At 27.1% G+C, this 57,671-nt stretch carries 71 protein-coding genes, 11 tRNA genes, 4 pseudogenes and 1 riboswitch (2 of these 87 running past the window's edge); of the genes and pseudogenes, 27 read left to right on the forward strand and 59 right to left on the reverse strand.

Annotation, left to right across the window (positions count from 1 at the left end):
• From nagA to SDAV_RS08835, 14 genes are all read right to left on the reverse strand, one after another.
• On the reverse strand, positions 1-692 hold the 5' portion of the coding sequence (gene nagA, locus SDAV_RS08770; RefSeq protein WP_245938358.1) for an N-acetylglucosamine-6-phosphate deacetylase. The gene continues 154 nt to the left of window position 1, outside the view; the window shows 692 of its 846 coding nt (coding positions 1-692); its start codon is at positions 690-692; the stop codon falls past the left edge of the window.
• Between the two features lie 23 nt (positions 693-715).
• Positions 716-1,396, reverse strand: a complete 681-nt coding sequence (locus tag SDAV_RS08775) for a hypothetical protein (RefSeq protein ID WP_245938359.1) — start codon at positions 1,394-1,396, stop codon at positions 716-718.
• Between the two features lie 108 nt (positions 1,397-1,504).
• A tRNA-Phe gene (locus tag SDAV_RS08780) sits at positions 1,505-1,580 on the reverse strand.
• 5 nt (positions 1,581-1,585) lie between these two features.
• A tRNA-Asp gene (locus SDAV_RS08785) sits at positions 1,586-1,661 on the reverse strand.
• Between the two features lie 2 nt (positions 1,662-1,663).
• Positions 1,664-1,738 (reverse strand) — tRNA-Met (locus SDAV_RS08790).
• A gap of 50 nt (positions 1,739-1,788) precedes the next feature.
• Positions 1,789-1,881 (reverse strand) — tRNA-Ser (locus tag SDAV_RS08795).
• A gap of 32 nt (positions 1,882-1,913) precedes the next feature.
• Positions 1,914-1,990 (reverse strand) — tRNA-Ile (locus tag SDAV_RS08800).
• Between the two features lies 1 nt (position 1,991).
• Positions 1,992-2,068, reverse strand: a tRNA-Met gene (locus SDAV_RS08805).
• A gap of 31 nt (positions 2,069-2,099) precedes the next feature.
• Positions 2,100-2,175, reverse strand: a tRNA-Ala gene (locus SDAV_RS08810).
• A gap of 16 nt (positions 2,176-2,191) precedes the next feature.
• A tRNA-Pro gene (locus SDAV_RS08815) sits at positions 2,192-2,268 on the reverse strand.
• 23 nt (positions 2,269-2,291) lie between these two features.
• Positions 2,292-2,368: transfer RNA gene (locus SDAV_RS08820), tRNA-Arg, on the reverse strand.
• Positions 2,369-2,409: 41 nt separating this feature from the next.
• A tRNA-Cys gene (locus tag SDAV_RS08825) sits at positions 2,410-2,485 on the reverse strand.
• A 90-nt stretch (positions 2,486-2,575) separates the two neighbouring features.
• Positions 2,576-4,195: a DAK2 domain-containing protein gene (locus SDAV_RS08830; RefSeq protein ID WP_114565599.1), complete on the reverse strand. Its 1,620-nt coding sequence runs from the start codon at positions 4,193-4,195 to the stop codon at positions 2,576-2,578.
• Between the two features lie 111 nt (positions 4,196-4,306).
• The gene (locus tag SDAV_RS08835) at positions 4,307-4,645 is read right to left on the reverse strand and encodes an Asp23/Gls24 family envelope stress response protein (protein WP_114565311.1); all 339 of its coding nucleotides are present in this window, start codon (positions 4,643-4,645) and stop codon (positions 4,307-4,309) included.
• A 484-nt stretch (positions 4,646-5,129) separates the two neighbouring features.
• Between SDAV_RS08835 and rpmB the strand changes: the two genes are divergently transcribed.
• Together rpmB and SDAV_RS08850 are read left to right on the forward strand one after the other, a co-directional pair.
• The gene (gene rpmB, locus SDAV_RS08845) at positions 5,130-5,327 is read left to right on the forward strand and encodes a 50S ribosomal protein L28 (RefSeq protein ID WP_114565312.1); all 198 of its coding nucleotides are present in this window, start codon (positions 5,130-5,132) and stop codon (positions 5,325-5,327) included.
• 107 nt (positions 5,328-5,434) lie between these two features.
• A tRNA-Leu gene (locus tag SDAV_RS08850) sits at positions 5,435-5,519 on the forward strand.
• Positions 5,520-5,573: 54 nt separating this feature from the next.
• Here SDAV_RS08850 and SDAV_RS08855 read toward each other — a convergent pair.
• The 8 genes from SDAV_RS08855 to SDAV_RS08890 form a co-directional block, all read right to left on the reverse strand.
• The gene (locus SDAV_RS08855) at positions 5,574-6,182 is read right to left on the reverse strand and encodes a thiamine diphosphokinase (RefSeq protein WP_114565313.1); all 609 of its coding nucleotides are present in this window, start codon (positions 6,180-6,182) and stop codon (positions 5,574-5,576) included.
• On the reverse strand, positions 6,169-6,849 hold the full coding sequence (gene rpe, locus SDAV_RS08860; protein ID WP_114565314.1) for a ribulose-phosphate 3-epimerase: 681 nt from the start codon (positions 6,847-6,849) through the stop codon (positions 6,169-6,171). The genes SDAV_RS08855 and rpe overlap by 14 nt, the downstream gene beginning before the upstream one ends.
• Before the next feature lie 12 nt (positions 6,850-6,861).
• Positions 6,862-7,731: a ribosome small subunit-dependent GTPase A gene (gene rsgA, locus SDAV_RS08865; RefSeq protein ID WP_114565315.1), complete on the reverse strand. Its 870-nt coding sequence runs from the start codon at positions 7,729-7,731 to the stop codon at positions 6,862-6,864.
• A gap of 6 nt (positions 7,732-7,737) precedes the next feature.
• A complete protein-coding gene (locus SDAV_RS08870; RefSeq protein ID WP_114565316.1) occupies positions 7,738-8,751 on the reverse strand; it encodes a protein kinase domain-containing protein in 1,014 nt (337 codons plus the stop codon).
• Between the two features lie 93 nt (positions 8,752-8,844).
• Positions 8,845-9,606, reverse strand: a complete 762-nt coding sequence (locus tag SDAV_RS08875; protein WP_114565317.1) for a PP2C family protein-serine/threonine phosphatase — start codon at positions 9,604-9,606, stop codon at positions 8,845-8,847.
• A 2-nt stretch (positions 9,607-9,608) separates the two neighbouring features.
• Positions 9,609-10,646: a 23S rRNA (adenine(2503)-C(2))-methyltransferase RlmN gene (rlmN, locus tag SDAV_RS08880; RefSeq protein ID WP_114565318.1), complete on the reverse strand. Its 1,038-nt coding sequence runs from the start codon at positions 10,644-10,646 to the stop codon at positions 9,609-9,611.
• 112 nt (positions 10,647-10,758) lie between these two features.
• Complete coding sequence (locus SDAV_RS08885) at positions 10,759-12,840, reverse strand: PTS transporter subunit EIIC (protein ID WP_114565319.1); 2,082 nt, start codon at positions 12,838-12,840, stop codon at positions 10,759-10,761.
• A 134-nt stretch (positions 12,841-12,974) separates the two neighbouring features.
• On the reverse strand, positions 12,975-13,223 hold the full coding sequence (locus SDAV_RS08890) for a hypothetical protein (RefSeq protein WP_114565320.1): 249 nt from the start codon (positions 13,221-13,223) through the stop codon (positions 12,975-12,977).
• A 237-nt stretch (positions 13,224-13,460) separates the two neighbouring features.
• Here SDAV_RS08890 and SDAV_RS08895 point away from each other — a divergent pair, with 237 nt between their 5' ends.
• Entirely contained in the window at positions 13,461-14,312 is an 852-nt protein-coding gene (locus SDAV_RS08895) for a MurR/RpiR family transcriptional regulator (protein ID WP_114565321.1), read from the forward strand.
• Here the strand turns inward: SDAV_RS08895 and SDAV_RS13510 are convergent.
• The 12 genes from SDAV_RS13510 to SDAV_RS13530 form a co-directional block, all read right to left on the reverse strand.
• A complete protein-coding gene (locus tag SDAV_RS13510; protein ID WP_245938361.1) occupies positions 14,309-14,614 on the reverse strand; it encodes an ATP-binding cassette domain-containing protein in 306 nt (101 codons plus the stop codon). The two genes, SDAV_RS08895 and SDAV_RS13510, sit on opposite strands and share 4 nt — an antisense overlap.
• A gap of 8 nt (positions 14,615-14,622) precedes the next feature.
• Positions 14,623-15,018, reverse strand: a complete 396-nt coding sequence (locus SDAV_RS13515; RefSeq protein WP_245938362.1) for an ATP-binding cassette domain-containing protein — start codon at positions 15,016-15,018, stop codon at positions 14,623-14,625.
• A 317-nt stretch (positions 15,019-15,335) separates the two neighbouring features.
• Positions 15,336-16,268 carry a 1-phosphofructokinase gene (gene pfkB, locus SDAV_RS08905; protein ID WP_114565322.1) on the reverse strand — a complete coding sequence of 311 codons (933 nt, stop codon included), beginning with the start codon at positions 16,266-16,268 and terminating at the stop codon, positions 15,336-15,338.
• Between the two features lie 70 nt (positions 16,269-16,338).
• Positions 16,339-18,393 (reverse strand): fructose-specific PTS transporter subunit EIIC, encoded by a 2,055-nt coding sequence (locus tag SDAV_RS08910; RefSeq protein WP_114565323.1) that lies wholly within the window; start codon positions 18,391-18,393, stop codon positions 16,339-16,341.
• 129 nt (positions 18,394-18,522) lie between these two features.
• The gene (locus tag SDAV_RS13520; protein WP_281268870.1) at positions 18,523-18,891 is read right to left on the reverse strand and encodes a sugar phosphate isomerase family; all 369 of its coding nucleotides are present in this window, start codon (positions 18,889-18,891) and stop codon (positions 18,523-18,525) included.
• A 3-nt stretch (positions 18,892-18,894) separates the two neighbouring features.
• Positions 18,895-19,026 (reverse strand): DeoR family transcriptional regulator, encoded by a 132-nt coding sequence (locus SDAV_RS13525; protein ID WP_245938364.1) that lies wholly within the window; start codon positions 19,024-19,026, stop codon positions 18,895-18,897.
• Between the two features lie 162 nt (positions 19,027-19,188).
• Positions 19,189-21,042: a translation initiation factor IF-2 gene (gene infB, locus SDAV_RS08920; protein WP_114565324.1), complete on the reverse strand. Its 1,854-nt coding sequence runs from the start codon at positions 21,040-21,042 to the stop codon at positions 19,189-19,191.
• Between the two features lie 23 nt (positions 21,043-21,065).
• Positions 21,066-21,371 carry a L7Ae/L30e/S12e/Gadd45 family ribosomal protein gene (locus tag SDAV_RS08925; RefSeq protein WP_114565325.1) on the reverse strand — a complete coding sequence of 102 codons (306 nt, stop codon included), beginning with the start codon at positions 21,369-21,371 and terminating at the stop codon, positions 21,066-21,068.
• A gap of 2 nt (positions 21,372-21,373) precedes the next feature.
• Complete coding sequence (gene rnpM / locus SDAV_RS08930; protein WP_114565326.1) at positions 21,374-21,649, reverse strand: RNase P modulator RnpM; 276 nt, start codon at positions 21,647-21,649, stop codon at positions 21,374-21,376.
• 19 nt (positions 21,650-21,668) lie between these two features.
• The gene (gene nusA, locus SDAV_RS08935; RefSeq protein WP_114565327.1) at positions 21,669-23,084 is read right to left on the reverse strand and encodes a transcription termination factor NusA; all 1,416 of its coding nucleotides are present in this window, start codon (positions 23,082-23,084) and stop codon (positions 21,669-21,671) included.
• Between the two features lie 19 nt (positions 23,085-23,103).
• Positions 23,104-23,586 (reverse strand): LSm family protein, encoded by a 483-nt coding sequence (locus SDAV_RS08940; RefSeq protein ID WP_114565328.1) that lies wholly within the window; start codon positions 23,584-23,586, stop codon positions 23,104-23,106.
• Between the two features lie 229 nt (positions 23,587-23,815).
• Positions 23,816-24,124: a phosphoheptose isomerase family protein gene (locus SDAV_RS13530; protein ID WP_245938365.1), complete on the reverse strand. Its 309-nt coding sequence runs from the start codon at positions 24,122-24,124 to the stop codon at positions 23,816-23,818.
• A 983-nt stretch (positions 24,125-25,107) separates the two neighbouring features.
• On the opposite strand from SDAV_RS13530, the gene SDAV_RS08950 reads away from it, so the two are divergent.
• Positions 25,108-25,440, forward strand: coding sequence for a hypothetical protein (locus SDAV_RS08950; RefSeq protein ID WP_151202527.1), 333 nt, complete (start codon positions 25,108-25,110; stop codon positions 25,438-25,440).
• Positions 25,441-25,661: 221 nt separating this feature from the next.
• On the opposite strand, the gene SDAV_RS13535 is transcribed toward SDAV_RS08950, so the two are convergent.
• From SDAV_RS13535 to SDAV_RS13545, 3 genes are all read right to left on the reverse strand, one after another.
• Entirely contained in the window at positions 25,662-26,012 is a 351-nt protein-coding gene (locus tag SDAV_RS13535; protein WP_245938366.1) for an SIS domain-containing protein, read from the reverse strand.
• Positions 26,013-26,162: 150 nt separating this feature from the next.
• The gene (locus tag SDAV_RS13540; protein WP_245938367.1) at positions 26,163-26,306 is read right to left on the reverse strand and encodes a hypothetical protein; all 144 of its coding nucleotides are present in this window, start codon (positions 26,304-26,306) and stop codon (positions 26,163-26,165) included.
• A gap of 26 nt (positions 26,307-26,332) precedes the next feature.
• On the reverse strand, positions 26,333-26,500 hold the full coding sequence (locus SDAV_RS13545) for a hypothetical protein (RefSeq protein WP_245938368.1): 168 nt from the start codon (positions 26,498-26,500) through the stop codon (positions 26,333-26,335).
• 254 nt (positions 26,501-26,754) lie between these two features.
• Here SDAV_RS13545 and SDAV_RS13550 point away from each other — a divergent pair, with 254 nt between their 5' ends.
• Complete coding sequence (locus tag SDAV_RS13550) at positions 26,755-26,982, forward strand: PTS sugar transporter subunit IIA (protein WP_245938369.1); 228 nt, start codon at positions 26,755-26,757, stop codon at positions 26,980-26,982.
• Positions 26,983-27,105: 123 nt separating this feature from the next.
• On the opposite strand, the gene SDAV_RS08965 is transcribed toward SDAV_RS13550, so the two are convergent.
• From SDAV_RS08965 to leuS, 9 genes are all read right to left on the reverse strand, one after another.
• Complete coding sequence (locus tag SDAV_RS08965) at positions 27,106-27,300, reverse strand: hypothetical protein (protein ID WP_114565330.1); 195 nt, start codon at positions 27,298-27,300, stop codon at positions 27,106-27,108.
• Positions 27,294-28,841, reverse strand: coding sequence for an SLC5/6 family protein (locus SDAV_RS08970; protein ID WP_114565600.1), 1,548 nt, complete (start codon positions 28,839-28,841; stop codon positions 27,294-27,296). Before SDAV_RS08970 ends, SDAV_RS08965 begins: the two co-directional genes overlap by 7 nt.
• A gap of 56 nt (positions 28,842-28,897) precedes the next feature.
• The gene (locus tag SDAV_RS08975; protein WP_114565331.1) at positions 28,898-30,553 is read right to left on the reverse strand and encodes a hypothetical protein; all 1,656 of its coding nucleotides are present in this window, start codon (positions 30,551-30,553) and stop codon (positions 28,898-28,900) included.
• Positions 30,554-30,677: 124 nt separating this feature from the next.
• Entirely contained in the window at positions 30,678-31,199 is a 522-nt protein-coding gene (locus SDAV_RS08980) for a methylated-DNA--[protein]-cysteine S-methyltransferase (RefSeq protein ID WP_114565332.1), read from the reverse strand.
• 227 nt (positions 31,200-31,426) lie between these two features.
• The gene (locus tag SDAV_RS08985) at positions 31,427-31,810 is read right to left on the reverse strand and encodes an ADP-ribosyltransferase (protein WP_245938370.1); all 384 of its coding nucleotides are present in this window, start codon (positions 31,808-31,810) and stop codon (positions 31,427-31,429) included.
• 120 nt (positions 31,811-31,930) lie between these two features.
• The gene (locus SDAV_RS08990) at positions 31,931-32,296 is read right to left on the reverse strand and encodes a PTS transporter subunit EIIB (RefSeq protein WP_114565333.1); all 366 of its coding nucleotides are present in this window, start codon (positions 32,294-32,296) and stop codon (positions 31,931-31,933) included.
• A 2-nt stretch (positions 32,297-32,298) separates the two neighbouring features.
• On the reverse strand, positions 32,299-33,105 hold the full coding sequence (locus SDAV_RS08995) for an NAD(+)/NADH kinase (RefSeq protein WP_114565334.1): 807 nt from the start codon (positions 33,103-33,105) through the stop codon (positions 32,299-32,301).
• Positions 33,106-33,192: 87 nt separating this feature from the next.
• Positions 33,193-34,272, reverse strand: a complete 1,080-nt coding sequence (locus tag SDAV_RS12705; RefSeq protein WP_222611546.1) for a TMEM164 family acyltransferase — start codon at positions 34,270-34,272, stop codon at positions 33,193-33,195.
• A gap of 40 nt (positions 34,273-34,312) precedes the next feature.
• Positions 34,313-36,730 (reverse strand): leucine--tRNA ligase, encoded by a 2,418-nt coding sequence (leuS, locus tag SDAV_RS09010; RefSeq protein WP_114565335.1) that lies wholly within the window; start codon positions 36,728-36,730, stop codon positions 34,313-34,315.
• 137 nt (positions 36,731-36,867) lie between these two features.
• Between leuS and SDAV_RS09015 the strand changes: the two genes are divergently transcribed.
• Both SDAV_RS09015 and SDAV_RS09020 read left to right on the forward strand, forming a co-directional pair.
• On the forward strand, positions 36,868-37,506 hold the full coding sequence (locus SDAV_RS09015) for a nitroreductase family protein (RefSeq protein ID WP_114565336.1): 639 nt from the start codon (positions 36,868-36,870) through the stop codon (positions 37,504-37,506).
• A gap of 40 nt (positions 37,507-37,546) precedes the next feature.
• Positions 37,547-37,963: a hypothetical protein gene (locus tag SDAV_RS09020; RefSeq protein ID WP_114565337.1), complete on the forward strand. Its 417-nt coding sequence runs from the start codon at positions 37,547-37,549 to the stop codon at positions 37,961-37,963.
• 368 nt (positions 37,964-38,331) lie between these two features.
• Here the strand turns inward: SDAV_RS09020 and trxA are convergent, their stop codons facing one another.
• Positions 38,332-38,643 (reverse strand): thioredoxin, encoded by a 312-nt coding sequence (trxA, locus tag SDAV_RS09025; RefSeq protein ID WP_114565338.1) that lies wholly within the window; start codon positions 38,641-38,643, stop codon positions 38,332-38,334.
• Positions 38,644-38,697: 54 nt separating this feature from the next.
• Entirely contained in the window at positions 38,698-39,507 is an 810-nt protein-coding gene (locus tag SDAV_RS09030) for a Cof-type HAD-IIB family hydrolase (protein WP_114565339.1), read from the reverse strand.
• A 147-nt stretch (positions 39,508-39,654) separates the two neighbouring features.
• Between SDAV_RS09030 and SDAV_RS12220 the strand changes: the two genes are divergently transcribed.
• From SDAV_RS12220 to SDAV_RS09040, 3 genes are all read left to right on the forward strand, one after another.
• Entirely contained in the window at positions 39,655-39,804 is a 150-nt protein-coding gene (locus tag SDAV_RS12220) for a hypothetical protein (RefSeq protein ID WP_157092878.1), read from the forward strand.
• A gap of 103 nt (positions 39,805-39,907) precedes the next feature.
• Positions 39,908-40,057 carry a hypothetical protein gene (locus tag SDAV_RS09035; protein ID WP_083436084.1) on the forward strand — a complete coding sequence of 50 codons (150 nt, stop codon included), beginning with the start codon at positions 39,908-39,910 and terminating at the stop codon, positions 40,055-40,057.
• Positions 40,057-40,308 carry a hypothetical protein gene (locus SDAV_RS09040; protein ID WP_114565340.1) on the forward strand — a complete coding sequence of 84 codons (252 nt, stop codon included), beginning with the start codon at positions 40,057-40,059 and terminating at the stop codon, positions 40,306-40,308. Before SDAV_RS09035 ends, SDAV_RS09040 begins: the two co-directional genes overlap by 1 nt.
• Positions 40,309-40,834: 526 nt before the next feature.
• Here the strand turns inward: SDAV_RS09040 and SDAV_RS09045 are convergent.
• The 6 genes and pseudogenes from SDAV_RS09045 to SDAV_RS09070 form a co-directional block, all read right to left on the reverse strand.
• A pseudogene (locus tag SDAV_RS09045) lies at positions 40,835-41,238 on the reverse strand (spiroplasma phage ORF1-like family protein); the annotation flags it as partial.
• Positions 41,239-41,249: 11 nt separating this feature from the next.
• Positions 41,250-41,486 (reverse strand): hypothetical protein, encoded by a 237-nt coding sequence (locus SDAV_RS09050; protein WP_114565341.1) that lies wholly within the window; start codon positions 41,484-41,486, stop codon positions 41,250-41,252.
• Positions 41,486-41,891 (reverse strand): annotated as a pseudogene (locus SDAV_RS09055) (hypothetical protein). The gene SDAV_RS09050 and the pseudogene SDAV_RS09055 overlap by 1 nt, the downstream one beginning before the upstream one ends.
• Positions 41,884-42,904 (reverse strand): annotated as a pseudogene (locus SDAV_RS09060) (hypothetical protein). The pseudogenes SDAV_RS09055 and SDAV_RS09060 overlap by 8 nt, the downstream one beginning before the upstream one ends.
• A complete protein-coding gene (locus tag SDAV_RS09065; RefSeq protein ID WP_114565342.1) occupies positions 42,879-43,106 on the reverse strand; it encodes a DUF2649 family protein in 228 nt (75 codons plus the stop codon). The pseudogene SDAV_RS09060 and the gene SDAV_RS09065 overlap by 26 nt, the downstream one beginning before the upstream one ends.
• 152 nt (positions 43,107-43,258) lie before the next feature.
• Positions 43,259-43,711 carry a DUF3627 domain-containing protein gene (locus SDAV_RS09070; protein ID WP_114565343.1) on the reverse strand — a complete coding sequence of 151 codons (453 nt, stop codon included), beginning with the start codon at positions 43,709-43,711 and terminating at the stop codon, positions 43,259-43,261.
• Positions 43,712-44,185: 474 nt separating this feature from the next.
• On the opposite strand from SDAV_RS09070, the gene SDAV_RS09075 reads away from it, so the two are divergent.
• From SDAV_RS09075 to SDAV_RS09130, 13 genes and pseudogenes are all read left to right on the forward strand, one after another.
• On the forward strand, positions 44,186-44,578 hold the full coding sequence (locus tag SDAV_RS09075; RefSeq protein ID WP_114565344.1) for a RidA family protein: 393 nt from the start codon (positions 44,186-44,188) through the stop codon (positions 44,576-44,578).
• Positions 44,579-45,099: 521 nt separating this feature from the next.
• Positions 45,100-45,402 (forward strand): hypothetical protein, encoded by a 303-nt coding sequence (locus SDAV_RS09080; RefSeq protein ID WP_114565112.1) that lies wholly within the window; start codon positions 45,100-45,102, stop codon positions 45,400-45,402.
• Between the two features lie 14 nt (positions 45,403-45,416).
• Positions 45,417-45,569, forward strand: coding sequence for a hypothetical protein (locus SDAV_RS12225; RefSeq protein WP_158500808.1), 153 nt, complete (start codon positions 45,417-45,419; stop codon positions 45,567-45,569).
• A 308-nt stretch (positions 45,570-45,877) separates the two neighbouring features.
• The gene (locus SDAV_RS09085) at positions 45,878-46,090 is read left to right on the forward strand and encodes a hypothetical protein (protein ID WP_114565345.1); all 213 of its coding nucleotides are present in this window, start codon (positions 45,878-45,880) and stop codon (positions 46,088-46,090) included.
• The gene (locus SDAV_RS09090; RefSeq protein WP_114565346.1) at positions 46,068-46,283 is read left to right on the forward strand and encodes a hypothetical protein; all 216 of its coding nucleotides are present in this window, start codon (positions 46,068-46,070) and stop codon (positions 46,281-46,283) included. The genes SDAV_RS09085 and SDAV_RS09090 overlap by 23 nt, the downstream gene beginning before the upstream one ends.
• Positions 46,284-46,362: 79 nt before the next feature.
• Positions 46,363-46,701, forward strand: coding sequence for a hypothetical protein (locus SDAV_RS09095; RefSeq protein ID WP_114565347.1), 339 nt, complete (start codon positions 46,363-46,365; stop codon positions 46,699-46,701).
• 106 nt (positions 46,702-46,807) lie between these two features.
• The gene (locus SDAV_RS09100; protein WP_114565348.1) at positions 46,808-47,278 is read left to right on the forward strand and encodes a hypothetical protein; all 471 of its coding nucleotides are present in this window, start codon (positions 46,808-46,810) and stop codon (positions 47,276-47,278) included.
• Positions 47,262-47,795 (forward strand): hypothetical protein, encoded by a 534-nt coding sequence (locus SDAV_RS09105; protein WP_114565349.1) that lies wholly within the window; start codon positions 47,262-47,264, stop codon positions 47,793-47,795. Before SDAV_RS09100 ends, SDAV_RS09105 begins: the two co-directional genes overlap by 17 nt.
• Before the next feature lie 155 nt (positions 47,796-47,950).
• Positions 47,951-48,100: a hypothetical protein gene (locus SDAV_RS12230; RefSeq protein ID WP_186823358.1), complete on the forward strand. Its 150-nt coding sequence runs from the start codon at positions 47,951-47,953 to the stop codon at positions 48,098-48,100.
• Positions 48,093-49,349, forward strand: a pseudogene (locus SDAV_RS13560) (DNA cytosine methyltransferase). Before SDAV_RS12230 ends, SDAV_RS13560 begins: the two are co-directional and overlap by 8 nt.
• A gap of 324 nt (positions 49,350-49,673) precedes the next feature.
• On the forward strand, positions 49,674-49,964 hold the full coding sequence (locus SDAV_RS09120; protein ID WP_114565352.1) for an Mbov_0395 family pilin-like conjugal transfer protein: 291 nt from the start codon (positions 49,674-49,676) through the stop codon (positions 49,962-49,964).
• Positions 49,965-49,994: 30 nt separating this feature from the next.
• Positions 49,995-51,605: an Mbov_0396 family ICE element transmembrane protein gene (locus SDAV_RS09125; RefSeq protein WP_114565353.1), complete on the forward strand. Its 1,611-nt coding sequence runs from the start codon at positions 49,995-49,997 to the stop codon at positions 51,603-51,605.
• Positions 51,606-51,708: 103 nt separating this feature from the next.
• Positions 51,709-51,978, forward strand: coding sequence for a hypothetical protein (locus SDAV_RS09130; RefSeq protein WP_114565354.1), 270 nt, complete (start codon positions 51,709-51,711; stop codon positions 51,976-51,978).
• A 93-nt stretch (positions 51,979-52,071) separates the two neighbouring features.
• Here SDAV_RS09130 and SDAV_RS09135 read toward each other — a convergent pair whose 3' ends face one another.
• Positions 52,072-53,142: an integrase core domain-containing protein gene (locus tag SDAV_RS09135; RefSeq protein WP_114565355.1), complete on the reverse strand. Its 1,071-nt coding sequence runs from the start codon at positions 53,140-53,142 to the stop codon at positions 52,072-52,074.
• A 435-nt stretch (positions 53,143-53,577) separates the two neighbouring features.
• Here SDAV_RS09135 and SDAV_RS13565 point away from each other — a divergent pair, with 435 nt between their 5' ends.
• The 4 genes from SDAV_RS13565 (at position 53,578) to SDAV_RS09150 (ending at position 55,411) form a co-directional block, all read left to right on the forward strand.
• The gene (locus tag SDAV_RS13565) at positions 53,578-53,715 is read left to right on the forward strand and encodes a hypothetical protein (RefSeq protein WP_245938373.1); all 138 of its coding nucleotides are present in this window, start codon (positions 53,578-53,580) and stop codon (positions 53,713-53,715) included.
• A 45-nt stretch (positions 53,716-53,760) separates the two neighbouring features.
• On the forward strand, positions 53,761-53,973 hold the full coding sequence (locus SDAV_RS13570; protein ID WP_245938374.1) for a hypothetical protein: 213 nt from the start codon (positions 53,761-53,763) through the stop codon (positions 53,971-53,973).
• 108 nt (positions 53,974-54,081) lie between these two features.
• The gene (locus tag SDAV_RS09145) at positions 54,082-54,762 is read left to right on the forward strand and encodes a hypothetical protein (protein WP_114565356.1); all 681 of its coding nucleotides are present in this window, start codon (positions 54,082-54,084) and stop codon (positions 54,760-54,762) included.
• Between the two features lie 40 nt (positions 54,763-54,802).
• Positions 54,803-54,903: riboswitch (purine riboswitch) on the forward strand.
• A gap of 58 nt (positions 54,904-54,961) precedes the next feature.
• On the forward strand, positions 54,962-55,411 hold the full coding sequence (locus SDAV_RS09150) for a solute carrier family 23 protein (RefSeq protein WP_245938375.1): 450 nt from the start codon (positions 54,962-54,964) through the stop codon (positions 55,409-55,411).
• A 219-nt stretch (positions 55,412-55,630) separates the two neighbouring features.
• On the opposite strand, the gene SDAV_RS09155 is transcribed toward SDAV_RS09150, so the two are convergent.
• From SDAV_RS09155 to SDAV_RS09170, 4 genes are all read right to left on the reverse strand, one after another.
• Positions 55,631-56,395 carry a hypothetical protein gene (locus SDAV_RS09155; RefSeq protein ID WP_151202528.1) on the reverse strand — a complete coding sequence of 255 codons (765 nt, stop codon included), beginning with the start codon at positions 56,393-56,395 and terminating at the stop codon, positions 55,631-55,633.
• A gap of 43 nt (positions 56,396-56,438) precedes the next feature.
• Positions 56,439-56,939 (reverse strand): UPF0236 family transposase-like protein, encoded by a 501-nt coding sequence (locus tag SDAV_RS09160; RefSeq protein ID WP_114565358.1) that lies wholly within the window; start codon positions 56,937-56,939, stop codon positions 56,439-56,441.
• A gap of 182 nt (positions 56,940-57,121) precedes the next feature.
• Positions 57,122-57,565 (reverse strand): hypothetical protein, encoded by a 444-nt coding sequence (locus SDAV_RS09165; protein WP_114565359.1) that lies wholly within the window; start codon positions 57,563-57,565, stop codon positions 57,122-57,124.
• 48 nt (positions 57,566-57,613) lie between these two features.
• Positions 57,614-57,671: the end of a hypothetical protein gene (locus tag SDAV_RS09170; protein ID WP_114565360.1), read on the reverse strand. The gene runs 386 nt beyond the window's last position; the window shows 58 of its 444 coding nt (coding positions 387-444); its start codon lies beyond the right edge, outside the window; its stop codon occupies positions 57,614-57,616.

The raw sequence follows: 57,671 nt of genomic DNA on the forward strand, positions 1-57,671 counted from the left end.
GCAAGAACAACACCAGGCTGACGATGATCATATTTGCTCATAGCATTATATAAGTGTGTTACATGGTGGACTCCCATTGCTACTCGTTTTGCGACTAAATCATATGTTGAATTTGAATGTCCAATTGATGGTAAAATTTGATGTTCTAATAAAAACTTTGTAAAAGTACCATTTTCTTCTTCAAGCGCATATGTGACAATCCGAATGTTATTAATTGAAGCTTCTATTCATTTTTCTAACAGGTGAATGTTTGGTTCTTGTAATAATGTTTCATCATGTGCACCTTTAAAATTATGGGAAATAAAAGGTCCTTCTAAATGGGCACCAATTTGTCGTGCTTGCGGGCCCTTATTATAATTTTTCATATAATCTTGATATACCGTTAAAATTTTTGTTAAAGTATCATCACTGCCATTAATAATTGCTTGGCAATATTTGGTAATTCCTTCTTGTGGTAATGCTTGAGCAAATTTTTGAAAACTAGCAATTGTGCCTTTTTCAGTATCTTCACCATATCCACCATGCACATGACAGTCAATAAAACCAGGCATAATAATTGCTTGTTGTAAATCATAACCTCTTTGGTCAGTATGACCTGCTGTAATTTTAACAATTTTATTATCTTTAATTTCAATTCATCCATTTGAAATTACTTCTTCTTCACAAATTATTTTCGCATTTTTTAAAATCATTTTGTCTTTTTCATCTTTCTATCTTAAAATTTAAAATTTAGTGGTAGTTTTTTAAGATCAAAGGTAACTTTCTTATGCCCCAAGCAACGATAAAACAATGCTAAAATTAACATATGATTATTTTCCCGAATCAAATAAGTTTGCTTTCCAACCGTAATTTTAACACCAATATCAATAAATTCAACATTTGAAATATCTGTTAAATTAAACTGAACTACTTTCTTATTATTATTCTTATATAAACCATCAATAATAAAGCGCTTATTAGTAATTAATAAAACACCCTTACAAAAAAACTTAATATCTTTATGGGTTGTAAAAAGATGAATATTAACATCATTATTTTTAAAATGGCACTTTTCCTTTGGTTGTAAATCAAATGCCACTGGTAAAACTTTTAAGGGACGTCATAATGTAAAATTAACTTCTTCAACATTATAAATAAACTCTTGTTCACGACCAGTTAGCACTAAATCTAATTTCCGTTGATATTTATAAAACCGATGAATAAAATCTTGGGTATAAGCAAAATTTTTTAAAATTCAACGTTTAAAAATTCAATATTTAAAATTACGGAAATTCTCAGTTCCCATCTTTTTCTGATAACGGTCTAAGACAAAGCGTGGTTTATATTTAAAATTTTCTTCATTTAACGCAAACTTTCACTCTTCACGTTTTAAATAAAAAATTATATCTTTTGTCAATCTTGAAAACATTCCCATCACCTTTATTAATTATATAACAAAAATAAAAAAACTCTAAACTAATCTACGATTAATTTAGAGTCTAGGGTTATTTTTAACTAAATTCAATGGTGGTTCAGGACAGAATTGAACTGCCGACACTTTGAGCTTCAATCAAATGCTCTACCAACTGAGCTACTGAACCACGATTGGCGGTCTTGACGGGACTTGAACCCGCGATCTCCTCTGTGACAGAGAGGCATGATAACCACTTCACTACAAGACCATTGGTTGCGGGGGCAGGACTTGAACCTGCGACCTTTGGGTTATGAGCCCAACGAGCTACCACTGCTCCACCCCACAATTTTAATACTATCATAACTTAACTTTTAATTGCAAGTTTTTTTAAAAAATGGCGGAAGATGAGGGATTCGAACCCCCGCACGGCTTTCACCGCCTGTCGGTTTTCAAGACCGATCCCTTCAACCAGACTTGGGTAATCTTCCAAAAAATGGTCGGAAAGCAACTAAATAATAAATGGTGGACCCTACTGGACTTGAACCAGTGACCATCCGGTTATGAGCCGGATGCTCTAACCAACTGAGCTAAGGGTCCATGGTAGCGAGAAAGAGACTTGAACTCTTGACCTCCCGGGTATGAGCCGAGCGCTCTAACCAGCTGAGCTATCCCGCCATATCAAGTTTAATTGCTTTACTAAAGTTAATGGTGGACCCGAACGGGATCGAACCGTCGACCCCCTGCGTGCAAGGCAGGTGCTCTCCCAGCTGAGCTACGGGCCCAAAATAGTATAAAAAATGGTCGGAAAGACAGGATTCGAACCTGCGACCCCTCGGTCCCAAACCGAGTGCTCTACCAAGCTAAGCTACTTTCCGAAAAAAAATAACATTTAAATAAATGGCGCGCCCAGAAGGATTCGAACCCTCAACCTTTTGATCCGTAGTCAAACGATCTATCCAATTGATCTATGGGCGCATAAGAAATAAAGCAGTATTTAAATGTTGATCAGATTTAAATGGAGGCACTAGTCGGATTCGAACCGACGATCGGGGAGTTGCAGTCCCATGCCTTAGCCACCTTGGCTATAGTGCCATAAAATCTAAACCCCTAATATATTATCATATTCATAATTCATTTCAAGATAAATAAATAAAAAACTTAAATTCATTCTATTATTTTTATTTATTCTACAGCAATTAAAAACGGGTATAATGTTTGATCACCATCAATAAATTCATATTCAACATCAAAATTTTCATCTAAATATTTTCGAATTGCATTAATATCACGTGTTTCTGCTTCTTCACCAGCAAAAATTGTAACAATTTCTGTTGATTTTGTAATTGCTCGGTCAAACAAGCATTTCATTGTTCGTGATAAGGTTGGAAATGAACAAATAATTTTTTTATTCATAATTCCCATATATTCTCCTTTGTTAATTTTAACACCATCAATTGAAGTTGTTTTTGCTGAAACAGTAATTGACAAGCTTGTCACATTTTTAAGACTTGCTTTTAATGTTGAATAAATCTTTTTCGGTGTCTCTCCCGGTTCAAATGATAAAGCTGCTACCATTCCTTCTTGAATTGATGTTGTTGGCACAACATAGACATTGGACTTACTTTCAACTTTTGCTGCTTGTTGCGCTGCTAAAATTGCGTTACTATTGTTTGGTAAAATAAAGACATCAACCGCATCAACTGCTTCAATTGCACTTAAATAATCATCCGTTGATGGATTCATTGATGCTCCACCATTAACTGTAAATTGAATATTTAAATCAGTTTTGAAAAAATTAGCAATGCCATTTGATGGTGTGACAGCAATAATAGCGGCCAGATTTTTCAATTGCCGATCAATTTTAATTGTTTTAACATGTTTGGCTGCTTGTAAATTCATATTTTCAATTTTAATATTCTTAAACTCACCATGTTGTTGTAAAAAAGTTAAAATATAACCAGGAAGTAAAGTATGAACATGAACTTTTAAAATATCATTATCAACAACTGCAACAATTGATTTTCCACCTTGATCTTCTAATGTTTGGCGAATTTGCATTACATTAATTTTATTAATATGCTTATGATCTAACATTACAATTGCTTCAGTACAATAACCAAATTCTTCATTTTGTAAATCCATAACAACATTTTCACCAGTATTTTCAACCTGTTTTTTTCGTTGTGGCACAATTTTTCCTGTTTTTCAATATTCTGTAATGCCTTCAAATATTTTTACTAAACCAAAACCACCTGAATCAACAACACCAACTTCTTTTAAAACTGGCAGTAACTCCGGAGTATGATTCAATGACTCAGTTGCAAAATCAACAATTTTTTGGAATAACTCTGGAACAGAAATTTCTTTTTCTAATGTTGAAACATGTTCAGCGGTTTCACGAATTACAGTTAAAATTGTTCCTTCAACCGGTTTCATTACCGCTTTATAAGCAACCTCATTTGCTTGTGAAATCCCTGCTTTAACTGAATCAAAATTTAATTCATCAAATTCTTTTAAACCATTGGCAAAACCACGAAAGATCTGTGACAAAATAACACCTGAATTACCACGAGCTCCCATAATTAAGCCGCGTGCAAAAACATCAGCAACCTTACTAATTGACTCCGAATTGAGTTCATTAATTTCCTTAACAGCATTAGTCATCGTTAAATTCATATTTGTTCCCGTATCGCCATCAGGAACTGGAAAAACATTTAATTTATCAATTTCTGGATAAAAATTATATAAATTATTATAACCGCTGATCAGTGAATCTTTAAAAGATTTTGCATTAAATTCCATTTCTATCACCTTTAAATTTTTCATCAATTAATTTCCCTTTTTTAGTTCTCCTAAGTGATATAACTGTAAATCTTGCATCATTCAAATATCTCATTTTAATAAATTTACTACCTAAATTAATAAGTCTTGAATATTTACATTCACATAAATCATAATATCGTTTGAATAAATATCCAGTTTTTCTAATTCATATTTAATCCTAATTTGTATTTCTCGGGCAATATCTTTAATATTTACTCCTTCTAGCAAAATAATAAAGATATCTATATAAAAATTACGACCATCTTGTCTCAATTTAATTGACTGTGAGTAATCTTTAAGTAGCATTATCACATTATCTTCATTATTTTCAGTATCATCAACCTTTGCGAATCCAGCGACCCCAGGAACTGTAATTACTGCTGCATGAACTAAATCTGCAATTTTAGCTACATTAATTTTTTCAATCATAAAAATCACCACTAAACTAAATTAACATTACTAATTATAACTAGAAAATATAATAAAGCAATAAATTTATTATATTTTATTAATTAAATTGTTAACTTTTCGTTGTATTTCCCATTTAAAATTATTTAAAAAAATCATCAATATTTGTTAACATATGACTAGGACTAACAAGTTTTTCTAATGTCTTCTCTTCCGCTAATATTAATTCTTGATATTTTAAAACAAAGTCTTTTGTATTAATTTCTTTTTTTCTGAAACATTTTTAATTTTAATACATTCATTAATATCCTCTCAAGAAAATCCATGTTGTACTCTTAAAGAAGCTATTGATAAAGATGGATGACACTCTTAACAATAGTTTTATCCATTTTTTAATTTAAATTTAGCAAAAACTAAAGGTTTTCATAAAAATTATATTTATACTTGCTTTTAATTTAAAAATTAGTTATCATTTTATAGTATGTAGATATAAAGGAGTGAAATTATGGCAAGAAAATGTGAAATTACTGGTAAAAGCGCTTTATCAGGAAACAAACGTTCACACGCGTTAAATGCAACTCGTCGTAAATGAAATGTTAATTTACAAAAAGTAAGCATTGTTGTTGATGGTGAAGTTAAAACATTACGTGTTGCAACAAGAACTTTAAAAACATTAAAGCGTAAAGGTCAAATTGCGCAATAAATAAAGTTCAAGGACACATTCACAAAATAATAAAAAAAGGAAGCATAAATTTTAAAATTTATGCTTCCTTTTTCTCTAAAATACGATAAAATTAAAAAGGTTCAAATGCCCATGTGGCGGAATTGGCAGACGCAGTAGACTCAAAATCTACCGAAGAAATTCGTATCGGTTCGAGCCCGATCATGGGTACCAAATTTTAAAGCAAAAAATAATCGGTTTTAAAAACCGATTATTTTTTACTATAATTTATTTACTATAAATTGCAACAACTTGTCCTGTTAAAACATCAATATTCCCGACTGACGTAACAAATTCATTACTAACTGCATTAGGCGATAATTCTGATAATTTTAATTGGTTAGCATTATATTTTAAATTACTAATTGTCACAGTTGCTGTTTGCAAACTAAATAATGAAAAATAACGATAACCTGCTTTTTGATAAACTTCATTCATTCCTGGTTTTAATAAATAAGCATAAGTATTATCATTCATAAAAATAATATTATAGCGATAAATAAAGTTAAAACAACTCAACTTCATATCAAAGCGATTACCTTGCGCAATAAAAATAATTTCTTGTGGTTTTAATTTTAAAGCTTCTTGTAAGGCTAATTCACCATCAATATAATCTTTAATTTGGGAAACTATTAATAACTCTTTTGCTTTACTAGTAATTAGTTTTGCTTCTGTTGTTGTTAAACTATCCTGGTCACAACAAAAAAGATCAAAAGTATCAAAAGTTTTAATTAAATCTAAGGCACCTCGTTCCACACCAATTTTATAATAATCTTGATACTGCTGTAAATCTAAATTTGTTTCTGAACAAACAATTAAAACTTTATTTGCTTTCATCTGCTAATAATCCTTTCAACCTTGCTGCTAAATCAACGTGGCCAAATAAATAACTACCCGCCACTAACACATCAACCCCATATTGTTTACAAAGGGTTGCAGTTTCAGCATTAATTCCCCCATCAACTTCAATTAGTGTTTTGCCATTATTTTGTTCAAGATAATGTCGTAAAATTTTAATCTTTGCTGCTGCTGGTGGAATAAAAGCTTGACCACCAAAACCAGGTTCTACTGTCATTACTAAGACTAAGTCAAGACGATTTAAATACGGGTAAATAATTTCAACTGGAGTTGATGGTTTAATTGCTAACCCAATTTTTATGTTTAATTTTGTTCGTAAACTTAAAAATTCAGTTAATTGTGGTTCAGTTAATGCTTCATAATGCAAAGTAATTCCTGATGCACCTGCTTTAATAAAGGGCAGCAAGTAATTTTCAACACTACTATTTTTAATTTTAACCATTAAGTGACAATCAAGATATAAATCGCTATAACTAGTAATATTAGCTAAAATCTTTGGACCAAAAGTTAAATTTGGTACAAAATCACCATCCATTACATCAAAATGAATTCATTGAGCACCTGCTTTCTTAATTGCTGCTAACTCTTCTTGTAGGATTAAATAATTTGCACTTAAAACACTTGGTGCAACAAAATATTTTTTCATCATTACCTCTTTCTATTGTTCTTGCATAATGCGAACATAATCATTATAAAAAAATTGTGGAATAACATCTACTTGAACTAATGCTTTTATTTTGCAATGTGGCTCATGTAAATGCAAGCAAGTTCGAAACTTACACTCATTAGCATATTGATTAAATAAATGATAAGAGCGGGCTAATCCTCCTTTTTCATAATCTTTTAAATCAAATGTTGAAAAACCTGGTGTATCAGCAATCATTCCATCTAATAACTCATATAATGCACTAGCTGTCGTTGTATGTTTTCCGCGGCCTAATGCTTTAGAAATTTCTTGCGTTTTAATTATCTCTTCTTGTAATAGAGTATTTAGAGTTGATGATTTCCCACTACCAGTTTGCCCAGTTAACACTGTGATTTTATTCTGAAAAAGTTGTTCAAATTGTTGTCATACTTTTTTATCATCTTTTTTATTACTAATAAAATAAACTTCATAACCTAACTTTGGATATCAGTTAAAATATTTTTGATAAAGTTCATCTGTTTTCACTAAATCTTTTTTAGTAAAAACAATAACTGGTTTTAAACTTTTGTATTCAATAAATGCTAAATATTTATTTAATAAATATGAATTAAAAGCCGGTTCTGCTATTGCTGTAATAATAATAACTTGATCAACATTAGCAATTCGTGGCCGGTATAATTCATTTTTACGCTGTTCAATTTGATAAATAATTCCTTGCTTGTCATTTTGAATTTCAAATTGAACATAATCACCAACAACTGGTTTAATTTCTTGATGACGAAATAATCCTTTTGCTTTGCAAGCATAAATTTGATGGTCAATATCATTTTTAACATAACAAAACTCGCTAACAATGCGAATAATCATTCCTGTTTGGTGCATATTATTCTACCCTGGTAAAAACAAGCAAAGACAAACTAAGGCAATAATGAAACAAACTAGTAAGAAACTAAATCATCAAGCAACCTTAATTCTTAAAAATCATGGATAAGAATAATACCGATCATAAAGCTTACACTGCTTACCTTTTACTTCAAACATATTTGATAACTTTAAAGGTTTTTCAGGGCGATGTTCTGATGTTTCAATTGCTTGTAAACTAGTATTAAAATCTACTACTGTCTGAAACCGCTCACTAGGATCTTTCGCAATTGCTTTTAAAATAACATTTTCTAAACTTTGTGGGATTAAGGGATTTACTAACCGTGGTCGTAGTGGCAATTCTTTAACATGTTTAACTGCAACAAAAGTTGGATTTTTTCCAACAAAAGGAGCCATCCCAACCGCTAACTCATATAACATAATGCCTAAAGCATAAATATCACTGCGTTTTGTTGCTGGTTTTGATTGAATAATTTCTGGTGCCATATATTTTGATGTTCCAATGATTTTGCCACATTCTAAATCTTCACTATTTTCTAAAATTGCAACCCCAAAATCAGCAACCTTGATTTTACCATCATATGAAATCAAAATATTTTCTGGTTTAATATCACGATGAATAATATCATTATGATGAGCTTCCGTAATAGCTAAATTAATTTCATCAAAAAAATATAATAATTCTTTAACAGTGCAAGGACCTAATGTTAGTAAACGATCTTTCAAAGTATAACCTTTAACTAATTCCAAAACTAAACAATGACGATCATACGCCTGAAATGAACCATAAACTTTAACCACATTATTATGGGAAAACTGCGCAATTGAATTATATTCTTTATTAAAACGTTCTACTGCTTCTTTATTTTTTGATAATGTTAATGTCATAATTTTAATTGCAACATACCGCTTTAATAACATATCATATCCTTCAAAAACTTCAGCCATACCACCATCTGCAATTTTAGCTAAAACCTGATAACGATTGTGTAACACTGTTCCAATTGTGATTTGTTCCATTTTCTGCATCCTTTTACCTTATTATTTTAACTTGTAAACATCATAACACAAAAAACTAAGAAGAAAAAAACAACAAATAAAAATAACAGTGATTTAATCTGTTATTTCAAAAACAATTCCGGTTAAATTATCAGTTGATAGATTTTCTAATGCCCGATCAATTAAAATTTTAACCTTATCGTTTAATTTATTTGCTGATTTTAATGTTTCAATTAAATCAATTTCATCAACATAATCATGAATTCCATCGGTGGTTAATAAATACTGTCCTTTAATATCTTCAATAACATAAGTATCAATTTTTAAATTCTTTGTTGGTCCTAAAGCACTTGTTAATACTTTTCAAAAAGTATGCATATTATATTGTTTTTTATATTGACCTTGAAATTCTAATTCTTGTTTTTCTCGATATTCTGTTGAATTTTCCATATTTTGGTCAGTAGTAATTTGATAAATTTTATCATGATGTAATTTATATAACCGTGAATCACCAATATTAATAACATATACTTTTCCATTAGCAATTAAGGCAGCAACAACTGTTGTTCCCATATCACTTGTATCGGGATAAATTTGAGCATAAGTAACCATTTCCTGTTGAATTGCTAAAATTGTTTGACGAAACCATTTATTAATTTCTTCATCGGACAAATGATTAAAATTTGTCCGTTTAAAATGTTCCACCAAACTATCAGCAGCCATTTTACTGGCAACTTCGCCATGTTGATGACCACCCATCCCATCACAAACAATGGCAATATAATTGTTAAAACTATTATTGGCAAAATCAAAGTAATCTTGATTACTACTACGATAAGCACCAATATCAGTTTTGTATCCAAACCGTATTTGCATAATTATTTTCTAATAATCCCTTCATTTTTAGCTCGTAATTGACCACAAGCAGCATCAATATCGTGTCCAAATTCACGACGAACAATACAATTAATTTTTTGCTGTTGTAAAGTTTCAAAAAATTGATTAATTTTTGTACTGCGTTGATAACCATTTTCTGCAACTGTATTATAAGGAATTAAATTAACATAAGCATTTAATCCTCGAATTAACTTTGCTAATTCTAATGCTGTTTCACGACTATCATTAACATTCTCAATTAAAATATACTCAAAAGTAACACGCCGATTAGTTAACTCAATATAATAACGAACTGCATCCATTAATTTTTCTACTGGATAAGCTTTATTAATTGGCATTAATTGATTACGAATCGTATTATTTGGAGCATGTAATGAAATTGCTAAATTAACTTGGGTCTTTAATTCTGCAAATTGTTTAATTTTTGGAACTAAACCACAAGTAGAAATTGTAATATGGCGCGCACCAATTTGATAACCTTTTAAGTCATTAATAATGTTGACAAACCTAAGCGTATTATCAAAATTATCAAATGGTTCGCCAATTCCCATTACAACAACATGGCTTACACGTTCATTTGTTGTTGCTAAATAACGATTAACCATCATAACTTGTTGAACAATTTCGGCAGTTGATAAATTCCGGTTTTTTTTTAATAGTCCTGAGGCACAAAAAGTGCACGCCATATTACAACCAACTTGTGTTGTAACACAAACAGAATTACCATAACTTTGAGGCATTAAAACTGTTTCAATTTTATAACCATCTGATAACTGAAACAAAAACTTTACTGTTCCATCTTTTGACTTTTGTTCAACAACAATTTTTAATGGCTCAATCGTATAGTATTCTTGTAATTTATTACGATCAGTTTTAGAAATATTTGTCATTTCATCAAAAGAATATATTTTTTTGACATATATTCAATCAAAGATTTGTTCTGCTAAATACTTCTTAAAACCATGCGCAACTAAATCTAATTGTAATTCCTCTTTTCGATATCCAAAAATTGATGTCATTATTTTTCACTCCATTTTTATATACTATAATTTTATCACAAAATAGCATTTGTTAAAATAGACAAAAAAAACATTAATTAAAAAATTAATGTTTTTTTATATCTATTTAATATTAACCCTGCTTTGAATTTAAATTCGCTGTCTCTTTATTATTACGCATTTCAGCTAATAATTCACGCATATAAGGTTTAATTACTTCTTGTTCTCCACCATAAATAATTTGAACCGATTGACCACGAATAAGCATTCCGGTACTGCCACCTAATCCTTTAATTCCATCTTGATTGACAATTTTACTATCAACAACTGTAATTCGTAAACGTGATGCACATGAATCAACTGCCGTAATATTATCAGCACCACCTAAAAATTCAATAATTTTACGTGCCTTTTCTCTTTTTGCCGCATCACCCTTTGCTGGTGCTGATGAAGTTGTTTCATTAGTACCTTTTTTTGCTTTAAAATCAGCTTTAGTATATAGTTTTGTGATACCATCACGACCAGGAATTTGAACTTTCCCATATTTAATTGCGAAGTAGAAAGCTGCAAAATAAATTCCAATATATGGAATTCCAACTGCAAGAATTCAATAGAAGTTTGTTCCTTTTCCACCAACAAATGGAATAATACCAAAGACAATAAAGTCAATAAATCCACCTGAAACAGTCATTGATGTATGCACATGTAATAATCCCATTAACATAAATGAAATTGCACATAATGGCATATGAACACCATAAAATAACCATGGTGCTACAAATAAGAAAGTAAATTCAATTGGTTCTGTAATTCCTGTTAAGAAGCAAGTAAAGGCTGCTGAAAAGTAAATTCCCATTACTTGTTTTTGATTTTCTTTTGGAACACTAAAGTACATTCCTGCTGCTGCTGCTGGTAATCCAAACATCATAAATGGGAACTTCCCAGTTTGGAATCGCCCTAAATTTAACCCCATATGTTGAACCATTGTAAAGGTAATTTTTGGATCAGCAATAACTTTATACATAATTGTTTGATCACCAACTGCTGCTATTGTTGAAGCATTTAGTTCTGATACTCAACTAGTAATTGCTGCTTGTGCTGCTCCAACTGTAATTGTACTTAAATCAATATTAGCATCAATATAACCAGCTCCTTGTAAATCTTTAAGAAAAGCCATATAACTTAAAGGGTCTTTTGAAACATTAGCGATTAAATCTGCCATACTTCCGCCGGCTTGTGTTCATCATAATGGTGAATAAAACACATGATGTAACCCAAATGGCACTAATGATCGCTCAAAAATCTCAAAGATTAAAGAATCTAACCCTACTGGTAATTTTCCTGAGTTATTTCCAAATCATGCTAGCCCAGTTCCAATTAATGGTCAAATAATCATAAAAATAAAAGCTAATGGAATTACTGCCATAAACATAATAATTGGAACTAATTTTGTCCCACTAAAAAAACTTAACGCTGAAGGTAATTGTGTTTTATGAAAACGATTATAAGCGAAAGCCGCAATCGCTCCAACAAAAATCCCTCCAAAAACACCAGTATTTAATGAATTAATTCCTAAATTAGAAGTTAATAATTTATTTTGAACTGCTCATGTTTGACCAGTGTAAAATAACAAGTTAAATTGATCAGTTACTCGTGCTGAACTAACAATTGTGACAGTAACATTCCCTTTGACTAATTCTTTATAAATATCACTGGTTCTCATTCATTTTAATAATTGTTCACCCGTTAGTAAAGTTGGGCTGGCTGATGTTACACCATCAACAGTTAATCCCATAATTGGTGAAGCACCACCCTCAATATTAACAACATATTGAATATGAGCATATGCCTCATTTAATAATGACAACTGAATTGCATTAAAAACTAAAAACCCGACCACTGAAGTCAATGCTGCTACTCCAGCATCCTCCGTATAGGCCATTGCAACAGAAACACAAAATAATACTGGCAAATTACCAAAGGCAATATCTCCCATTTTATTTAAAAAATTTCCAAAGTATCAAGCTGCTGAAGCAGGATCAACTTTTGATGAAATAGTCGCACCAACTCCTAAGAAGATTCCAGCAATTGGTAACAACGCAATTGGTAACAGAAATGCTTTACTTAATTTACTTAAAGTCCCCATTGTCCTTTGATTTGATTTTTTTCATCAAGCCTTTGTCATAAAAGGTTTAAGCTTGGCTTTCTCACTCATTTTTGATTTCTCCTTTTAAAATAATAAATTAATATTTCCTAAATAATTATAGAATTTAACTAACTTAAAGTTAGGTAATTACTACAAAGTAAAGTTCTTTTTTTTTTTTTTTTTAAAAAAAAATAATGATAATTTTATAAAACCAATAAAAAAAGAGCGGAAATACTAATAACATAACAAAAAAAAGCACTATATAACGCAATATTACGTTTAATATAATTTCATAAATCTAAATTTTTATTGTTTTTAGCATAATAATCTCCGCTATTAGCTAATCGTTTCTTTTGGAAAATTCAAATAATTAACAATATTGTCCCCACAATAATTCCAAAAATTAAAATTGATAAATAGGTAATATGTTGTGGCGATAAACTTAACATCATTGTCTTTTTTTACTCTTTCTATTAAAATAACTTTCTTACATTTGGGATTTTTATATAAATTTTCATTATTTTATAGTTATATTATAGAATAATTTTGTTTAAAATATGCATAATTTGCATTTTTTATTAAATTAACAAATTATTTTCCACTTTATTATTCGCATAATATGTTGTAAAATAGAATTAGTTGATATTATGAAAATAATTTTCATGGTGAGGTTGATGAAAGGAGTTTCTATGTTGTCTGTGTTAACATATGATAAAAATACTTTGACTGATACTGAACTATCAGTTATTGAACAAATTATTCAAAATCCTGTTCTATTTACTAGTAAAACAATAACCGAATTAGCAAAAGCTTACTATGTTAGTGAATCAACTATTACCCGAATGGCAAAACACTTAGGATTTAAAAATATTAAAGAATTACAAATGCATATTTATGAACGATTAAATTTTCTAAACAAAAATTACGAAACTAATGAAACCATGAATTTAAAAGATATCGCTAACAATATGCGTGTCTATTATTCTTATAGTATCCATGAAACAATTGACAATATTGATTTAGAAGTCTTAGACCGCCTAATTAATGATATTGTTATTAAAAAGCGAATTTTCGCCTTTGGCATTGGTGCATCTTTTCTTGCTTGCCGGGTGTTACATAGTAACCTTAATATGATTGGTTATAACTGTTATACAACAGAAAACATTCATTCGTTAATGGTTACTCTTTCAAATGCCGAACCCGATGATTTAATTATTATTTTTAGTAAATCAGGAAAGACAAATGAAGTTGTTAATATTATTAATTTAGCAAATAAGCTGAACATTGATGTGGCTTTAGTTACTAATAATCCTAACATTGATAAATTATATAAAATTAAACATAAAATTTTATTTGAAGTTCATACAAAAGAAAATGAGCGTTTTCCAGCATTATCTTCTAAAATTGTTCAAATTTTAATATCTGATATCATTTTTCAAAGTTTATTAAAAATTCATCCAAATTTGGAAAATAAGATTAACGCAACTAACGCAATTACCGAAGAATACAATCAAAGTGCTAATAAAAATAAATGCTCTTAATTAAAAGAGTCTTTATTTTGTTCATTTTCAAACATCTCTTTTGTATAGTTAAAGACACTACCATACTTTTGAATAATATCAGTTACTGCTAAATCAGCTTTAATTTTTCCTGCTGATAAATAGATAACCCGCTCACAAAAACGTTGAATTTCTTCCATATTGTGTGATACGAGCAAAATTGCTCGTTGATTAGTAATAATATTTTGTTCTAAAAATTGAAAAATAGTTTCTTTAACTACAATATCTAAGCCAGTTGAAACTTCATCCAAAATTACTAATTGTGGCTGATGAATAACTGACAATAAAATGTTTAACCACTGTTGCTGACCTCCTGATAATTTAACAATCTTTTTTTAGCAACTTCTGTTAACTGATAAGTGCTAATTAATTGTTTAATTTCATCCTGCTGGAAAGATAACTGAAATACTTTAAAATAATATTTAATCATATCCATTATTGTTAACCCAGGGGGATATTGGGAATTTTGAAACTGCATTCCAATGGTTAAATTTGGTTGATAAATAATTTCACTATTATTAGGCTTTCGGACACCAGCAATAATCTCGCTTAATGTTGTTTTACCACTTCCATTAGCACCAATTAAACCAATTTTTTCATGTTGATGGATTATTAAATTAACATCTTTTAAAACAAATTTTTGATGGTATTTTTTGCTAATAGCTTTGGCTTCTAAGATAATTGCCATAAAATCCTCCTATTTTAAAGTAAATTCTTCCTTATTTTACCATTAAGGAAAAGATTTTCATTTTAACTTTATCGTAAATAAAGCGTAATTTGCCAAACTATACCATTTTCAAGAAAAAAGATTCCATTTTATACTCTCCAAAGAAGTATTATAATTGATCTTAGGAAAGTAAAATTCTCAATTCCAACTATTTTTGGTATCATAAATATTCATTAACAAGATTTAAAAAGATATATTTTGGGAATAAACCATAATTGTAACAGCAATGAACAATATAACATAAAATAAAAAAATGGATATTTAATAATATCATTTTTTTATCTAAAAGTACTAATTTTGATTTGTTGTTTTAAACTTTCCACTAACAATTTGTCAGCAATCCCTTGACTAAATGCTGTCGCTGATCCAGCACAAATACCAGTTAACATTGCTTCTTGATAATCATCTGTTGCTAAATATGCTCCAACAAATCCAGCAACCATTGAATCACCAGCGCCAACTGAATTAATTAATTGTCCTGTTGCAGTATTACCAACATAAACATTTGTTGGAGTAATTAAGATGCTCCCATCCTTACCACTACTAATTAAAACATTCTGTGCCCCTTGTTCTTGCAATCTTTTTCCTAAAGCAACAATTTCTGCTTTTTGAGTAAATTGGTAATTTGTTTCAAATAGTTCATTTAATTCCGCTAAATTTGGTTTAATTAAGAATGGTTTAGCTGATAAAGTTGATAATAAAACATCCTTTGTTGCATCAACAACAAATAAGATTTCATTTTCATCACAGTAAGTACTAATTGTTTGATATAAATCAGATGGACAATTGCGTGGTAATGAACCAGAAATAATTAAACAATCATTTTTGGTTAATTCTGTTTTAAGAATTGTTAACAGTGCAATAACATCATCAGCACTAACATAAAAAGCAAGACCATTTAATTCTGTTTCTTGTTTTATTTCTAAACTTTTAATTTTTATGTTAGTTCGGTTTTTACCATTAACTTCATTAAAACAAGCACCAACCTTTTGCTCTATCAAATAATGTTCAAACATTTCCTTATTATCACGCCCCAAAAAGCCTAATGCTGTAGTTGAATATCCTAAATGTTGCAACATTACGGCAACATTAATTCCTTTGCCACCAATTACTTCATACTCACTAATCGCTTTATTAGTTTCTCCTACCTGGAAATTAGGAACTTCAATAACTTGGTCAATTGCGGGATTTAATGTTAATGTATAAATCATTTTTTCGTACTCCTTCCCTTTTTATTTTAGTATTATAAAAACCCAACTTATTGGGTTTTTACTTTTTAAATTAAATTGCTAAAGTAATTTTATTGTTTTTAACATCATGCATTCTTCAATATCCAAGAATCAAGGCACTAATAAAACTTCCAATAATTAGTGCAATAACTGAAATTAAGACTGCTACTCCAATTGAAGCACCATGATTAGAAATACTAAATCAATTTTTACCATTATCTTGAATTTGCAATAGCGGAAAGACAAAAACCCCCCCGTGCGGTGCTGCTAAGGTTACACCAAAACCACTAACAATTGCACCAGTAATAGCACTTCCAACCATAATTGATGGAATTGTTCGTTTTGAGTCAGCAGCAGCAAATGGAATTGCCCCTTCGGTAATAAAACATGAGGCTAAGAAATAGTTAGTATTTCCTTGCTCAACATCTTTTTTTGTTCAATATTTTTTAAACATTCTTGTACATAGGGCTAATGTTAATGGTGGTACCATTCCTGCTAACATTGCACAAGCCATAAATACTGTTCCCCCATTAGTTGAGCGAATTCTTTCATAAGCTGTTTGTGTAGCATCAATTGTTAAGGTTCCAAAGACATAGGCAGCTTTATTAATTGGTCCACCCATATCAGCAGCCATCATTAAACCAATAATAATTCCAATTAAAGCATTTAAATTATAATCAGCAATTGCTTTTAAACCTAAACTTAAACCGTAGTTTAAATATCCTAGTGGGATATTTAATCCAAACATTAAGACTCCTGCTGCTAAAGCTGTTAGAACAGGGATTAATACAATATCACGAACTCCTCGTAGTGATGGGTGGAACCGAGCAAATCCTTTTTGGCATCCATATACAGCAAAGGCAACAAGATAACCACCAATTAAGGCTCCAAAAAATCCTGAGTTAAAGTTTGAAATTGAATCAGGGAATAATCGCCCTCATGTATTTGCTCATCCCGTTTTATTTTCTGCATCATATAACATTCCAGGAGCATTAGCAATTAATCCTGCTGTCATCCCGGGTAATAATCCTTGTGGTCCCACAATCGAGTAACATACATAAGCACCTAAAATTGGAACCATAATACCAAATATTACTTTTCCTAATCCTGAAAATCATGCAGCAACATCACGAGTTACCCCAAAATCTTTTCCTGTTTTACCTGAATCTAATAAGAAACCAATTCCTAAAATAATTCCTCCAGCAACCACAAATGGTAACATTCGTGAAACTCCTCCTAAGAGGTTTTTTGTTACATATTTAAAGTTTTTTAAACTTAATTCACCAACTTCATCGTTACCACCTTTGCCAATTGTTAAATGTTTATCATTCAAAGCATCTTGAATAACATTAGGGGCATGGTAAATAACATCTTTTGTACTTGTTTCTAAATATGAAACACCCTTAAAACGATCCATTCCCATAATTTTTTTATCAATCCCAAGAATAATTGCTTTTGCATTAGCAATGTCGGTTGCTGTTAAGACATTTTCATTACCGCTACGCCCTTGCGTTTCAACTTTAATTGTTAAGCCCATTGCCTTTGCTGCTTCTTCCATTTTTTCTTTTGCCATATAAGTATGGGCAATTCCAGTTGGACAAGCTGTAATACCAATAACATCATAGTGACCATCGGTTTTCATTTTATCGTGGTCAGTAACTGGTTCAATAAATGCTTTAAGAATATCAGCAAAATTTTTTGCCGCACGAATTTGGGTTACAACTTCACTTTTTCCTAAAAAACCAGCTAATTTTGCTAGTGCTTGTAAATGTTGCTCTCCTCCTTGTTCTGGCGTAGTAATCATAAAAATGATATCAACTGGTTTGTTATCTAAACTTTGTCAATCAACTGCCTTTTCTAATGTCATAATTGCAATTGATGGTTTGGTAACAGTACTGCTTGAACAGTGGGGAATTGCTAAACCATCACCAACCCCCGTTGGACCTTCTGTTTCACGTTTTTCTAAAGCTTTAATTAGCTTTGCTGAATCAGTAACTTTTTCATTGTTAACTAATGCTGTTGCTAATGTTGCAAAGACTTCAGCTTTATCTGTCGCAGAAGTTTTTAAAAAGGTTGTTGCTTCAGTAAAATAATCAATTATTTTCATATTTTTTTATCCTTTCTATGAACTTGTAATAATTTTAACTTCCGAACGAGAAGCGAATTTTACTAATGATTTAATGTTAAATTTTGATAAATCAGCAATAATATAACTTTTTGTTGCTCCTTTAATAACCTATGCTTTAATCATTGCTTCATCTGGGTCGGTCGTATATAAATACTGACCATTAATCCCATTCACGCCTAAAAAAGCACAATCAATTTGATATTTTTGTAAAGTCGTAATGGCTTCTCAACCAATTAATGCTCCTGTTTGGTGTTTATATTTTCCTCCCAAGACATAAACATTATTAAATCCTCCTAAAGCTAATAGTTCTAAATAAAAGATTGAATTAGTAATAATTACTAAATTATCTGCTGGTTGTAATAACTTAATTAATGCTAAGGTTAATGAACCAGCACCCAAATAAAGACACATTTTTGGTTTAATTTTTTTAACCGCATGGCATGCAATTAAATATTTTTCTTCCGCATGCTGTTGGATTTTTTAATTTAATTGTTCTTCTATACGAACCTCATAACTCTTTTGTAATTTAACACCACCATGCACTCGTTTTAATAAACCTTGTTGCTCCATTTCCTTTAAATAACGGCGTAATGTTGTTGGTAATAAATGCAATTATTTAATTAAGTCGTTAACTAATACTAATTGTTGATCATCTAAACAAACTAAAATTTTTTCTAATCGCAATTCTTTTAACATATACTTACCAATTATAATTATATATTATTTTTAACCAAAAAACAACCAAAAATAACATAAAAACAACCAAAAAAATCATTACTTTGTAACGACTTTCTCAGTATAAGCTTCAATAACATCTTGCTCTTTTAAATCATTATAGTTTTTAATTGTTAACCCACATTCAGCCCCTGTTTTGGCTTCTTTAATATCATCTTTAACATGTTTTAATGATGCCAATTCACCACTATAGACGATAACTCCATCACGTAAAACTCGAACTCGTGATTTTCGTGGAATAATACCATCAGTAACATAACAACCAGCAATAGTTCCAATATCAGAATGACGGAAAATTTGACGTACTTCCGCTTGTCCTAACACTTCTTCAACCATTTCTGGATCTAACATTCCTTCCGCTGCGGCAACTATTTCTTCAGTTAATTTATAAATAATTGTATGCAAACGAATTGGAACACCTTCATCTTCGGCTTTTTTCCGAACATGAGCTGTTGGACGAACATTAAAACCAACAATAAATGCTTGACTAGCTAAACCTAATGTTACATCACTTTCAGAAATTGCCCCAACAGTTGCTCGTAAAACATTAATTCTTACACCTGGAATATTAATTTTTAATAGACTTGCTTTTACCGCTTCAACTGTTCCTTGAGTATCAGCTTTTAAAATAATATTAATTTGTTTTAATTGTCCATTGTTAATTTGGGCTGATAAACTTTCTAACGAGAAATTTTGATTTTTATAACGTTTATTCATTGTATCAATTGTTTTTCGTTTTAAAGCAATTTCACGTGCTAATTTTTCATCGCGAAAAACCATAAAACGGTCACCAGCATTTGGTACTTCATTTAAACCATGAATCATAACTGGAGTTGATGGTCCTGCTGATTTAATTTTTTTACCACTCTCATCAGATAAATCACGAACATAACCAAAAGTATAACCAACAACTAAGGCATCTTTAATATTCAATGTTCCTGATTGCACCAATAGTGTTGCAACTGGTCCTAAGCCACGATTTAAGTGTGATTCAAGCACTGTTCCTAACGCAAAACGATTTGGATTTGCCTTTAATTCCATTAAATCAGCCATTAATAAAATTGTATCTAATAATTCATCAATTCCTTGTTTTTGTTTAGCACTTCCTTTAACATAAGGAGTTGTTCCTCCTCACTCTTCTGGAGTTAATTCTTCTTGTGATAATTGCATTAAAATATTATCTAAATTTACTCCAACTTTATCCATTTTATTAACAAAAACAATAATTGGTACGCCAGCTGCTTTGGCATGATCAATGGCTTCTTTAGTTTGCAACATTACACCATCATCAGCGGCAACAACTAAGACAACAATATCGGTTACTGCACTCCCTCGTGCGCGCATTTGTGTAAAAGCTTCATGTCCAGGAGTATCAACAAAGGTAATCTTTTCACCATGTTTCGTTTTAATTTGATAAGCCCCAATATGTTGTGTAATTCCCCCATGTTCTTTACTTACCACATTCGTATTACTAATGGTATCTAATAGGGTTGTTTTCCCATGATCAACATGGCCCATAATTGTGACAATTGGTGGTCGTTTTTCTAACGAAGCAGGGTCATCATTAACTTCAAAACTTTCAATTAAGTTTTCATGTGTTACTGATTTTTCACGTTTAAAATCTAACCCGAATTCTAAACATAACTCTCCCAATTGCTCTTCAGTTAAAAAAGTATTTTGATTTAACATTATCCCCTTACTAAAAAAGTATTTAATAATTTCACTAACGTGTTTATTAATTTTTTGGGCAAACTCAGCAATAGTTAATGCCTCATCATAAACAAAAACTCCTTCGTTAACATGTGCTTCAACCGTTTTTAATTGTGATTTAATCCGATTTCGTTGTTTTTTAGCTAATGTTTTTTTATTTTGTTTGTTATTTTGACTACTCATCTGTCCCTCCTCCTTTTTGAATTTTAAGAATTATTTAATAATGTCAGCAACCGTTGGGCAAGATGCTGGTCACTAATACCAATCATTTTAACATTATTTGTTCCTAAAGCTTGTTGGGTTAAATTGAAATCAAGGCAACTAAAATAAGGGATCTTATAATAAAAACATTTTTGTTGATATTTTTTTGCTTGCGTAGCACCAACATCACTGCTTGTTAATACTAAATAAACAGTTTTTTGTTGAATGGCAGTTAACAAACAAGCCCCTGTGATTAGTTTACCCCCTCGTTTGGCTAGACCAAGATAACTATATCCTTTTTGATCTATCATCGTTAATCTCAACCTTCACTAATTTCACAATATAACATTTCGTAAAATTGATCGGTTAACTTTGTTTTTAAAGCACGTTCTAACGCGTGATTCTTTTTTGATTTTTCATAAATCTCTAATGTTGGTCGTAAATAAGCGCCGCGCCCATTGGTCTTTCCGGTTGGATCAATAATAATTTCCCCCTTTGGTGTCTTAACAATTCGTACCAATTCTTTTTTTGGTAACATTTGTTGTGAAACAACACATTTTCGTAAGGGAATTTTTTTATGATTTGTCATCGATATCCCTCCTAGTTAATTATTTATCTTGATCATAATAATCATCATAGTCGTCATAATTAATTTCATCGTCATCATCATCTTGATTTTCAAATTGTTCACTCTCAAAATAAGAAAGATTGTCTTCAATTTCTTGAATTTCATTTTCTAATACTTTAGGAGTTGATTCTGTTAAATCATCAACATGATAATTTTCTTCATCTAAAATCATTGTTTCTTCAGCCATTTGTTCTTCAATAATTTCAAATTCTTCAACTGGTAAACCGGCTGTTATATCAACAGTATTTGTTTCAACAATGGCTTTTGGTTTAATTTTATCTTTTAATTTAACTTGTAATGCACTAAGTTCATCAGTTGTTAAATTTCCATTTCATAAAATTTCAACTTGTTTCGTTAACGCTTCACTATAACTCATAATGTTTAGTTTTCATTTTGTTAACTTTGCAACTAATTTTGCGGCACTTCCGCCTTTTCCAATTGCTAATGATAATTGCTCATCAGGAACAACAACGTCAGCTTCTTTTCCTTCATCATTAGTTGTAATTGAAATTACTTTTACGGGTGATAATGAGTTAATAATAAATTGTTGACTATTATCATTATAAATACAAATATCAATTTTTTCATCTTGTAATTCAGCTGTTACTTTATTAATTCGACTGCCCTTGCTACCAACACAAGCACCAATTGGATCAATATTTTCATTTGTACTATAAACAGCAATCTTACTACGACGCCCAGGATCACGAGCAATTGCTTTTACTTCAATTACTTGCTCAAAAATTTCTGGAATCTCACGTTCTAATAAACGATATAAAAAATCATTGCTTGTTCGTGAGCCAGTAATTTGTCCTGCATTTTTTGATTTAACAACATCTTCTGCTAAAAAAGTAATTGGTTGGCCAACTTCAAAATGGTCAGAAAAGATCAAATTTTTTCGAGGAATATAAGCAAATGTTCGTTCGACTTCAACTAATAAGTATTTTTCTTCAGCAGCAATAACAACACCCGTCATTAAGTGCCCTTTTTGGATAATATATTCATCAAAAATTGAATCCTTTTCTGCTTCTTTAATTTGTTGTTTAATAATTTGGCCAACTTGGAAAATTGCTAATCGTGAAAATTCTTCTGAATTAACTGGTTCATAAACTTTATCATCAATTGTAATTTGCTCACCATATTTTTCTTTGGCTTCATTTAAACCAATTTCTAATAAATCATCTTCTACTTTTTTAACAACAGTTAATTCTTTTTCAACTTTAATTTGCCCTGTTTTTTGATCAATCTCAACAATAATTGTTGCTTCTGGATCAAAATGTTTTTCATAAGCCTTCCTAATTCCTTCTTTAATTGAATCTAAAATTAAATCACGGCTAATTTGTTTTTCACTAACAATTTCATCAATTGTTGACAATAATTTTGCACCATCAATCATGCTATATAACATTCCTTTCTTAAAATTTAACCGCACAACGCGCAAATTTAATATTTTGATAATTTGTTTGCAAGGTTTTGCGAGCACCTTTAACAAAATAAGTAATAGTAAGATTTTGTTGCTTATCAAGCATTGATAATTCACCAGTAACTTCAACTAAATTATTGACTTTTTCGTTAAATTCTAAATAAACATAATCCTTAACATGTTGTTGTAGTTCATTTCAATTTCGTAATGGTCGCTCAGCACCTGGTGTTGAAACCTCTAACAAGTATTCTTCTGAAAATAAATCAAGACTATCAACCAATTCATTAATTTCTTCACTAATAACTGTTAGATGATCTAAATCAAGCACAGTTGTTTTATCTTCAATTAATACTTGCACAACATTTGTGTCAAACTCTTGTAAATAATTAATTGCAAACAAAGTTAAATTTTGCTTTGCTAAATAATTTTCCAAAGCTACTTTCAATTTTGTTTCTTGTTGTATAAAATGTTCCATTCAACACCATCCCTTCTTAATCAAACATAACTAAATTTATTGCATTATTTATGGCATTAAAGAAAGAGCACGGTTGTGCTCTTTTTTGACCTATTTTAATTACTTTATTATTATAATACCTTATTAATAAAAATACAACAAAATTAAGAAGATAGTTCAAATATTATTTTAGGTATCAGTTTAACAATAACTTTAGATTATTTTTAAAAATAGTTAATCATTAAACCGCTTAATTTAAAAGTATCTTATTTACACAGTTATTAAAACACATTTCTTTAAAAAAGGGGAATACTAAAATGAGAATATACAATACTTTTACAAAATTTATTAAAGTTAATATATTTCTATGATCATTTACTCGTTGATTTGGGGTTGAAATAATATGCGACCAATTTGCTAATTTAACTGCTTTTGACATATCTTTCCCAGAAATTACTACAATCGTTACTCCTTTTTCTTTTGCAATTGTTAATGCTTTGTTAACTGCTTCATTATCACCAAATAATGAATAAGCTAGAATTAAATAATTTTTATTCATAATCCGAGAACGAACCATTAAGTCTTCTTCATTTTCATTTAGATTAAAAGCATTAAAACCAAAACTATATAATTCTAGCGCTATTGCTAATTTAGGTCTTAAAACACGTAATAAAGGTATTTACAAACAAATATATTTTTATATAATTTAACTAATAAAGAAGGAAAAAATTGGAATGACTTGTATCTTTTCTATTTATAGGTTTAATTATAGGTTTAAGAGCAATAAAAACTAATGGCACAAGCATCGCAAATTGTTTATTTAATTCTTCCACTTTTTAAAATATTTGTTTTTTAAACTATATGGTAGAATTGAAATACTGTTGATATTTGTTTTTATTATACAGAAAAAATAGGATTTTCTTATAAATCCTATTTATTTTTATTAGTCTTAATTTGGTTGTAGATTATCATAATAATTGCAAGTTTATATAAAGTAAAAAATTCATATGTTATACTGTTTATGTTTTAATATAAAGAATAGTAAATATGAATTATAAGCATTTTATCATAGAATAACGAGCATTATTTGAAAGTTATAAAATTCAAAGATTAAAAAATCGTGAATGTGCCAAGCGCTTAAATAAGCACGAATTAACAATATCACGCGAATTAAAACGTTGTGAAGGTACCAAATACATTGCAAAACAAGCAATATTACATTATAAATATCATTGAAGTAAATGTGGGAATAAAAAAAGACTTAATTTTAACCAACGAAAATATATTAATCATGGATTAAAAAATTTTTGATTACGAGAACAAATTGTTGGTCGTTTTAAACAACTATCTAATTTTGAAAAAGAAAGTTTTGGTTTTAATTATTCAGATACTACTTTAGGGAAAATTATCTCTACAATTTATCGTTACATAAAAATTAAAGCATTTTACTTGTCTCAAACAACCTTGCGACATTATAAAAGCCACACAAAACCGAAATTTACCAAAAATAAAAAACATATTTCTGAAATTAAAAGAGATAGATTGGATTTTGGTCATTTTGACACTGATTTAATTAAGGGTAAAAATATAAAAAGTTTTAAACTAACAATCACTAAAAAACTAACAAATTTAGATTATATTTGTCATCTTGATAATAAAGCGACAAATACTGTAAATATTAAGTTAATTAATTTTTTTAAAAACCCAGCAATTATGAAATATTATAAATCATTAGTATTGGATAATGGTTCCGAATTTACGATGTGAAAAGAATTTGCACAAATGACTAGCATTCCATTTTATTTTACAACACCAGATTTACCATGAGAAAAAGCACTATTGAACACGAAAATAAATTATTATGGAAAGATATAGGTTTAAATAAATACAGTAAAGAATATGACAAATAAACAACACTTTTATTAAATAATCGACCAAGAAAAAAATAAACTTTAAAAACACATTTAGAAGTGTTTAAAATGTTTAGTCTTTATTTTGATTTAATAAAAACTTGTACTTAAGTTGATAATCTACAAAAAATTAATTTTACATAGAACCCACATAATTAAAAATTGAAACAAAATTAGTTCTTAATTTTATACTATAGTTCCTTTTTTATTTCAATTATTAATTAAAATAACACCTTTTTGAATTTCTTCATATATTGATGGTTTTTTATCTATTAAAATTGTTATTAAAATATTAGTTATAATTAGTTGCGAAATATTGCTAGAAATAATTAAAAAATAAGTTAAATCTAAATAAGAATGATATAAAACTCTATAATCTGGTTGAATCAAATCACTATTATTCTGCTTAGTTGTAACTAAAACCGTTTTTATATTGTTTTTTCTACTTAATTTAAGTAATTCAATAATTTCACGCGTACAACCAGATTTTGAAAAAAGAATCATCAAATCATTATTATTAAATCAATTTAAAAACAATAACTGACCATGAAAATCTTGCTATGTATAATAATTAAACCCTAATTTAATTAAAATATTATTCAATTCAGAACCAATAACAAAAGATGAACCAACCCCAAAAATAAAAATACGTTTAGAAGTAAAAATACAGTTAATAATATTTTCTAATTATAATAAATTTAAGTTATTAATTGTTTCAAAAATAGAATATAAATTAATATTTTTAATTTTTTGAATTAAATTAGGTAAATTATCATTATATTGAAAATTAAAACTACTTTTAATCTGTTTAATTTTTTCATAAATAAACATTTTAAGTTCTTTAAAATTTTTATATCCTATTTTTTCGATAATCTTGATATTGTTGATGTTGCTATTCCTAGTTTTTTACTAGTTATTGTGATTGAATTATTTAAAAAATATTCCGGTTTTTTATTGATTTCAATTGCCACATATTTTTCTAAGGATGTTAAATTATATAAATCCAAAGCAATTATTGGAATCATTTATACCCTCCTTCACTAAAAATTATAATGTATTAAATTTTCAAAAAATTTGCATTTTAATAAAAAAAATACAAAAACAATTAATTTTCTTGTACTTTACCATCTTCTTTCTATAATAAAAAATAATAAAAAATAGAAAGGTTTATAAAAAATGAAAATATTTAATGAAAAATTATTACAATATATTGAAAAACCAATTAATAAATGAGAACAAGCAATTGAATTATCATCTGAATTATTAATTACAAATAATTATGTTAAAACTGATTTTCCCACTAAATGAAATAACAAATGATTTAGGTCATTATTATGTTGTGGCACCCAAATTAGCATTATTGCATATTATGCCTGATTCAACAATTTTAAAAACTGGAATAAGTTTTACATATTTTAAAATTCCAGTTAAATTTCAAAAAGAAGACAAATACCATATTAAATATTGCTTAGCTCTTGCTGCAGAAGATAATTTTTCACATATATAATTACTTCAATCAATTGCTAAACTATTTGCAAAAAAAGAATTTTTAACTAGTATAAAAAACTACTCATCATCAATAGAATTAATTGAAATTATCAAACAGCATGATAATTAAAAAATATTAAATTTACTTTCTTTCATTAGTTTTATGATCTAAACTTGGTTCTAAATCTTCTTCTAACTTATGTTCTAATGCTAATTTCTGATCAACTTCTAATGTATGCTGGCTACGTTGTCAATCTTTATAGATAAAAAAGCCAAAAGCAACTGCTAATAAAATTGCTAAAACTAATAAAACAACAATGGCGATGGTAACTAACATTGTTTATGTCCTCCTTTTTCTCGTTTTATGCCATAATAACTATTCAGACTTGCAACTAGGACTGGTACAAAAATACCTAACACAAAAGCTAATACTGAGATATATCAAGCGTTTTTTGTACAACTAATAATAAAATTATAAACTGAAAAACCAATAATAACAACTAATATAAGTGGAATTAAATAATACATCATAATTTTATATAACTTATTTAATTTAATTCATGATACTTGGTTATTGTAATTAATTACAATATGTAGTTTTTTTGCATATCAAACAAAGAAAATAACTTGTGCTAAAGATACTAAAATTAAATCTAATCCTGCTGCTAATAATTGAAAGGAATTAATTACCTGATATGTACTCTCAAAAACTAGTAATAAACCAACAACAATAATTGTTAAACAAATCCCACAAATTACTTTTGGATTACTAATTTCATATTGTGTTTCAATAGCATCAACAATAACTTCAACATTACCAACCGTTGTACTTAATCCGGCAATAAATAAAGCTAAAAAGAATAAAACTCCTAAGAAATTCCCAACTCCCACAACAGTATTTTGATTAATAATATGGAAAGTTTCTGGCAAAACATTAAAAACAAAAACCATTGAATCATTACCAAACTTAGTAGCAATTTGTTGTTGAAATAATAAAATATCATTTTTATCAGTAACCAAATTATTAACAATAGCCCCTGATGCACCAAAAATAAAGATTAAGTTAGTAATGGATAAAAATAAAATTCCAATTACTAATAAGTAAGCTTTTGAAGCATTATCTTGATTATGTGGACCTACACCAGCAAAGCGCATCATCATTCCCATTCCTAATGATGTTGTAAAAAAAGATAAGGAAAAAACACTACATCATGTTTGACTTTGCTTTAATTTCTCTAAATTATTTGTTAAAAACAACGTTGCTAATCCTTGATGACTCCCTGGAACTGTTAAAATATAAATTGCTAAAATTAAAATAATTAAAAATAATAAGGGCATAAAAAACTTATTAACTTTTTCAATTCCCCTAATTCCAAATAATAAGACAAGACCAACTAACAAAACAACAAATAAAAAAGCTAAAAATACAATTCATTGAAAACCACTATTGTTAGTTACGCCAAAACCACCACGTTGTAAAATCTGATGATTAAAAATATTTCCATGAACATTACTAATCAAGGTAGGACTAAATTCAATTCCAATCGAAATAATAGTATAACCAACCAAAACAGCATAATAAATCGGAATAATAATCATTAAAGTTGATTGAAACCAACCCATAAAGCGACTAAAGCGAACACTTTCCTTATCAAAAATGTTAATTACACTTTTACGTCGAAGATTTCCTAAGTTAAATTCAAAAATTAATAGTGGAATTCCCACTATTAATAATGCAAAAATATATATTAAGAAAAAATAAAATCCACCATATTTATTAATATAACCAGGTAATCCTCAAATTACCCCTAATCCAATTGCTGCACCTAATGATGAAACAATAAATCCAAATTTTGTCATTTGTTTTTTACTACTCATTTTTTCCTCCTTTATTTTTAAATAAAAAATGCAATATTGTTGCATTTTTACCATTTCTATTTCTTTTGAGGTCTAATCTTACGACTAGTACCTCAAACAACGGCAATAATAATACTTATGCAAAAAGCACCAAACATAATAATTAAAACAATTTTAATAATGTTAACGTTTTGATTATAACTTGCAATATCATCATAGCCAAAAATGTTACCCATATATTGTCCTTTAATACCTAAACTATTTACAAGATTCTTAAAATATTTTGGTGCAACATTTCGTGCTTCTTTAATCATTCCATAGTAAACATCAACAGCATGCCCCATCTCATGATTCAAAGTACAAAAAACATTTGGTGAGCTTCATCATCCAATTAAATATTCAGAAATAGTTTTTCCCTGCAAAACATTATCAAATTCTTTTGCAGAAATAACGATATAAGCCCTTCTAGTTGAAATAAAACGATTTGACCCTGGTAATGATTGAAAAGAATAATTTGTATAAGCTGCTGTTTGTCTACCTTCTTCTAACAATGGTGCATCAGGAGAAAATAAAAATCCAGTTAAAAAATATTTAAAATTGTCACCAGTTATTGCATAAGTCATATTAAATAAATTTAAAATTTGTTCTTTAAGAAACTCCATCAGTTCATCAGTTCATTGATAATATTTTTGCATTGCTTGCACGCTATCTTTTAAGAAAATAGTGCTCCCTTTTTCATGATAATAATTATTTTCATATTCTGTTATCTTTTTTAAATCTTCATCTAACTTATCAAATGATGAATAATATTGCTGTTTACTAGTATTCATAAAATTTTCAAATTTTATAATCGCTGATTGTGATGCTCGCGTATATGAATCATTCATCATATTTCCTAATTCCGCTGTTAAATCCTGCTTACCATCATTAATAATGCTATTTCGTAGAATATTTCCGTCAAAACTAACATTATCAGTTTTAATATCTTGCATTCCACTTGACTGCCACATAATTAAACTTGTTTTAAGAACATTAAAAGTATAATTCCGTGCTCATAATTTCCTATTTTGGGGAATTAATTGTTGTAAACCAAGTTCAAAAGATGGCAAAAAATATTTTAAATCAACTGCATCAATTGCTTTAGTTGTTAAATTAGTATTATAAATAATATTTGACTTTGCAACATACTGATCAATTTTAGCACGTTGTTTTTGTAAAGAAGTAATTCGGGAACCAAAATTTTCTTTTTGAAGCTGAGTATAAATATCAATAAAAAAATTATTTAAAATCTCTCAGCTTTTATTTTTCATTTCGTTTGGCATTGTCATTCATTTTGAATATGCTTCGGCAAAAAATTCTTTCCAAGTTTTCATTCCATAAATACTAGTATTAATAATCGAGGCCATTAATGACATTTCAAATAATTCTTTCGTATCGATTCTCACATTATTAATATTAGTTTTAGTATTATAAATTATATCTTTATTAGTAACAATATTGTTTTCCATCATTTTTACTGTTTTGTTTTGGTCAATATTGGAAGACTTATAAATAAAATACTGTAATAAATAGCCTGAATAAATAAAATCATCTTCGTCAAGTGATGAAACTGCTGTTGGTGATAGTTCTGTAATATATCACTTTTGATTAATAAAACTAGAAGTAGGTACAAATGTCATATTAATAGTTCCAAACACTAATAAACTACTTGCTATTGTATGAAACTTTCCCATATTTTTTTCTCCTTTTAATATATTAAAAATTTATTGTTGATAATCAACATACTAATTAAAAATAAAATTAATTGTAATAAAAACTACTTTTAACAAAGCATAAATTTAAAATAACAAATACTAATTATCAAATATTTTCTAATTGTAATAAAAATGCTTTCATTTCTAACCCACCACGATAGCCAAGTAAAGCATTATTTTTGCCTAAAACACGATGACAGGGAACAAGAATTGTGATGGCATTATTGCCAATTGCTGTCCCCACAGCTCGCATTGCTTGCGGATGTCCAATTTTTTGTGCAATATCAGCATAACAAGTTTTTGTTCCATATGGTATTTTAGCGACTTCTGCTCAAACCTTTTTTTGAAACAAAGTACCAGTGAAATCAAACGCTAAAGTAAAAAATGTTCGTTTTCCCATTAAATATTCCGTTAATTGCTCCATAACAAGGTTCGTTTTTCCTTCTTGATCAGCAATTAATAAAATATTTGGTCCCTTTTTCTTCAACCAAGATTCTAATTCATTAAACCCTTTGTTATTAGAACCAATAAAAGTTATACCTTGTTCAGAAACAGCAACATATAAATTTCAATTATTAACCTTTAAATTGTTATAATACCATTTAGTTAACTTTTGTTTGGCCATATCTTATAACCTCCTAATGATTGCTGTTTTTGATTAAAATAAATTATTTTGTGCTTTAAGGTATTTAAATTATACTATTAATTTATGAAAAACTATTTATAATTAGCAAATTTTTTTTATTTTTTATTAGTTTTGCGTAAATAAATCACGATTAATTTTATTATTTGCATCACGTAAATTAAGATCATGGTCTGAAAATTGATAGTCACTAACCCGACGAAAAACAACTAATTTTTCATTTTTTTTGCTTTTTGAAATGATTTATCTAATTTTAAAATTTTATCATTAACTTTCTTTAAATCATTTTTTGTAAATTTAAGTTCAGCTGGAATAGCTTCAATATCATGATATATTTTTGCATTTGTCTTTCGTAAATATTCATTAATTAGTTCATAATGACTTCCGTTATATTGTTCCAAATACTCCTTGAATTCCTTTTTCTCATTTTTTGTTAATTTATTTTCTCAATCATTATATAATTGTCTTCCGCCATTCCTTGCTTCTTCATTTCTGTCTTTATAGCGGCGTTGATTTTTATTAAATTTTTTATTGAAAGGTTGCTTTAATCGTCCTCACGCTGGCACATAAAAAATAAACTCTTCAAATATCATTGCAATTCTTCCTCCACTTTATAATTAAATTATCTCTTAAAAGTAACAAAAAAAGCACGAAAGTGCTTTTAACAAATTATTTGCAGATAAAAATAAACAATAATAAAAAAATTGTAATAATTATGTTCCAATAATTTTATTCATTTCATCTTTTATTGCTAAACTGATATTGCCAAATGGCAAAATAACAGTTTGGGCAACAATATCAATATTTTTTAATTTAAATTTAGTTTTTAACAAAACCAAATCAACTTCGTCTAAATCTTTTACTGTTACTCGCAACCGAGTTAAGGTTGCTTTAACCATTGTAATATTTGTTTTTGTTCCTAAAATATTAATTAAATCATTAATAGAAAAAGAAAGCGCTTGTTTTGGAACAATAATTTTTTGAAAATTAAAAATCTTTTTCCGAAAAATCATAATTAAAATAAACAACAGCATTAAAATCATTGCCACAGCAATGATAATAATATATTCAGTTTTCATTATTAATCATCTCCTCTGTTATCATTGCAATGAGCAAATAATAACTTCATCTTCGCAATTAGACTCAAATCATTTTCTTTATCATAGCATAAGTTCAATGTTTTTTGACTAATTTTTAACTCTACATCGGAACTTAAAATTTCTGATTCATAAGTATCAATCACTAAACTTTTTCCTTTCAACTCACCATTTAACCTTATTATTTGATCTTGGTCTAAAATAATTGAAGCGTTAATTGTGGAAAAAGTTGAATTTGCTACCGGAGCAATTTCTTTTAATTGCCATAGAGTGGAAATATTAGATGCAATAATGGAACCATTAATTGCTCGCATATAACCTGTTGAACCAGTTTTAGTTGCAAAAACAAGCCCACTTCCCCGGAAATGCTCCAACAAATCATTATTAACATAAATGTCAGTACGAATTGTTTTAACATTGTCAACAACTTTTGCTTCATTTAATGCATAGCGAATAATATTACCATTATATTTAATTTCTAATAATGGCATTTGGCGAATATGAACTTTATTATTAATAATTGCTTTAATTGCTTTAGGATAAGTATTTTCATCATAGTTGGCATAAAATCCTAATGAACCAGATTTAATTACAATAAAAAAAACTTTATCAATAATATCTTGAAATTTATTAACCGCTCTTAATAAAGTTCCATCCCCGCCAATGATAAAAACATACTGTGGGTTACTAAGATCTTCTTTTAATTTATTTTCTTGTAAAAGTTTAATAATTTTATTAACTAACTGTGTTGATTCTTGATAATCATTTGCAATAATTGCATATTTAACCATTGTTCTCGCCACCTTTTCTTTCATTTAGTTATATTATACCTTTATTTTAAATTGAAAACTTAATTAAATAAAAAATAATTAGCTTTGCTAACTATGATTCTTATTGCGAATTGTTAATAATTCAATATCAGTAAATTTTAATAAATTAGTTTGATTAAGATAATAATGAATTTTATTATCTGATCAAAAAATATATTTAAAAGTAAAAGTAATGTAAGTTAATCCTTCTTTAGTATGAAATTTATTACATACGCCGCGAGGAACAGATTCTAATTTTTTTGTTTTTTTATCATATAAAAAACTTTGTGGTAGATAAAATAATAAAATATGGGTTAATGAAACAATTACAATTCCTAAGAAAAACATTGGTAATCAAGCAAATGGCCACATATATTTTGCACCAATAAAGTTTGTATTTCAACCACCAACATTAAAACCACCCTTGTTCCATGGTTCACCGCTACTTGGCCCCACAAATAATTGGTTTGTTTTAAAAATTCAGTCTCAAATTACTGCAATAACAGAAAATAATGTTAATCATAATAACTGTCATTTAAATAATAAACCACTATAAGGCTTTCCCACTAAACCATATTTATAAACATATAAATAAGCAAAAATAATTAATGTATGAAGAATAAAGTAATTATAGTAAAAGAAATTATCTAAACTTCAATAACCATTAACCGGCGTTATAATTGCTAAAATTGGTAAAACAATTGCTGAAGGAGCAACAACTTCAAAAAATTTTCGACTAGGAAAAATTAAAATAAAGCCCGATAATAACTGGTGTAAACTACATAAGTGTAATGGCATAACTTCACTTAAACCACGAATTTGCGAAGGTCCCACCGGTCCTCAAATTCACTCTGTTTTTAAAACAACTGCTAAATAAGTTACTCAAATCGCATATGTTAAGAAATAAGTTATAATTTGATAAATCCCGATTGAAATCCGAAACCATTGTCAATTAACAGTTTTTGCATAATACTTTCTGCAAACAAATAATGAACCAATAATTAAAACAAAAATACTAATGCCAACTAATTGAAAGACATAATTATGACCTTTAAAAAATCACTGGTCAGTTCAATCAGCCCTTGGCAGATATGAACCTGCTGGGTCAAAAAAACCTCATGGTCCATTGCTAGAACGAACAAATTGCATTACTTTTCTCCTTTGATTAAATAATTAATATCTTTTCTATTTATTTTATAACAAAATTAACAATTTTATTTTTAATAATAATTTCTTTAATAATCTCATGCTTATCTAAAAAGGTTTGAACATTGCTATTAGCTTTAGCCAAAGCTGATAATTCTTCTTCTGATGTATCAAGTGGTACTTCTAATTTAGCAAGTAATTTACCATTAACTTGAACTGCAATTATAACCTCATTTTTTTGTAAATATTTTTCATCATATTTTGGCCATGTTGACAATGCAACTGATGATGGTTGATTTAATTTTGTTCAAATTTCTTCTGCTAAATGTGGAGCAAACAAACTTAACATTTTATTAAACCCTTCAAAATACGGTTGATAAATTGGACCTTTTATTTTATAACAAGCATTAATAAAGACCATTAGTTGTGAAATTGCTGTATTAAAACTTAATTTTTCTAACATTTCTGTGCTGTTTTTAACCATTCTATGATAAACAAAATCTAACTCATGATTATTATCTTGCGAAAAATTATTATTTTTAATAAGACGATAAACGCGATCTAATCATTTTCGTGCTGAATCTAACCCATTTGGATTTCAAGGCAATGATGCTTCAATTGGTCCCATAAACATTTCATATAAACGTAATGTATCAGCCCCATGTGATTTAATAATATCATTAGGATTAATCACATTTCCTTTTGATTTACTCATTTTTAAACCATCTGTCCCTAAAATCATTCCTTGATTAACTAATTTATAAAATGGTTCAGAAGTTGGAACTAATTTTTGGTCATATAAAAATTTATGTCAAAAACGTGAATATAATAAATGCAAAACAGCATGTTCTTGGCCACCAACATATAAATCAACTGGTAATCATTTTTTTAACAAAGCTTGTGCTTTAGTACTACGTAAGTCTAACAGTTGCTTATCTTCCATTAAAATATAAGCTAAATAATATCAACAACTACCCGCTCATTGCGGCATCGTATTAGTTTCTCGGCGTCCTTTTTTTCCAGTACTGTCAATAACAGTTAATCATTCTGTGGCATTAGCTAATGGTGATTCTCCCGTTTGTGATGGTTTAATATTTGTCATTTTTGGTAATTCTAAAGGTAATTCTGTTTCATCAACTAAACTAATTGAACCGTCTTCTCAATGAATAATTGGAAAAGGTTCTCCTCAATATCGTTGACGAGAAAATAACCAATCACGAAGTTTATAAGTAGTTTTAACTTTCGCTTTTCCAGCTGCTGTTAAAACATCAATTGCTTTTTTTGTTGCTTCTTCTGTCATTAAACCATTCAAAAAATCAGAATTAATATGTTTACCATCTTTATTATGTAATTTATTATGATGTTCTCCTTCAATAACATAACTAATTGGTAAATGATATTTTAAAGCAAATAAATAATCCCGTTCATCATGACCTGGCACAGCCATCACAGCACCAGTTGCATAAAATGGTAACACATAATCAGCAATTCAAATTGGAATAAGATTTTCATTAATTGGATTAATAGCATAACTACCAATAAACATTCCATTTTTTTCTTTACTAATATCTTGCCGATCTAAGTCAGTTTTTGCTTTTGTTGCTGCTAAAAATTTTGTAACAGCAGCTTCATATTCAGGTGTTGTTAATTTTGAGACTAATGGATGCTCAGGTGCTAAAACAAGATACTCAACACCAAAAATTGTATCAGCACGGGTTGTAAAAACATTAATAATTTCTGGATTATTTTGGACCGCAAACTTAATTTCAGCACCAACTGATTTTCCAATTCAATTTCGTTGTAACTCTTTAACTGATTCTGGCCAATCAACTTCATCTAATCCTGCTAATAATTTTTCTGCATAGTCAGTAATTTTTAAAACCCATTGTCGCATTGGTTTTTTAAAAACTGGAAAATGTCCACGTTCAGAAACCATTTTTCCATTAATATTTAAGACTTCTTCATTAGCTAAGACTGTACCTAATTCAGGACATCAATTAACATCAACATCACGCATCTCAGCTAATCCATTTTGATATAATAATTCAAAAATTAATTGTGTTGTTTTAAAAAACTCTGGTGAAGAAGTATTAACTTCTTTTTCATAGTCATAACTAAAGCCAAGTGCTTTTAATTGGTTACGAAAATTAGCAATGTTTTGAAAAGTAAATTCTGCTGGATCATTCCCTGTTTTTAAAGCATATTGTTCAGCTGGTAAACCAAATGCATCTCAACCAATTGGATGCAAAACATCATAACCTTGCAATTTTCGCATACGACTAATTACATCAGTTGCAACATATCCTTTTGGATGTCCAACATGTAAACCTGCTCCTGATGGGTATGGAAACATATCTAAAATATAAGCTTTTTGCTCTGAATTATTTGTTGTTTTAAAAGTTTGATGTTCTTCTCAATATTGTTGTCATTTTTGTTCAATTGCTTTATGCGAAAATTCCATCTTTATTACCCTTTCTAAATTTTTATCTTTTTAATTATAACATTGTTCCAAAATTTGTTATTAATTTAAGCACTTTTAATTACATTTTTATTAGCGTATAATAAATTTATAAATAAATTACAGAATGGGAGAAAATTATGAGCGTACAAGAAGCAGCAAAGTTTCGAAAAGCAATTAAAATCTATGATAAAACAAAAGCAGTTAGTGAAAGTGATTTAAAAACAATTTTAACAACTGGAGCCTTAGCACCTAGTTCTAATGGCTTAGAACCAGTAAAAGTTATTATTATCAAAGATCAAAAATTAAAAGAACAAGCAGCATTAAACTGTTTTATGCCTGGCAATCAGCAAAAAGTAAAGGATGCCCCAATTTTAGCATTACTATTAGGAGCAAATGGTGATTATTTAACATCTGAAGAATTTTTAACCAATCGCTTAGAACGAATTTTTAGTGGTGAAACATTAAAAACAAATGTGCGAGGAATGAGTAATTACTTAAAAAGTTATCCAAGTCCAAATATGTTTTCGGATGAACAAACACATCTTGTCGCTAGTTTTATGGCATTACAAGCTGCTGAATTAAAAATTGGATCAAGTATTATGGGCGGAATTACGCAACTGCAAGCAACCTCATTTTTTACAAAACATAATATTGTGGACCCAACAAAATGACATTTATCGTTAGGAATGCTATTTGGATATTATGATGACAATGTTAAAGGAACAAGTTTCCCTCGCTTACGAATTGCTGAGGATGAATTTGTTAGCATTTTTTAACTTACTTAATAAAAATTTTCCTAAAAAATTTAATTAACTAATGAAAACATCTCTTAAAAATTTTTGAATTATTAGTTTAATTACTAATATTATTTTTTTATTAATCCAAGTTAGCATCATGACGCCACTAATATTATGTCAAAAACAATTACAGTTAAGTAATAGTGACTTATCGCAAATTTTCTTTGGTATTCTAATTATTATTATTTTAGTAATGTTTATTACTAACTGAATTCTAGTTAAAAATCCACTCCGAAAACTAAATACAACAAAAGAATTAGCACCCTGACAAGCAGACCTTGGTTTTCGTATTATTACAAAATATTCACATTTGAAAACGGAATATAATGGTTATGTCTGATATTTAAAGAAAAAAGGTTTTATTCTGCTTGCTACGCTTGGAATTAACCTTGGTTTTGCTTTAATTTCTGCTGTTGTGTTTTCTATTTTAGGATAAAATAAAAACTACTTTTTTATTTCTAAATTTATTATTTTAAATTATTACTATTTTATAAACTGTTTTTTATTGTAAAATATTTTTTAATTTTATAAAAATCCTTAGATAAATTAGTGTTATAATTGATGATTTAATAAATTTTTGATTTAAAAAGTTCATTACTATATCTTCATTAAATTAAACATTATCCATTAAAAATTAAATATCCTACTTTGAAACTTTTGTTTCTTCTTTTTGTTTTTTTGCAGCTTCTTTACGAGCCAAGATTTTCGCCGCTTTTTTCTCTGCCATTAAACGACGACGTTTCTTCATTGACATTGCCATTTTTTATTCACCTTCTCCTTTTTAAATTATTAGTAAAAACTTTGTTAACTTAATAAATCTTGTTCAATTTCGTTAGCAGTTACAAATCCTGTTTTACGTTTTAATTCATTTCCATTTTGAAAGATAATTAATGTTGGGATTGATAAAATTCCATAATGCTGAGCAAGATCTTGTAAAACATCAACATTAACTTTAATAAAATTAACATCACTACGCGTTTTTGCTAATTCATTAATAATTGGAGCAATCATTTTACATGGTCCACATCAATCAGCATAAAAATCAACTAAAGTTAACTTTGCATCACTAATTGTTTTTTCGAATTCATCAATATTTTTTACTTCATTTACAGCCATTTTAATTCTCTCCTTTACTGAATTCTCTTGCTTTTTTATCATATCATAAAAGTACTATTTTTTTAAGAAAAACTGTTGCAAATATTTTGCTGGCCCATTTTCACGATTTGATAATGTTACTTCATTTGCCATTGTTTTTAACTCATCAATCGCATTGCTAACCGCAATACCAACTCCAGCTTGGCGAATTAATTCAAGATCATTATAAGAATCACCAAATGAATAAGTTTGACTAATATCAATTCCAATATGATGGGATAAAAATTGCAAGGCACTACCTTTTGAAATCCCCTTGCAAGCAATTTCAAAAACACGATTATTATATTGAGTAATATCTAATTGCGGTAATAATTGTCGTAACTTTGTCATTAATTCACTAGCACCCTTATCATCTAAGGACTGATGGGCAATAACACTAGCATGTGTAATATCTTCTGTAATATCAGCGACCTTGGTGATAATTTTATATTTTGTTCGCATTATTTTTGATCAATAATAAGAATTCTCACCATATTCGTAAACATAAGTACTATTATTACTAAAAAAATGAACTTTATATTTGCGATAAGTAAAATCAAAAATGGTTTTAATTTCTGCTGTTGTAAAAATCATCATTCATAAAAAACTATTAGTCTTAAAAGAATAAGCACTTGCTCCATTATTTGCCAAAACATAACCATCATACTTATGAACTTTTAGTTTTCGCGCTTGACGAATTGCATCATTAGCTAGGCGCCCTGTTGTAACAACAAAAGGGATTCCTTTTTTTTGAATTGAATTAACTGTTTTTTTTGTTAACCGACTAAACCGATGATTATCCTTTAATAAAGTTCCATCCAAATCAGAAAAAACTGCTTTTTTCATCTACTTATGTTCCTTTCTCTTTCCTTAAAATTTGTATGATTATATTATTTAGAAATATTGATCAAACATTAATTTTATAGTTTTAATAATTATAGTAGAAAATACTTAAATTTAAAAATTTTTTATAAATGAATTATGTAAAATGAAGTGCAACAAATCAACTTTGAAAGGAGTTGATTTTTTATTGAAAAGAAACATTATTTTATTTTGCGGTCCTTAGTAATTAAGTATGGAAAAGATATTGTTATTAATACTGTAAATAAGATAGTAATTAATAATGTAAAAGAAAATGAATAAATTATCCGCGTAATTTATTAGCTGTAATTTATTCAATATGGTTTATTTTGAGCGTAGCGAACACGCGAAGCGTGTCGCAATATTTTTAGAGAGGAGATGTAATATGCCAACTTGATTAACGACAATATTTAGTGTTGTTATTATATTAGGGATTTTTGCTTGAATTGGCTTATCAATTTATCAAAAAATTAAACAAATTCGAGGAAAGAAAAAAGAAAAAAAAGAAATTGAAAGAAAGGAGAGTAATAAATAATGTTAGGTATGTATTTAACAACAGCGTTTAATTTTTTAACAGCACCTACACCCAAAACTATGACTGAGGGTATGACTGGTATTTGAACTAGTTTGACTAGTGCATTATGAAAAGTTAAAGAAGGTATAACAAATATTTTACCTGAGATAATGGTTTTCTTAGGTGAAGCGTGAATTATATTAATTCCATTTGCTATATTTTGTATTATTAAAATCTTAAACTTTTTCCGTGTTATGGTTAAAGGATTTTAATATTTATTATAATCGATCATATATCTTAGCTAAGGCACACTAGCTTTTATGTGAGTTAAATAAATAATTTTATTGTTTATTTTTACACTATGCACTGTTTACAAATTTATTTTTTAATAAACTTTATTACTATCGTTAATATTGGGATAATAAAAATTCCTATTATACATATAAATTTAATTATATTTTCTATAGTTGATAAATCTATATTGTTTATTATTCATAATATTGAGTCTGTTATGAAAAATATTTTTTTAGTAGGATTTAATAAAAATAAGAATATTTCTATTAAGGGCCATACTAGTAATAGATTTGGGAAATAAATTTTTATAATATTTTTTATAAATATACCTACTTTCTTTTAAAACTTGTAAACAGTGTATAGTGTAAAAATATCAATTTAATTATATTTAAGGTATTATTATGGTTTTCTCTCTGTATAAAAATATTTATAAATTTGTTAATTTATTAAAAATTCGAATAATAAATTTAAAAGTTATTATTAAAATTATTATTAGTGAAATAATTGTTTTAATTGGTAATACATATATCGACTTTTTAAACTATGTCATTGTTGATAATAATTTAAAAATGTTCCACCAGGTTTATCATAAACAACTCCCGTAGAATAACTATCTTGTAAAAAATCCAAATACCATTTATCATTAAACGATAATTTTTTTGATGTTTTTAAAGTTGGATTAATAAAATAATTTGTTTCCGACCAATTTTCAAAAAAACTACTGCGTAAAAACATTGTATTAATAAAATCAGTTTCATTAATACCTTTATTAGTACTATATTATTCTCTTGTTTAAGCGTATAATGCTCTCCATTTAACGGTCTAAACGCCGTTAAAGTAATAAGTGGAATAACCAAACCCAAAAAACTTAAAATAAATATGGCAAATAAAGATAACGATTTTTTCATAAACTCAACTCCTAACTATACAATGTTTTTGAAAAAATAAACCCAACAATATATAAAATCGATATTGTTAACATTAACGGATGACTAAATAAAATTGCCATTCTCCCAAATAATCAAATCAAGCAAGTATCAGAATTATATAAATCCATAATAATATTTTTTGCCGATGTAAATTGATTAATAATAACAGTAATAAAACCAATACCAAATATCGCAATTGCTACCACCAATAAAACTAATTTAATCATTATTTATGCACTCTCCTATATCCTTGTTCTCTTGTTTTTGATTTTTTTGCTAAACTTGATAATTGTTTTTTATTACGATTAATTTTAAATTTTTTACGCTCTTTAATATGTTTTTGCATACCTTGTTTAGTATCAGAATCAGCCGCGAACTGTTGAAGAATATATTTGCGAAACACCACTATTAACTGTTGAACCTAATTCATTGTATTGAGTTCTTGTGACATGGATTGCATAAATAGATAACTTAATAACCATAAAAAAGATTAAAAAATAAGCAATTGACGTATTTGTCATCGGTAACTTTGTATTTCAAATTACATCAAAAATAAACAAAAATATATCAAAAGCAAAATTAAAAATCTTATCTCAATTACTATTATTATTTTCAACTAATAAATTAATCATCTTTCCTATTTCCTTTCTCTTTTTTAGGTTTTAAATTCTTTTTCAAAATATCAATATCAAACAATTCTAATCGCTCTTTAACGCTTAATTTTGTGATTTCCGACCAATAATATTCTTTTTTATTAACAATTTCATCATTCTTTAAATCACGCACAAATTTTAACCATTGACTATCATACTTATTAGCAAATTCAAGCGGAATAATTATTTTAAAAAACCGAATTCCTAACCCAACATCCGACTTATGTTTTGCTCTTTTACCTTCTGCTGTTCGTTCTACTGATTTTGTTTTTCAAATTTCATAATCGGTAATATCTTCGAAAATACCAATTCGCATAATAAAGAAACGGTTAAAAAAATTAAATCCTTTCTTAGCAACAGGTTTTTTAAATGAAATTGGAATAATAATTCCATTTGCTAACTGGCGAATATTATTTCAAATCATACCCTCACGCTGAACAGTAAACAACGCACGATTACCAAAATGTCTCGCTAAAACAATTCATGGTATTTTACCACTATGAACTTTTTTCTCATCGTGAGGACTAGTTCCATCAATATACAAATAACTTTCATCAAATAAAATAACACTATCATCGGGTGGGACTAGTTTTGTTCGATCGGTAAAATCTAAATTTTTAAATGTTAAAACTTTAACTTTATCATCTTCTAACGGATAATTACTATAAATTTCATCTGTCAATAATTTCATAGATTGACATTTGCGATAAATAATTTAAAAGCAATGTTTTTCCAGTTCCTAACTTACCAATAATAACTGATAAAGGATTATCTCAAACAAAATTTACTAACCGAAAAGCGTTTAACTGATAAAAAATATTTTTTCACAATCATCACACAAAATAAACACATTGTAAAGCAAATAATATTCAAAATACTAAACCAACACAATACAAAGAAATTATCCAAAATAATAAATTAACCAAACTAAACAAAAACATTGAACCACTAATATAACAATAGTTTTTAAAGAAAAATATAAACTTTTTCATTATTTAAAATACCAACTATCTTAAAAACCATTCACAAGAAAAACCAAGTTAAGAACAAAATAACAATTCAAATACCAACCATTAAAGTTAAATATTCATTTTGAGTTAAATTTCAAGTTGTAATAGTTTCAACATTTGTTTTATCTATAAACAAAAAGACATGAATAAAAAACTCTTTTAATTTAATTCAATCATTTTGCATATTTAAAAACTCCACATTTTTTGAATAAGTTTAAAAAACATTCCAAAAAACAAAACAATAAATAACACAAACGATATAACATATAAAAACTCAGGGGCATTTGAACCAATAATATAACTAACAAATTGAACTCAATAATCATATAAACTCATTTAATTTAAACTTTCTAAGTCATTAATTAATTGTTGTACTTTTTCATCACTTCAATTTATTAAATTATTATTATTATTATTTATTTTTACTTTTTGATGTTCACTTGAAAATAATGCTTTTTTAATTTTGGTAAAATAATTTTGTTTATATTGATTATATAAATTAATTAACGCTGTTCCAGTTAAATACTTTCAAATATTTCGCTTTAAATTTTCATCATACTTTATAAAAATAGGATAAGAATTATCATAAATCAAACCGATTGCTACTTGATCCGAATGTTTTTCACTCGGATAAATAAACTTATTACTAAATCAAAACCCAATATGACGATTATGATTGGTTAAATTAATAAAACTTGCTTTATCTGTTGTAAAAGGGATAAATTCCTTACTAATAAAATAATTTTCTACATTCTGATTTTTCTTAACAAAATTACTCAATTTTATCATCTCCTAACTAAATATTTATTTAATAAACATTGTTATATTTAATGTTTATATAATGTTTTTTAATTGTAATAAACAATGATTATTAACAATGTTATAAATAATGCTAATATATTTTTTATTTAATGCTTAATAAACACTGTTAATAAACATTGTTAAATATATAAAATAATAAAAATTGGCACACTGAAAAATACTATTTAATTTTTAACAATAGTTATTAAAATATAAAATCATAAGTTTTAAGTTGATATTATTTAATCAAATCACATATAAAAACTAGTGTGACACAGTTAAAATACATGATAAATAATAAAATCCTTTAACCATAAGACCGCAAAATAAAATAATGTTTCTTTTCAATAAAAAATCAACTCCTTTCAAAGTTGATTTGTTGCACTTCGATTACAAAATGCAAAATATCATCAATATTTTAACAATGATTTTTAAAAAGTCAGAAAGGAATGATTAATTATTATGAGTAAAAAAATTATTTCAACACATTTGGCGCCAAAAGCAATTGGACCATATTCACAAGCAGTTAAAACAGGGGACTTCTTATATGTTTCTGGTCAATTGCCATTAGATTCAACAACAACGATGATTGAAGGAACAACAATTACAGAACAAACAAAGTGTGCTTTAAAAAATTTAAAAGCAATTGTACAATCAGCAGGTTACAGTTTAACAGATGTTGTTAAATTTAATATTTTCTTAAAAGATATTAATGATTTTCCAGCAATGAATGAAGTTTATCAAAAATATTTTACAGAAAATTTTCCAGCTCGTTCTGCTGTTGCAGTTGCAAATTTGCCTAAAAATTCTTTAGTTGAAATTGAAGCAATTGGATGTTTAAGAGGAGAAAATTAAAAAACTATGTTTTGAAAAAGAGAAAATTGAATTTCCCCTTTTTTATTTTTAAAATGTATTCATTAATGAAGTTATAATCTAATGACAAATTATTATTTAAATTTTCTTCTTATTTTGCAAATAATTTGATAAAAATAAATTCTAACTTTTTTTGTTTAACTTTTGACCGCGTAAAATATTCGGTTGGTATAAATTTACCAAAAACTAAGAAAAAGATAGATATAAAATTCTATCTTTTTTAATTAGGTTAAAATTGTCGTTAACCTTGCTTAGTTTAAGAAAATAATAGCAAAACCAACCGAATAAAACTCTCCTACTTGGAATGTCGTAAAACCAAGCAAGCGAGGATAAACAATATAGGGGTGGCCGTACCGCTACGACATAATGGAGGCAATTCTTTTAGGCAATATAAAAGAGTTATTGTGGTTTGGGGATAAATCTTTAATCTGCAATGGTTAAAGGGTAAGTGTTCCACAATAAAAAAATTTAGAAATCTTACTATTTATAAGGAGGATTTGAAAGTGTCTTTAAAAGAACTCTGTTGAAAAGAGTTAAAAATTAAATTAACAAATAAGAGAGGATTAATTAATAAATGTCAGTGTTATATCAATGAGTACTTTACAAAATTAACCAAAAACAAAAAAGGCGGCTGATATTGTAAAAAGTATGCTCGGCATTGTTTAGCGAGACTAGAATTTATTAATAAACAAAAAATAAGTTATAATCTTTGATTTTTGACTTTACAATGCAAAAATAATCACCAAATTATTAAAAAAATAATTTTTAAGAAAAATAAATGATGAATTATTAATATCAAAAATTAGAAAGGAGAAATTATATGGTTGAAAATAATATCAAAAATACAATTAGCGATTTAATTAACGAGATTAAAACAACAACAGAAAACAATTTAAGCAATTTAGAACAAATTATGGAAGCTTTAATTGATAAAGTTAATAATATTGAAAATATTTTAAATCAAATACGATAAAAAATTAAACCAACTATTTATTAAAATTATTTGGTTTTTTATTTTTGATAAATAAAAAAGAAAGGAGATAAAAATAATGAGGAAAAGTTGTCCTAAATGTAGATCAAAAATAGATGGTGATAATAAACATTTATGATTTACAAATGTTTATTGTATTTTTGCAAAAAACCCATATATTTTTAAAAAGAAAAATTAGATAAATATGTTTGTTTGTGACTCTTATTTTATTTTTTTTATTTAAGTTTTTAGATGATCTCTTAGTTATTTAAAATGTTGTGAAATATTAGGAAATTTGGAGAAAATTTAATATGTTTGATAAAAAACAATATAAAAAATGAAACATATTATCAAAATATTTAAGTTGAGATGAAATATTTAGATATTTTAAAAGAGTTTATGATTATAAAAATGAAGAACAATTAAATCAAACACTTAATAATTATTTAAACAATTTACCAATTAAGGATATTGAAGAATATGAAAGAGAGATTTTAAATAATGGCAATAACAAAATCAATTAAATTTAACAAACTACAAGAAGAAAACGAAAAACTAAAAAATAAACTTATTGAAAAAAACAAAGAAATTGAAGAACTAAAATATAAACAATTATTTGAAGAAGATTTTGATAATATTTATATTCAAAGTAATATCCATAATTTTAGCGAACTTGAATGAAACTATTTTCAAAAATATAATTTTTTTTGTAAATAATGAGAGATTAATTAGGATGTTTGTTTTAAAAGACATTTTAAAATATGAATTATTAGAAAGCAAAGGTGAAGAATAAAATATGTATTTAGTTACAAAAGATTCAGATAATATAAAAGATCATTATAAAATAACGGATTTAATTTCAAAAAATACCGATCATAAAGAAAAAGAAAACTTTTGATATAAATTTGGTTTAGAACAATATTGAACAGAATATTGTTGATCAAGTGGAACAATAGATAATATAAAAGATATTGATGAATATTTAACCAAAAAGTTTAAAGAATTTCAAGAAAAATCGTGAAATGAAATTATAGAAAATTATGTTGAAGATAAATTTGGTTATACAGTGATAAATTATTTATCTGATATTAAATGACTAAAAGAGTCAGACAAAAATATAGAACCAGTTCGTTAAGAAGTGATTTTTTGGTTTAATTAATTATTTATTTTTAAAATACTATTAGATATTAATTTTAGGAAAAATAAAATTAAAAGCAAAAAAAGTGAGGTAGGTGTTAAATATGATAAAAAAAATTTATTTAAACCAAAATTTAATTTCACAAGAAATAAAAAATAAAACGCATATTTTAATAAACAAACAAAAAGATTGTGTTGTTTTAGATAAAAATTGTTTAGGTTTATCAAATTATAAAAATTATTTTTGTTTAAAAATTGATGAAAATAAAAATTATGCGGTTCATAGTAGTATCAATAATAAAAATGGTAATATTGTGGGAAAAAATTTAATTTTATCTTTTGAAAAATTAAAACATGAAAACAAAAAACAGTTTAATTCGCAAAACAACATTGATGCTAATAATGATTTACTAAATAAATATGATAATCATTATAAAAATAATAAAATACAACAACAAAAATTAACATTAGAAGAATTAAAACAATTACTAGAAAATTTAGAAAATATTGATAACCCCAATTATTGAGATAATGGTTTTTATTTAGGATACAACAAATATGAAAAAATTACTTAGTTTTTTAGCAATATTTTCGTTATCGTGTACAAACACAGTGAATTTGATTAGTTGTGGTAATATTGCAAATAACAAACCACACTTACCACCAGCAAAACCAAAAGAGCCAATAGTCAAATATGTTTTTTACTATGAAAAATTAAAACAAGAAATTACAGCAGAAATCAAAGAATATGATGAAGTAATTAAAGAAATTGAAAATAGTAAAAATGATTATGAAAACGAAACAGATTATCATACAGAATTAAACCAATCACAAGCAGAAAAATTTATTAAAATTTCTGAACTAAATAATTGCGAATATCAAATTTTACTATGTCAAAAAGAAAATGAGTTTACAGACGAACAAAAACAACAAGCAATTAAGTTGTTAAAAAAACAAATAAACAACTTAAATAGTACTTTAAATTTATTAAGCAAAAATAAAAATAGTGATTTTGACCAGAAAGATTTAGAAAAAATAAATACAAAAATTAAAAATATAAAAACAATTTTAGACGAAATTAAAAACAATTAAGGAAGAAATGATTTATGTATAGATAACAAAAAACAAAATAAAAGCAAATATAAAGATGAAAATACATCAATAGATTAAATTAAAAAAACATAAATAATGAAAATAACACAAAACAAGATATTAATTATCTTGTTTTTTTAGAAAGAGGTGCAGAAATGATTAATTGCCCATTTTGTAAATATATTCATAATATTTATAATGAAAACAATATTAATATATTATTTTTTTGTTCTTATAGGTATCCCAATCCATGAATCATTTTAGATAAAAGAAAAATTAGAAGAATGATTGTTTATTATGCTTAAAGTAATTGAATTATTTGCTGGAATTGGAAGTCAAAGAAAAGCATTAGAAAAGATTGGTATTAACCACAAAGTAATTGCTTTTTGTGATAACGATAAATACGCTGAAAAATCATATCGAGCGATTTTTAATGATTATGACACACCAAATTTAGGTGACATTACTAAATTAGAAACTTTACCGTATGCTGATTTAATAACTTGATCATTCCCATGCCAAGACATATCAAATGCCAATAATAACGGGCAAGGATTAAATGGCAAGCGAAGTGGTTTAGCTTACAAAGTTGTTCATTTAATAGGCACAATGGCAATAAAACCGCAATATCTTTTAATGGAAAATGTACCAAATTTATTAAGTAAAAAGTTTTTTGTTGGATTTCAAAATCTACAAAATCAACTTAATAAATTAGGATATCATAACCAATATTTTACAATGAATGCCAAAGATTATGGAATTCCCCAAAATAGAAAACGATTATTTATGATTTCAACATTAAAGCAAGATTTTAAATTTCAATATCCCTAACCTTGTAATTTAAAATTTTTAGTAAAAGATATTTTAGAAAACAATGTAAATGAAAAATATTTTATTAGACAAGAATCAATGAAAAAAGCAATTGAAAACAATAAACTTAAAATCATTCAACAATGTTCTTATACAATTACAACAAAACAAATGCGATGAGGAAACGCAGGAATTATTGCAATTCCCAATGATATAAAAAAACTTAATGATGGAAAATTAATGATTAATCTGAGAAATTATAATCAAGTTAATATTTTTAATGATATAACAAAAAATAATCTTATTCCAACCATTACAACAGGACACGGGAGACCACCACAAATTGCATTACCAATTAAGGATTATGGTAATTTTATTGTTTTACCACGAGCAAAAGATGGTTTGCTAATTAATGGATCATATAATCGGTTTTGAAAAACAGAAAATAATTATATGGGAACAATCGCAGCAAGTAATGTCAATAAAATTATGATTGATAATAAAAGACAACAACAAGATAGTAGTAAAATACTATCTTTTTTAATTGATGAAAAAGAATACTTTTTACGAGTGTTAACCCCTTGTGAATGTTGATTATTAATGGGATTTAGTAATAAAGACTTTGATAAAGCAAGCAAAGTTGTTTCAGAAACCCAACTTTATAAACAAGCTGGTAATAGCATTGTTGTTGATGTGTTAGAAAAAATATTTACAGCAATGTTTGAAATAGAAAAGAAAAATTAAAGATGCAAAATAAGAGAAAAGTTTGGTGAAAATGACTTTTATATCCTTTAACAATTATTATTGGAATTTTGTTGCTAGTAATTTCCCCTATTTTGTTTTTTAATTGCCCTTGGAATTGATTGTGATTTTATGATTGGTAATTTATTATTGCATTTATTTTACTTACCTTTCGAAAGGAAAGAAAAAAATGACTAAGAAAAACAATATTAAAAATTACTTTAATAATCAAAAGCAATATTATCAAAAAAAGAAAAATATTTATTATCAAAAAAGAAACAAATTAAGTAAAAGCAAATTTTTAAAATAACAAAGGAGGATAAAAATATGAAATCAAACAACACAGCAGATTTTAGTGGAATAATGGATGTTGTTATATTATGAAGTAATGTTGTTTTGGGAGTAATAATGGGTTTGGCAGTTGTTTTTGCAATTTGAAAATTAATTATTATTTTAATTTCAATAATGCGAAATGCTGATAATCCCGAAGCGAGAGGAAATGATTTAAGTGCTTTAAAATGACCGATTATAGCAATTATTATAATTTTAGTTGTAATTGCTGTTATGAATGTTATTTTACAAGTTATCAAAACATATAACCCTAGTATTGGAACATAGTTGATAAAAAATGAAAGGAAGTGAAAAATTATGATACTTAATGCACTGTATAAACTAATATGATCAATTTTTGTACAAGGGCCATTGCAATTAATTGCATCATTTAACACCGTTCTAAATTATTTAACGGGAGGAGTGGTTGGTGATTTAATGTTTGGATCAAAACAAGAATTTAGTTTTCAAAATATCCCAATGTCATTCTGATATTTTGTCATTACGACTTTGTGCTTATTTTCATTAATATTTACAATTACTATGATTAAAATTTTGTTTCAAGATGCCACCGAAACAAAAACAAAATTTATTGTTGCTTTACAAAATGGTAGTAAAGCGTTTGTTTTTATCTTTTTAATTCCAATCTTTTTCTTTTTGGCTAATTTTGCAATTGCTAACATTGCCAAAATGATTACATCGGGATTTGGTGGTGAAAACGGAAATATTGCAAACTATCTATACAATATCGGAAATACCAATTGAGATGGTACTGGTGATAATATACCAAACAATTATTCCTATCCTGACAATATTGGTGATTTTAATATGATTGCCGAAGTTTTTGGAGTGTGATTTATGTTGTTTGCAATGTTTATGATTAGAATTGCTTTGGTACAAAAAATAATCGAATTGTTTTTCTTATTTATTATTTCGCCATGAGTAATGGTTATTATGACAATTGACAATGGTAAAGGAGCATTTATTTGAAAAGATATGGTAATTGCAAAATTTCTAGCATCAACCGCCACTTTAACAGGATATTTTATTTTTATGACAACAATTCAAACAATTTTAAGCACTAATTTAGCAGGATTAGGTATTGAGGGAATTGGAAAATCATTGTTTGTTATTCTGTTTATGTGCGGTGGTGGCTTGGCAGTAATGGCATTTTCGGATGTTGTTGCCAACTTAATTGGTGAAGCAGCTGGTGTTCGTGAGGGAATGAGTTCAATGAAATCAACTGTTGCTGGTGGAATGATGGCAATGGGAGGTGCTAAAATGGCAGGAAAAGCATTCGGATTTGCCAAAAGCAAAAGAGCCAAACGAGCAATGACAATGGGTGGTAGTACTAGTATGGCAGATAAAACCATGAATGCGATGGGTTCTGGCGGTGATTGTGATTGAGGTGATAATGAAACAGCAAGCAGTCAATCTCGTCAAGAAAAACCCCTTGACTTTCGACATTTCTGACACGCAACCGAGGGAATGAGTTCGAGAGCTGGGATTGTTGGCTTAGCAGGCTTTGGGCTTGGAGTCACAACGCTTGCAACAAGTAAACTACTTGGTGCAGCTCGCGGTGGTGGAGCAAAAGGATTCTTCCGCCAAATTGGAACTGGGATTGCAACACCATTCAAAGCAATTGGTAAAAGATTTAACCCACAATTGGCAAATAGAGGTGATGGAGCAAAATGAATCCAAAAATTTGCTAATGAAATTGGTGCAATTTTTATTTTAGATCAATTTCATTTAATGAAAGAATTAAAAACAATATTTCCTTATCGAAGAAGAAAACTTACTAAAAATTTAACCGATAATGAAAAAATAAGAAAACAAATTTATTGAGATATGAATAAATTATTTAAAAATGGCGATCCTGATGAAGCAATAAAATATTTAAAAAAAATTAATTACAAGAAAAAATATTAAAGAATATCCATTCTTAAAAGATAAAAAAGATAAAATCAAAGATTTCATTAAATATATCAAAAATAATTCTAAGGGTATTAAAGTTTATAAAGAGGATTGATATATGGGGTCTTGTACTGAACCACAAATTTCGCATAATGTAAAATGATTAAAAGGATATGGTGCTAAATCATATAGTGAAAAAGTTTTTAAAAATATGATTGCAATAAAAATGGCAAAAGAAAATGGTGTTAATTTAATTGATTTTTATCTTAATAAATTAAACAAAAAAAATGAAAAAGAATATAATTATTATTATAAAAATGCAGATAAACATATTCAGCAATTTTTAATAAATAAAAATGTTGCTCACCAAGCACAAGGTTTTGTTTAAAATTTAAAGTAAAAATCAATAATTTAAAATAAATTTATTAAATAATTTGCGAATTATTATTTTTTGTAAGGTACAATACACATTTAAGACCAGTTAGTCTTTTAAAAATTTTAACACAGCTTCTGCCGGTGTTAAAAGATTTATGCTTTTATGACGACGAATATTGTTATAATAATCTAGAAGAATTTTTATCTGTTTTTTAACATTATCAATATTCGTTAAATATCAAGGTAAATATTCAAAAAACTTATTTCAGTTTTGATGAAATCTTTCAATTTTCCCATTTGATTGTGGAGAACGAACTGGAGTTGTTTGATGAACAATTCCTTTTTTATTTACCGCTTTAGTAAATTCACTTTTATGATGAGCATAATTTACACGATGATTATAAATATATTCTGTACCATTATCTGTTCTAATTCTTTTTATTTTAATACCAACATTCATAAATTCAAAATAAGCTTTTTCAAATAGTTTGATAGCAATTTCTTGTGTTTTACTTTCATTTACATACGCCACTGCGTAACGAGATTTTTCATCAATATAATCAAAAATATACAAATCTCTTTTGTAACCTGTCATATTTTTAGTTAATACTTTAACATCATGTTGAATATGCCCTAATTCATGCATTTCATAACGCTTATAAATTTTCTTTTTCCTTTTACTCTTTAATAAATATTGATTAAATGTTTTATCTCATTTTATTAATGTTTTAATATTATGTCTAATTGGTTTATTTTGATACGTAAAGTAATTTGCCAATGTTAAATTATAAAATTCATAAATTCCTGTCCCATAATTTTCACGATAATTTTTAATCATTTGTGCTATTTTCATTTTATAAGATTTATTATAAATATAATGAATAGTTTTTGGCCGTGTTGAATGTTTTTTAAATCATTCAAAATTATAAGAATTATTTAAAAACTTCTTAATTTTATTTGGTCAGTTATAAAATGTTTGTTTCCCTTTATAAAATAATTTAATTAATTGATTTAATGAATGAGTTTTAAGATAGTATTTATGACATAAGTTAAAATAATTGGATAAATTATTATAAATATAATTTGTTTCCTTAGTTGCCGCAACTTGGCCGTATCATTTTTTAAACCCACGATGTAATTTATATAATTCATTTTCTGTAATTATACTTGTTATCATTTTGATCCTCCTAAATTTATATTAAAGAATTTAGTGGTCTTAAATGTGTATGGTTTTTACACGAATTATTATTTTTTGTATTGTAAATTATTAGTTTTATGTTATAGTTAAATTAATTAAAAAAGATAAATTTATCTTTTTCTTAGGAATTTTATTTTAATAGATAAATATTTATTAGAATAAGGTATCACCAACCGAATAATTTACTCCTTCTTAACTTTTTTATATAATTCTAAGTAATAGTTTAAATTATTTATGCTATTAAATTTTAGAAAGGAACTTATATTTTATTAATGAAAAAAAATATTTACATATTTAATGACCTTGGGAATAATGATCATAAGTGGAATAGCAATTGTTTCTTGTGCTTGTAGTTATCCAAAACAAAACAAATTGTAAGAAGAAAAGCAAAGAAAAGATTTAGATAGAGCTCCTTTGTTACCAATAAATAATAATAATAATAATAATCCAAAAAAAGAGGAAATAAAGTTACAATTTCCAATTGATATTAGTGGTATTACTAAAATTAACCCAATTAAAAAAGTTAATGTTAAGAATATTAAAGATGTTTAGTTTTCTGAATGATCAGAGACAATTCGTGATGCAATTTTAGCAACATTGCATGCAGAACTAAGCACTAAATTAACAAAAAATGATTATGATGTAACTCCTATCTTCCCAAAAGAGTTTTATATCAAAGATAATAAAATTGATACTCTTTCTTTTTATTTAACAATTCCAAGAAAAATAGAAATTACCTGTTTGGGAAAAAATAATGCAAAGGGTAGATTTAATATATATGTCATACTACCAATAGGTACTGTAAAATAATGATAAATTAATGAAAGAATATAAAAAAATAACATTTTAAAATGCTGTTTTTTTATTTTTTTAAATACGGTATGATTGATATATATGGGAGAGGAACGTGATTAAAAAATGTTTAATTTAAAGCAAATAACAGGATTAGTTTATTTTATTTTTATTATTGTAATTGGACTGCTTCTTGTAGGTTGATTAATATTTGGTCTTATTTTATTAAGGTTTAAAAAGAAAAAAACAACATTAAAACCACGGATGTTATTACGGAAAATGTTAAATGAGAATGATTTACAAGATGTTAATATTGGAGAACAAAACCATATTGTTAAAGCATGGAATTTTTCAAAAATAAGTAATGCTGTCATTATTCGTCGTACTGATGATAAAGACCAAAGCATTGTAAAAATTTATGATATGATTTTTCATTTTTATTATGTTTATAACCAAAAAACAAAACAATCAAAATGCTTTTTTTGATTAAAATTTTTGTCATGATTTTTGTTGTTTACAATATTTTTATTTATTGTAGCAACAATTTTAGTTATTTTAATACAGTTTTTAAAATACAATACTGTTATTAATGCAATTGACATTACAATTCAAATTTTATCTATTATTGGCATTGTTTATTTGATTTTGGGATGATTTTGTTGGGCGAATTTAGTAGAAAATTATCGTCAAGATTTAATAGCATTAGCAATAGACTATTTACCAACAAAATTTATCAAGTCTTTTAAAACTTATACTAGTTTTAAAGCATTTTTTCCTTTTTCTGAAAATGTAATATGTTTTTATTAAAGGGATTGTAATTTTTTATGAAATTCGTTATATTTAAAAAGTAAATGTATTAAACAATTCATATATATGCTAGTAATATGGTCTAGTGTTTCTACGTCTTACCATTTATAAGAAGACTCTATATGTTAATGCTTCATTTTGCATTAACTTATGTTAATTAAACAAGGTTAATGTTTTTTATTTTTACAAATAGAGCTAGATGGAGAAAAAAATTATATGTTTAAAAAAAGATTGAAACTTTTTTAGGTTTGGTGATTTAAAAACAACTTTTAAAAAAGAAATTATTGGTGGCCTAAAAACATTTTTAGCAATGTTATATATTTTATCAGTGCAACCTAATATGTTATCTTCTGCACCAGATATTAATCATCCAAGTGTTCCAAGTCAGAATATGGCGTTTGGAGGGATTTTTATTTCCACGGCAATTGGTGCTTTTATTGCTACTTTAATTATGGGTTTATCAGCGAATATGCCAGTTGGATTAGCACCTGGAATGGGGCTAAATGCTATTTTTTTTAATGTTGCTAATAATGGATTAGGATATCAAGGGGCTTTAATTGCTGTAATGCTTTCAGCAATATTTTTCTGCCTTATTTCAATAACTAAATTACGAACAATTATTATTAATGCGATTCCAGATTTATGGTAGTATACATTATTTTGAGGTTTTTAATATAATTAAGTAATTAGAAACAAATTATGTCTAGCTTATGAATAAATGATAACAAAATTTATAAAAAATTCAACTTTTTTAAAAATTATATTTTTAATTGAATAAATAATTTTATAAAATTATGAATTTTGCCACAATAAAAAGTACTTTTTAAAGTTATTACTAATTTTAAAAAGTTTGTTAAAAGATAAAAAATTAATTTTGAGATTGATTTAATTTAAAAATATTAAATTCAATTTTTTTTATTTTTATTAATTTTAACTTCATTAATTCTGTTATTAAGTCTTTAAAAAAAAAAAAAAAATTGAAGCAATTAACATAATTATTAAATGTTTCTTTACAATATATTTTTGCACCTCGCCTCTTAACAGCCTTAATATAATGTGAAACATCACCTTCAACATGGAAACCAATATTATATTCTAATGCTTGATTTTCAATACCATCTTTATTATTTTTAATTAATTCAATAGTTTCTAATAAAAATTTCTTTTTGTTGTCAATAACATAGGATAAATGACAAATTAAAAAATCTAATAATGCTTCATAATTTCCAGTAAAAAAATATATACTTGCTAATTTATATTTTAATCTATGAATCTTGTTTCTATTTCGATATGGAAATAAGTCTTTAAATCTTTTTACTAAATGAAATTTATCCAAACTATATGATACAGTGTTATTTTTATAGTTTGTTTTTATGGCTTTGTAAATTTTTTTAATTTGTTTTTCGCCATCACTTAATACTAATATTATAGTATTTTCATTAATATCATAAGTATCCATTAGTTTAAAAATTTTGTCAATAAAATTATTAAAACTAGATTTTTTATTTTTAGTAACATTTTTATCCATTATTTGAAAAACACCTTTTTTCTTTTTAATTACTTTTCTTGTTTTAGTTGATTTTTCGTCATCAATACCAATATGCATAGTTGAAAAAAAATATTTTCTTTTCAATTCTTTTTTTATTTTCTCGCATAGGAACAAAAGCACCGTCAATTTAAATATATAAAACATTATTTGTAATTTTAATTTTATTGTTATTTTTGTTGCTAATATAGTCAATTTTTTCTAAATCAGCTTTTTTAAAAATATTAGATATTGTTCTTTCATTCATTTTAGCATTCTCTGTTGTATGTAAAATATCTTTATATCTTTTTCAATCACCCAAAAAATATAAATATCTATCTTTTAAATTTTTTTCAATTCTTTCATATTTTTTTAATCCTAATTCTTCATCTAAAGGATAACGATTTATATATTTTTTATTTTTTTCATCATATTTAACATATCTTCGTCTTTTTATAGGAATATTTCCATATTCTGTTTTGATTGTTTTTGGTAATTTTGATACTACCTTATATCCTTGTAATATTTGTCTTTGTTGATATAATTTAAATATCTCATTATCTCTATTAATTAATAAATTTTTAACTTCATTTTGTGTCTCGATTGTTTTATTTTCTTTATAATTTCCTAACAAATTTTGTTTTAACCCCATCTTATTATTTCCCTATCTTTAAAAAATATTTTTAATATGATATTAATAATACTTAATTTGATATTTGATAATGTTTATTAATGTATCATAATTTGTATAGAAATAAAAAAGTTAAGTGATACAAGCACTTAACCAAAATACTAGATAAAAAATTCTAAAAAATATATAAATATATCTAGGTATTAAATAGGTGTGTTTAATAATTCCTTTGGGTTCAAAACTACTGCTCCACCTAATTCTAAAATTCTTTCCATAATTAAAGTATTACCCATACCAGTACCTAAGGCTGCTGCACCAACCCTCAATGGGGTATGGTCTTTTTTTCGTAAAATTAATGGGTCATATTTTTTGCTAAATTTAAAGGCAATTGCATTAATACCATTTGGTAATAGACTAATTGTTCCTTCTGAACCATCTTCATTAATAATTGGTAATTTTTTAGGAACCATATAGTATGTTGTTCCTTCAACAGTTTTCATTGCTCCGCTTGTTTCAATTACACTATTAATTTGGTCATTTGCTCCAAGTTGTAGCTGTAATTTATTACGAATTCCACGGATAAAATCTGCTGAACCTAGTACAACTGTTTCTGATGGAGTAAAACCATTTTCATATATTTTATCCATAATTTCATCATGGATTTGTAAAGCATTTGTATCATCTGCTTTATTTCCTTAAATAGTTGTAACTTCTCCTTTATTAATAATTTCTAAAATTTTATTTCGTTTATAA

It is taken from the genome of Spiroplasma phoeniceum P40, assembly GCF_003339775.1.
Taxonomy (GTDB): domain Bacteria; phylum Bacillota_I; class Bacilli_A; order Mycoplasmatales; family Mycoplasmataceae; genus Spiroplasma; species Spiroplasma phoeniceum.